The organism is Paraburkholderia strydomiana, from assembly GCF_046030495.1.
GTDB classification, from domain to species: Bacteria; Pseudomonadota; Gammaproteobacteria; order Burkholderiales; family Burkholderiaceae; genus Paraburkholderia; species Paraburkholderia strydomiana_A.
Genome location: NZ_JAQQCJ010000020.1, coordinates 1 through 57,237, shown reverse-complemented (window position 1 = coordinate 57,237; position 57,237 = coordinate 1). Strand labels below are relative to the sequence as shown.

Here is a 57,237-nt window from a genome sequence, read left to right as displayed (position 1 = left end):
GACGTCCCATTCGAGCGGATCGCGCACATAGTTGTGCACCCAGTCGGCGACGCGCGCGAGGCTCGGCTCGCCCGGCAGGAAGCGCCGGTAGTCGTCGATCGAAAGCGGGCCGAGCACGACGCGAAACTTATGCTGACGATCCCACGCGCGCGCACCCAGCACCGTGGCCACGCCAAGCCGCGCGCTTTCGCCGTTCGCGCCGAGGCGGCTGAGCGTCGACGGCGGCAGGCGCAGCCAGTGCCCGACGTTCTCGATCACATGGACCGGCACGCCGAAAAAGCGCGCGAGCACGAGACGCAATCCGGCCGCATGCCGCGTCGGGCCGCTCAGCACGCCGGCGAAATGCAGCTTGGCGAAGTCGGGCACGGCGTCGCGATTGCGCAGCGCCGCCTCGCCGAGTCCGAAGGTCGTGCCGACATACGCGGAGAAGCGGTCGCCCGTCTCGCGATCCAGACTGACGACCGGTTGCGCGACGGCCCACGCGCGATACAGCAGCGACGTCATCCGGTGATGAAACACATCGAGAAAGCGGGCAAACGTCGGGTCGTCCGCGTTGCGCGCGCGGTCGCGCACGTACTCGGTCAGATGCGTCGGCATCGGACCGTTCGGCCCAAGCAGTCCGAAAAAATTCACCACCAGACGCGGCGGCGCCGCGCGCTCCGCGTCCACCGTAAAGCTGCGCATCGTGGTGGGAAAGAAAATCAACTCCGCTTCCTGCGCGAAACGCACCGCATCGTCACGCGGACGAAGCGACGCGCCGACGCGCGGCAACTGCGGATGCGCGCATTCGAGCAAGCGCACCGCGTGGAAAAAATCGTAGCGGTTGGCATTTGAGGAGAGGCGTTCGAACGGTGTCATAGCGTGCGCCACGGTCCGCTCCTCGGCGCCCAGCGCATGATTTCACCGCGCGTGACGCTATGCACGACCGTCTCGGTGAACGAATTCAACGACACGTATTGCGCAAAGAAGCGCGCCAGCACCGCGCCGAACAGAAACGCCCCGCCGCCTTCGAACCCGGCTTCGTCCAGCAGCAGCGAGACTTCGAGGCCGCGTCCGAATACCAGCGGGCCACGCGAAGGCAGACGCCGTGTCACCGCTTCGGAGCCGATCGAGCGCAGAGCGTCGACCTGCCGCGCCGACACGATATCGCCGGACGGCACATAGAGGGCCAGCAGATCCCGCATCGCGCGCGCGCCTTGCGCCGTATCGGTGTCCAGCAGCGACGCGTAGTTCAACGACAGGTGGCTCAGCAATCGCCAAGCAACCGGGCCCTCGGCAAACGACGGCAACGGCCGGCTCGGTCCGGCCACGCAGCGCACGCCGGTCACCGGCGCTTCGAGGTCGATCGTGAAGTCGGCCGTGTCGCCGCCGAGCGGCATCGTCAACACCAGGTCGCGGTTCGTGCACAGCACGCCGAGTCCCATTTGATGCAGTTCACCGGCGTGCGGCGCGCCGCGCGTATCGACCAGCGCAATGAAGGTCTCGCTGCCGAGGTAATGTGTGCGCGCGCCGCGAACGTCCTGACGCGCGGACGGTTGCCGCTTCTCGCGCCGCACCTGGTAAAACGCGGCAGCGGAATCCGGCACGCCAAGGTCACGCGCGCGATAGAACGGCTGGAACTCGATATCCGCACCACCGCCTGCCCGGTACCCGGTGACGCTCTCGATCTGATACACCTCGAAGTCCATCGGCCGGGTGCGGTCGGGCACGACATGATGTTCGAATTGCTCGCCATTGACTGCGATCCGGTCGGCGCGCCGGCGGAACAGATTGATGCACGGCGTGCAGTTCAGCGCGAAATGCGACGCGTCGACCCGTTGTTCGAGTGCCGGGTCCGCGCGCGAAAGCAGCACGATCAATTCGAATTCGTCGCTATCGCAGCGGCTCATGAACGGCTTCAATCCGTCGATCGACAGGAACAGGAAGCGCTTCGAAAACGCGAAATATTCCTGCAACAGCCGATAACCCGGAAACGATTGGCCGCTGACGGGCAACAGTGCTTCGTCATCGGAAAAGCCGCGCGCTTGCAACGACGACGGCGCCAACACGGTGCCGCTGCTGTCGTGGGTCACCGCGACACCGAGCGTCGATGCGAGCAGCAGTTCATAAAGACGCTCCGGCAGACCTTCTCCACCGCGCAGATAAAGATGCAGGCTGTCGAGATCAATGTCCCGCATCTTCAGATTGTTCGATGCGCGCAAGCGCAGCTTCAAACAGCTCCTGACGCCTTTTGGCAGCGTCGCGCTCACGCCGTCGAGCGCGCCCGCATGAGTGAGGAGCCGCGCGTCGACCAGCTCCAGCGGCCACAAGGTCACGGCGTGGCCCGTGCGGAATTCGCAGCGGGTCGAGCTATCGCCATCGAGCCGCCCATGCAGGGACGTGCCGCGCGGTATCGCCACCCCCTGCGCCAGCGACGGATGCGTGGCGTCCGGCTGCATCTGTACGACGGCCATCGCGGGCGTCGGCGCGAGATAGTGCGGATAGACGAGTTCCGCGAGATGTTGCGTGAAGCGCGGAAACTCCGCGTCGATCTTCATCTGCACCCGCGCCGCGAGAAAGCTGAAGCCTTCCAGCAAACGCTCGACGTACGGGTCCGCGCAATCGAAACTCTCCAGCCCGAGCCGTCCCGCGACTTTCGGATACGCCTTCGCAAATTCCGCGCCCATCTCGCGGACATGCTGAAGCTCCTGGCTGTAGTACTCGATCAGTTGTGGATTCATGACTGTTGTCTAAATGGCGATCACAGCGAGCCGCTCTGTTCGATCACGCTCGCCTGACCGGCTTCGAGATCGAACTCGGTGCGCAGATAAAGACGTTCCGGCACCGGATGCGCATGAAGATCGGCTTCGACGATGAACGCGAGCGCGTTGTGCTGGCTTCCGTTCTCACCCGTCGTCACCGCACGCACGCGCAACGAGCCGCGCAGAATCCGCGGCTCGAACGCGCGAATCGTGTCGGTGAGCCGCCGCTCCATCCGCACGATATCGACACTGGAGGCGCTCTTGCCCGCAAGATCGGCAAAGCCGAAATTCAGCACCGAATCCGCGACATGGGGAAAGCGAGCAATGTCCTGCGCCGCCGCGATACCTTGCGCGTTCAGGAGCCAGCCGAGATCGCGCATCACGCTGCGGCGCAGAGCGCTTGCCGAGCTGGTCCGGTGTTCGCGGGTTTCGCGTGTCGCGGCGGGCTCGTGATCGGTCAGCCGCTCCAGGAGCGACGGCTGGATGCGCTCTGCGTTTTTCATCGCGGATTCGGGCCTCGTTCGCGTTCGGTGCTCAGGCTTCCGCGTTCGCGGGGATGTTCCACTTGCTCTCGACCACGCCGCCGAGCGCCGAACCGGTGGTTGGATCCTGCTGCTGGTACGTCACGTGGAATTTCTCGAAGTTGAGCGCGACGTTCTCGGTAAAGCGGTCCTCGCCGTCGGAGCCGCCCGTGGCGTAATTCACCACCAGCACTTTCTCCAGTTCGATCTTGTAGTACTCCAACGGCGTCGTGCCGCCGGCTTTGCGCACGGTCAGCGTCACTGTCGGATAATGCTTGCCGGTCGCGCACGCGGTGATGAGCGACGGCGTGGAGCGGTCCGTGTACTTCGTCACCGACAGATCGTGCACGGCGACTTTTCCGCCACCGCCGCCGGTGCCCAGGTGCATCGTGCCGGACTGGCTCATGCCCCAGCTCCACGACAACACATCGATTTCATCCTTGTGCTTCGAATCGAGCGATTCGCCCTTGACGGTGCCGAGTGCCAGAAAAATATCGACTGCCATGATGTGATTCCTGTTTGAATGACTGCGGTTGAATGAAGCGTGAGCGGCGTATCGTCAGGCCGCGCGCGCCGAAGGCAGCTTCGACACGAGGCGCAGCGAGACGGTGAGGCCTTCGAGCTGATAGTGCGGTCGCAAGAAAAACTTCGACGTGTAGTAGCCGGGATTGCCCGCCACCTCTTCCACGACCACTTCGGCGGCGGCCAGCGGACGACGCGCCTTGGTCCCCTCCGACGAATGCGCGGGATCGCCGTCGACGTATTGAAGAATCCAGTCCTGCAGCCAGCGCTGCATGTCTTCCTTTTCGCGGAAACTGCCGACCTTGTCGCGCGCAATGCATTTGAGATAGTGAGCAAAGCGGCTGCATGCGAAAAGATACGGCAGACGCGCGGCAAGATTCGCGTTCGCCGTCGCGTCGGGATCTTCGTATTCGATCGGCTTGTTCAGCGATTGCGCGCCAATGAACGCGGCGAAGTCGGAGTTTTTCTTGTGCACCAGCGGCATGAAACCGTTCTTCGCCAATTCCGCTTCGCGCCGGTCGCTGATCGCGATTTCGGTCGGGCACTTCATGTCAACGCCGCCGTCGTCAGTGGGAAACGCGTGCACCGGCAGGTTCTCGACCGCGCCGCCCGACTCGATGCCGCGAATCCGCGAGCACCAGCCATAGGTGCTGAACGACCGGTTGATGTTCACCGCCATCGCATAGGCCGCGTTCGCCCACGTGTATTTCGACGCGTCGCTGCCGGCCGTGTCTTCCTCGAAATCGAACTCCTCGACGGGGCTCGTTTTCGCGCCATAAGGAGGCCTCGCGAGAAAACGCGGCATGGCGAGACCGATATAGCGCGAGTCCTCGGCGTCGCGCAACGAACGCCACACGGCATGCTCCGGGGTCTGGAAAATCTTCGTCAGATCGCGCGGATTCGCGAGTTCCTGCCAGGAGTCCATCAGCATCACGGCCGGGTCCGCGCCCGCGATAAACGGCGCGTGGGCCGCCGCCGAAATCTTGCCGATCTGTGTCAGAAAATCGACGTCCGGGCCGCCGTTGTCGAAGTAATAATCCGCTACCAGCGCGCCATAAGGTTCGCCGCCGAACTGGCCGTATTCCTCTTCGTACATCTTCTTGAAGAACGGGCTTTGGTCCCACGCGACGCCTTTATATTTGCGCAGCGAATGGTGCAGATCGTTTTTGGAAACGTTCAGTACGCGCAGCTTCAGTGTCTCGTCGCTCTCGGTGTTCGTCACCAGATAATGCAGGCCGCGCCATGCACTTTCCAGCTTCTGGAAGCGTTTGTCGTGCAGAATCACGTTGACCTGCGCGCTCAGTTTTTCGTCGATGCGCGCGATCATCGATTCGATCGTCGCGAGGGCGTCGTCGGAAACGAGTTGGGTGTCCTGAAGAACCTGCTGTGCCAGCGTGCGCACCGCTGTTTCGACGGCTTCTTTCGCTTTTTCGGTTTTCGGCTTGAAAGCCCTTTGAAGCAGGCGTTCGAAATCGCCGGAGGCGCCGGTTTCAGCTTGCGCCGCGTCCGCGGATTCGCCGGTAGGGATCTGCTGCAAGGTGTCGATGGTGTTGGCCATGGTTGCTTGTCTCGATGACTTTTAACGAAGGGCTGGCGCTCAGGCTTTCGGCGCGGCTCGCGGGCTCGCGTCCGGTTTGTCGACCGGCGTGTTGCCCTGCTCCTTGCTCACTTCGGCGCCACCGGCGATGGCGTCGAGCAATGCCGGATCGTCGAGCAATCTGCCGACCAGCTGTTCGGCGTCCGTCTTGCCGTCCATATACGTGAGCAGGTTCTGCAACTGGCTGCGCGCTTCGAGCAGCCTCGCGAGCGGCGCAACGTTTCTTGCGATCGCGGCGGGCGAGAAATCGTCGATGCTTTCGAACGTGATATCGACGCCCATCTTTCCTTCGCCGGTCAGCGTGTTCTCGACCTGCATCGCGACGCGCGGCTTCATCGAGCGAAGACGTTCGTCGAAGTTGTCGATATCGATCTCGAGAAACTTGCGCTCCGCGACCGGCGGCAGCGGCTCCGCCGGTTGCCCCGACAGATCCGAGAGCACTCCCATCACGAAAGGCAGACTCACTTTCTTTTCCGCGCCGTACACTTCGACGTCGTATTCGATCTGAACGCGCGGTGCGCGATTTCGCGCGATGAACTTCTGACTGTTCTCTCTGGCCATCTTGCTGTTTCTCCGTTCGGTTAGTCGGACGACGCCACGCCGGCGGCTCCAATTACGTTGGTCAATTGAGCGAGCCCTTCGGGTGCAAGCTCCCTGATCAGATCGACAAAGGTTTTGTCGACGAGTCCTTTCGCGCGGCCGAGCAGTAACGGCACCGGGCTCGACGGCTCATGACGCGCGTAGTAGTCGCACAAGCGGTCGAGCGTCGCGATCACGTCCGAGCGGGTCGATACCGAAGTGGGGATCAGCGGCGCTGCACCCATCTCGACTGCGTCCTGTGAGCGCGCGCCGCCGAAGCCTTGCCGGTCGAGACAGGCGTCGAGCAATGCCTGCGCGCGCCGCAAAGGCGTGCGCAAGACCGTGAGATCGAGAGAGCGGCCGAGCCCGACGCGCTCGACGAGCGTGGCTTCGATGCGCTCTGCGTGCGCCGATGCGGCACGAAATGAGCGCGACAGGAACGCGGCCCGATCCGCAGCCGCGGCCACCGATGCGTCGATCTCCGCCAGCGTCGCGGCGTCATTCGCTTCGGCTGCGGCTGGCTCATCGCTAACGGCGAGCCAGCGTCTCAACGTGACCCCTGTACTTGCCGAGTGCAGTTGCGGCACGAGCGGCGCATTCAGAATCTGCTCGACGAGCCCCGCGTTATCTGCAAGCGCGGCCAGTGCGTTGATGCGCGCGGTCGGATCGTCCGCGTCGTCCGCGTCGAGTTGCGGATGCACATGCGTCCACTGCGTGTCGAGCAGGGCAAGGACGAGCGCAAGGCCGTCCGCAAGCGCCACGACGCCTTCGACGGCGACCCGCGCGCGAATCAGGTACACGACCACGCGTAGATCGCGTGTGCGGGCTAACAGGTCGACGCACAACGCGTCCGCGGCCTTCCAGTCGGGCGGCACGGCGGGTACGAGGATCGCGCCGTACTCAGCTTCCGGACGGCCACGTGCCGCCGCTTCGAGCGCGCGGAACGACGGATCGTATTCGAGGTCGTCGCCACAGGGAGACGCCTCGGCGAGACCGTCGAGCCACTTGCTCCAGTCGGGATGATCGGTGAATACCACCGCTATGCCGTCGGTTTCGGCAAGCCGGGCGTCGGTCGGTTCGGATTGCAGATCAAGTTCTTTCATGTTGAACAAAACATTCGGCACGTCGATTTATTCCAGTCATTTGTGTGCGCTGTTCCGCCGGGAAGCTTCCGCACGCAATGCGTTTTTTTGGCGCTTATCGATAGAACACGTAGCGCGCAAAGTACGCGGAACTGCCCGTTTGATGTTCGACTGAACACGGACGTGCCGGCATCGCGCCGCCAACTGTGTCCACCCGTTGCACGTAGGTGATTGACGACAGCGCGCCCGGCCCGCCGGTACTGTGAGTCGCCAATAGCAGTTGAGGTACGCTACCGGGCGTCTCGCTTGGCTTCTGCGCGATCGCATGCCCGACGATCCGGCTGCCGTCATCTGCTTCCCATGACGGACCCGCGCCATGCTGAATGATGGCGACGCCGTTCGCGTCATAGAGCGTCGCCTGCGGATTGCGGAATACCCATCCGAGGTGTCTCTGCGCGTCGAATTCACACGAGTAGATCTGTACGCCCGATGCCGTTGCAGCCATCACGCGCGTGGCGCTGGGTGGCTCGATGGAGTGGGTATCGGCGGTAACCGGCGCGACGCAACCGGCGAGGACGATTCCACTGCCGGCGGCCAGTACGGTCGAAATCAAGAAAGACGTTGACATCATGTCTCCTGTGGATGGACGGCGGTGCAACGCGAAGCGGGTCAGGAACGCGCGCTGTGCCATCACAACATCCAGCCAGCCGGATCTATTCCATCTCATCCGGGAAGTGAGAGCAGCTGTTGCGGCATGGAATAAAACGCTTTCAATGACTGTTATGGAAGAACCTGCTCACCGGAACGACATCAGTTCATGCCAGTCATCACGATTCCATCGATCTTCAATCAGCCGACGCCGGAGCCACGAAACGAGGTGCAATGGACGCCGACCCCATACGGCGGCGTCATGATCGGCAGGTATCCACGGCAGCCGCAATCGTTCGTCGCGGCAACGCTAGAGGCATTGGGAAAAATCGCGAGCGGCACGAATGGCCGCAGACTCATGGACGCAATCGTCATGGCCGGGGTGCTGGTTCACACGTCCCTGCCCTATAAAGTGGCGATTCTTCCTTCCGGGGATAGCACCGGGTTGTCACTATCGCGAGGGCCGTCGTTTGGCAAGCGGATCTATCTGCGCGGCAACGCCACGACCGCGTCGAATATCGATCGTGCGCGCGGAAACAGGCAGATCGCTCGACGAGCCGCGGGGAATTCATCCCCAGTCGTACCTGAGCCGTTCGATGCCGCGGAGTGGTTGGACCCTCAACTGAGCTTTCTCGACGGCGACGTTGGATCGCCGTCGTCGATCCGCTGGAATCCCAATCAATTCAGCACACCGGATGGGCACCGGCCACCATTCATCGGTCTCGCGCATGAGCTCATCCACGCGCTGCGCAATCTGCGGGGTGACACCCCTGTCATGGTCGAGGACGACGAGCGCGACGTGACCGGCCTTCGCCTTTCTCAAGGCAACGCGATCACGGAAAACGCGATCAGAGCCGACCATGGCATTGCGCCTCGTACGCGCTATTCGGGTATTCAGTCGGGAGCTACGACAAGCTGAGCGGGATGGTGGGGTATGTACGCGAGCGGACGCTGCGTTCGGCGCGCATGGCGCAGGGCGCCCAGCTTGCGTGGGATACGCTGGCTCAGGCAGGTCGCTTGCGCCACCTGAAGCTTCAACGGACGCGAGGCTCGCGTCTCACCCACAGGAAAAATGCGAAGGCGAGTCAGAAGAGACTCGTTCTTCATCGCGTCGCGTTTTGCGACGCAATGGAGTCTCGACATCCCTAACAAAGTCTCGTGCTCATCACCCACGACATACCGTTAAACCGCGTGACGATTGAATCCAGCAATTCACGTCGTGTTTGAACGAGCGCGATCTCGACTTCCTCGAAGCCGCTATCCGGAAACGTTTTGATATCCACGTGCTCGACGTTGCGCGAAAACGGCAGCAAGACCTGCCAGATCGCCGCGACGCGTATCCCCTGGACGCGTGCGCGCACCACCAGACGATGGCAATCCGCAGCACGGATCGCCGGTAATTTAAGCTCTCTTTCGAGCTGCCTACTATTCATGCCGATCCCCTTGCGTTTGCCAGACCACATCTTTTCGATCTTCGCGATCCTCGTTCCGTTGTTCGCTCCGTTGGCTCTCCGGCGGCAGCTTGCCAATGCCGCGCAGTCTTTTCAGCAACACCTGGGCATGGTCCCGATCGGCTCGCGAAATATCGTGTCGGCCGAGTAGCGTCTCGATACGCTGACGCCAATAGCCCGGCTCGTTGATCAGCGTTGTCGACGCAATCGAGTCGCCGCTGGTCGTTATCCTTTCGAGCGCAACCACTATCGCTTCGATATGCAACAGATCACTTTTACAAGAGGCGTCAAATCCCATTACACTCCCGAACTACTCGTTTTCTTGAATGCGTTGTTTCGCGTCTATTTCGGTCCGCGCGTGCGATACCACCAGTCGACGTGATTGAGATTTCGAAGAAGCTGCCCACGACGGTGTTCGCGGCGATAATGGCTGATTACCAGCGGTATTGCGATCAGCAGTGCGGAAACCCCGATCGTCAATCCCATCCATCGTTCGATCATTGCAACCTCGTCTGAAAAGAAACCGCGTGATTCACGCGATTCTGATTACGGGTGTGCCCTGGCAACGTCAGGGTCAATGAACGGACAAGACATCGCACTCATACGCTGTTCAATCCGGTCCCCGGACAAACCAACAGGAAATGCGATGCCATGCCGGCCCGGATCGTCCGATCCGTCCTGCTTCTTTGAAAAACGTTTGAATGGCCCTGCAGTGCCCGGCTAGTCAGCGCCAGCGTGATCGCGGGACTGTTCAGAGTCCGGGGCAGCGGCCGTCAGTTGATTACGCTGCGCCATTGCGATGGCTTGCGCGGTGGCTTTCAACACCGTGTCGTAAGCGGCACCCGCACTGGAAGCCGTCGACTTCAATATCGTGACGGCAGCATCGGAACCGGCAGGCGCGCGGCTCGCGACGCCGCCGACAAGCGCTTGCAGTTTGCCGTTGTGCTGCTCGAAGCGCGCCTTGGTGAATTTCATCCACTCGGCGTGTGTATGGGTCGCCAGTCCAAGCAACTGGTGGTTATAAGAGCGCGCTTTTTCGGCGAGCGAGCGCGCAGCATGGGTCTGATGAGACCAAAGTTCGACGGGTGCCTGACCCGACACCGCCATCAGCCAGGCCTTCTGGTTCTCGGCAAGCGTCGTCTTAACCATCTGCTGATTCAGCTCGACGAGTTCTTCAAAACACTGGAATGCTCGCTGCGCCAACGAAAACGCCGCGGCAACGCTATCGTGTTGCATCCCGTCTATTTGTGGGTTGGTCAAAAAGTACATTGCTCACTCCTTTAGTCATACGTATTAATTGGCTCAGGAAGAGGGCAAGAAAATCTGCCGCAACTTGACCTGGCGAATGCTCGAGGCCGGCGGCGTGCGTGGCCCGACGCATTCCGCATTGCAGCATTAGATGTTTCATTCTAACTTTGTTAAATGAGTAGTTGCAGTGCTCTTTTCCAGGTGATTACCCTCGCTTTTCAATCCGTTTATGGCCGGTGAATTTGTCAGAGGTAAGAAGACAGCTGACATGTCGGCGGCGAGGTGACTCAATGCGTTCAAAGGACTTCATCAGATAATCCACGCCAAAGCGGCTTTCGGCAGTCGTTACAATGCGTCGGATGAACCTCATTTCTTCCCCTCACATCGAATGCGCGACACGCTGACGTCCTATTTCTGGAGCGACCACGCCATTCGCAGTCGCAGCGTCAGTAACCTCATGCCGTCCGGCACGGTCGATATTCCTGTTCCCCCTCCCCGTCTGCTGGCGGATTGGCAACGGGAGATCGCGTCGCGCCTGGCTCTGGAACCTGGAGACGTCGAGGTCATGCCTTTGGCGCGAGCGCGCATGCGTTGGCCGGAATACGCACGCTGCGTGCAGGCAGCGTCCGACTGGACGCGCGCGCTTGGCCTGCCCGAGATACTCGGCTCGAGTGACGTGGCCCTGATGGCCTGCCGCGGCGCGCGATATCACCATGACGGAGCGCAATATGGCGGGGCGGCCTTCTGCAATCTTTTCCTGAGCGAGGACAAGGGGCTCGACCTGCACTTTTCCTCTCTCGGCCGTCGCATTCCTCTGACCCGCGGAACGATTGTGCTATTCGATACCGCGCAGCCTCATGGGGTCATTCAGCGCGGCAGCAGTGGATTCAATGCAGCCGAATTCCCGCCGGATCAGGATCATGTGCAGATCTTCCTGACCTGGGAGCTTCCCATTGAAGATGCCCGTGTCGCGCAAGCACTGAAGGTCGTCTTCGATGTCGCGCCTTCCACCTCGTCGCAGCCGGATGAAGAACAGGTCTTGCTGAATGGCGAGCAGGTCGTAGTGTGTCCGGAATCCGGTGGTTGGCGTCCGGTCGACTGAAGCCACTTTTCGGGCGCCAGGTTCGATTGGCGGCGTGACGGCGACGCGAAACCGCGGGTCACCTTCCAATAGCCATCTTTCCCGTCCGCATCACGAGCCTTGCATTGCCCGCTGTTCCTGCGCATACCGGGTCGGCGGCTGCCCGACATGGCGCGTAAATGCGACGCTGAACGCGCTCGCCGAACTGTAGCCGACGCGTTCCGCAACTTGCGCGACGCCCCCTTCTTTCCGACGCAGCAGTTTCTTGGCCAACGCCATGCGCCACGACAGCAGGTACTCCATCGGACCGACGCCCACTGCGCTGCTGAAGCGCTCGAAAAATGCCGAGCGGGAAAGGGCTGCAGCCTTCGCCAGTTGCGCAACCGTCCACGCTTTATCAGGACTCCCGTGCATCTGGCGCAATGCGAGCGCGAGGCGTGCGTCGGTCAGTCCGCGCACGAGGCCGGGCGACGCTGCCGTTCCGGTTGACCGGAGCGCCTCGATAAACAGAACCTCCAGCAGGTGTGCAAGGACGACGTCCCGCGCGGGCCGCTGCTCGCGCGACTCTTCTCTGACGAGCTTCACGAGGGTGGCCAGTCTGCGTTCGCCGCGAATATGCACGAGTTCGGGAAGAAGTGATACCAGCATGGCCGCGTCCGGCGAGCCGAAAGCGCAGTGCCCCACCAGCAGTTGCACATCGGCTGGCGCGCCCTGCTCGCCGATGCCGAATCCGCCGCCGGGCAACGCGACAGGCAAGGTGTCGAGGTCGTCGGGTCCGGGAGGTTCGAGGCTCGACATCGTGAAGTCGTACACCTCCGGAATCAGAACGAAGTCGTCTGCCTGGAGGATGATCGGCTCGCGCCCGTTCGCGACGAGGCGGCACGAACCGTCGAGGATCACACAGTAGAACGGCTGACCGGCTTCGGAGCGGCGAACCCGCCAGCGCCCCGCCCCGCCGACCACCTTCGAGAACGTGGCGACCGGTTGCAGCAGCGTGACGACTTCCGCGAGTGGGTCGACCATAGCCGGACTCTCTCTAATGAAAACTGGACGCCTGATTGTAGCAAGTCCGGCAATGGCGACATATCGTGTTGCCATCGCAATCCACCCACGGAGTCCCCATGAAAACCGTTCTGATCACCGGATGCTCATCCGGATTCGGCCTCGAAACCGCCCGCTATTTCCTCGATCGCGACTGGCGCGTCATCGCCACGATGCGCACGCCGCGCGAGGACGTTCTGCCGCGCTCGGAGCGTCTGCATGTGCTCGCGCTCGACGTAACGGATAAGGAAAGCATTCGCGAGGCCGTGGCTGCGGCCGGGCCGATCGACGTCCTCGTCAACAACGCGGGCGTTGGTGTGCTCAACGCGCTCGAAGGCACGTCGATGGACATCGCGCGCGAGGTCTTCGAAACGAACACGCTCGGGACGATAGCGATGACCCAGGCGGTCCTGCCTCAGTTTCGGGAACGAAAGGCCGGCGTCGTCGTGAACGTCACGTCGAGTGTGACGTTGCGGCCGCTCCATCTGCTTTCCGTGTACACCGCCAGCAAGGCGGCGGTCAACGCATTCTCCGAATCGCTTGCGCTCGAACTCGAGCCATTCAATGTCCTCGTGCGTGTGGTCCTGCCGGGCCGCGCGCCGGAGACCCGCTTCGGCGAGAACGCGCAGTCGCGGATGCAGAACGGCTTTCCCGACGCGTATGCGGAGCTGGCGCAGCGAGTCTTCGCCCACTGGCAGCAGGAATCCGCTGTGACGCATTCGCTCGATGTGGCGGAAGCAGTGTGGCGTGCAGCGAACGATCCATCCTGCCCGTCGCGCATCGCCGCTGGCGCCGACGCCATCGCGTGGGCGAATGCTGCGGCGAACTGAGCGCGCAGCCGTTGAGATAGATCGTCGCCGTGACGGCGATTTCACGGCGACGACAGTTAGAACCTCCGCACCATGCCGGTGGCAACGTCGCCGGTTTCAAACTCCCCTCCCGGACAAGCACCGCATCGTGCCCACGTCCGAAGTGTATACATCTGGTAATTCATCTCATACAATTTGGCGCTCTGCGTGAGTGCGGCGCAGAATGTGTCGACACTAAACCGTTCGACACGAAATCGTAAGGACCCGCCCAACGCCATTTCGAACGTCCCGTCAGGCGACGGCACGCGGCCTGCGCCGTCATCCGCGCAGGCAACAGCCGCTCGCCTCGCCGCCGTATCGACCATATCGAACATCAAACCTGAAGGAGACAAAAACATGGCCGCTATCGATCGGCGTCATTTTCTGAAGACCAGTGCCGCGGGTGCTTTGGCATCGGCCACGGCCAGCGCGAGTGTGTTCGCCCAATCGTCCGACGCCGCCGCGGCTTCCGCACCGGCGTCCGCCAGCAGCGCGGGCGGCACCAGCGCACGTCCGCCGAAAGTCACGCGCATCCTCGCGGAGTTCATCACCAGAACGGCTTATCAGGACCTGCCCGCACCGGTGCGCAAGGAAGGCGTGCGGACCTTGATGAACTGGGTCGGCGTCGCTGTCGGCGGCTCGCACGACGAGACGGTGAATCGCGCGGTCGCCGCCCTCACGCCCTTCTCGGGACCGCCGCAAGCGAACCTGCTGGGCCGCACCGAGCGCTTCGACATCATGAACGCGGCATTCATCAACGGTGTGAGCAGTCATATCTTCGATTACGACGATACGCATCTGAAGACGATCATTCACCCGGCGGGCCCCGTCGTGTCCGCCATTCTGGCGTTCTCGCAATACCATCCGGTGTCGGGCAAAGATTTTCTGAACGCGCTCGTGCTGGGTGTGGAAACGGAATTGCGCATCGGCAATGCCGTCTATCCGAATCACTATGATGTCGGCTGGCACATCACCGGCACATGCGGCGTGTTCGGCTCGGCGGCGGCAACCGGCAAACTGATGGGGCTGAGCGTTCAGCAAATGGTGTGGGCATTGGGTCTGGCCGCGTCGCAGCCGGTCGGTCTGCGTGAATCGTTCGGCTCGATGAACAAGAGCTTCAACCCGGGACGCGCGGCTGCGAACGGCATCTTCGCCGCGTTGCTGGCCGCTCAGGACTATACGAGTTCGGACGGCATGATCGAAGCGAAACGCGGTTGGGCCAATACCATCAGCACCAAACAGGACTACCGCGAAATCACCGAAGGCCTGGGCTCTCATTACGAGTCGACGCTCAACACTTATAAACCGTTTGCTTGCGGCATCGTCATTCACCCCGCGATCGACGCGGCGATTCAGTTGCGCAATCAATATCATCTCAAGGCCGATCAGATCCGCTCAATCGAGCTTCGCGTGCATCCTCTCGTCATCGAACTGACCGGTAAGAAGACGCCGCAGATCGGGCTCGAAGGCAAGTTCAGCATCTATCACGCGGTGGCCATCGCGGTGATCGACGGAGCGGCGGGCGAGAAACAGTTTAGCGATGCGAAAGTGCGCGACCCGATGACGGTCGCCCTGCGCGACAAGGTGAATGCCACCATCGATCCGGCGATCAAGCCGGAACAGGTGGACATGACGATCACGCTCGAAGACGGCCGCAAGCTGCATAAATTCATCCAGCATGCGATTGGCAGCACCGAAGTGCCGATGAGCGATCAGCAGCTCGAAAAGAAATTCTCCGATCTCGCCGATGGGATTCTTTCGCCGGAGCAGACTCGTGCGCTGATCGACAAGTGCTGGCATGTCGAACAACTGGACAGCGCAGCGGAGATCGCGCTGGCGGCGTTGCCGCGTTAGGCTGGTGAGTGGCCGCTATCGGCGTCGAATCCGATCGGCGGCCTTTCGGGCGACAGGAGGTCCGATCACACCGCGTCATTTCTTGCCAGACATAGGCTGAGGCAAGCTCGTAGCATTACGAAGCGCCGTGCCTGCCAAAAATGCCGCCCCTCGATGCCGACAACTCGCGAGCTGTCGACACTGATTCAATCGGCTAGTGACTGGAAAGCAGAACGTTTGCAATCACGCCGGTGGCAATCGCGGCGAGCACATAGTCCCCGTTCACCCCGACCCATTGATACCCGCGCGGCGGCGCTTGCAAGCCGTGGCCGTGCCAGTCGTCGACCACGTAGTTGCGGTTACGATATTCCGCCGGAAGCCGTTCACCCTTGTGCCAGTCGGCATGGGGCACCGGCCCGCCCGGACGCCGCGAGTCAGCGTCGTGCGGCGCAGGTCCGTGACCATGTGATTGGGGGTGTCCCCCATGGCCGCCGTGCTTGCCTTGAGAGGATGGACCACCGTGATGGTTGTCATCGTGAGGTTGAGCGAAAACGGCGAATGACGTACCGAGCAGAGAAGCGATCAAAAGCTTCGCGACGGAGGTTGTTTTCATGGCTGCATCTCAAGAAGTGGTTGGAATGACAGTCTGGAATTCGATGATGACCAGGGTTCGAGACACCTGTGGTGGGTCATCATCGGCCGGCTGCGCGAGGTGGCCGGCCTTCGGCGGCTTTCGAAGAAAGTCAGAGGAATGATGGCACGAAACGTTCCCGACGGCCAATCGCGAGCGATTGGCCGTCTATCCAGAAACGATGTGCCGCGGTGATCGAAGCGGCAAAGATCGCTCCAGATGCGCCGATCGGGATGAACGGCGCATCGGATGTTCCTTGTGCCATGTCACACTTCCATTTCATTACGCACTCGCAGTACGGCACCGCCCGTGCGGTCGCGCGGAACGCCTTGCACGTTCGTGGATAGTTCACGCACGCGGCGTGATCTTTGTCGGCATCGTCCTGCTACACAAGCTTGACGACGTGGCCAATACCCTGCCGTGTCATCTTCGTATAAGGGCAAAATCGTTCGCAATCCGGGACGAGCAGGCTCGCGGGGTTGATTGTTTCCTGAAAGGCAACACCATGCGTTCCTACCGGGGCTTCCGCGTCCGACGGGACACGCCTACGATTCGCGTATGCGTCACTGGCGTGTGGCGTGCGCGAGTCGCACGCTGGCGGGCGACAGGCTCACCCCTGCGCTGCCGCGTCTGAACAGATTCAAAGCACCACCGGATCAACACCATGGACAATCTCACGCCTCCGCCTTTGACCGTGCTCGATAAATATCACGGGCCGGACTTCCAGGGGCTCTACACCGGCACCGTACGGGTGACGGGTGGTGAGGCCAAACACGGCAGAGCGTCCGGAATCGTCCGTTCAGACGATGGCAATCTCGATCTCAACCTGCGCTTGCCGGAAGCCCTGGGCGGCCCGGGTGGCGGCACCAATCCCGAGCAACTGATCGCCGCCGGCTATGCAGCCTGTTTCCACGGCGCGTTGACGCTGATTGCCGCCAGAAACGACATTCCGCTCGTCAACGCGGCCGTCGACGCTTCCGTGACGTTCGGACGCGACCCGGTAGACGGGATGTACATGCTGACAGCCGACATCCGGATTCACTTGCCCGGTGTGGACCGGGCTATCGCCGAGCAGCTCGTGCGCAGCACCGAGCGCGTCTGTCCGTACGCCAAGATGGCGAGACAAGGAATGGTCAATGTGGTCGCGCTGTACGTCGATCCACCCGCACTGGATGGCGTCGAGGCTGGATCCACGCGCTCCTGCGCATGACAGGATCGAATCCAGCCCATTTACATGGGCTGAATCCGGTTATGAAGCGTCTTTAGAGTGGTAGCGGCGCCATCCATCACTGCCCATTGCCATACATATCGAGCAGCATCAGCGTTACACCGTTGGTCCAGCCAAAGCCGTCCTGCAGCGGATACTCCCCGCCGCCGCCCCCGCCCTCTCCCGCCCCTTCGACGACATACTTCTCGACGAGTTTCTGCTGCGTCTTGTAGACATTTTCGACGTCCGCGAGAAAGCGCGTGCCGATCGGCTTTGCCAGATCGGCGCGTCCATAGCGCTTGAGGCCCTGGATCGCGATCCAATGCAACGGCGCCCAGCCGTTCGGCGCGTCCCATTGCTGCGTCGTGTTATAGGTCGACGTCGTCAGACCGCCCTCTTTGAGCAACACGCTTTGCATTGTCCGCGCGGTTTTCCACGCGCGATCAGGCCACGCGACGGCCGCCATCAACGGATAAAGCATGGCGGGCGTCTGATTGTCGCGAATCTTGCCGAGTTGCCAGTCGTAGTCGCCGTAGTAGCCTTTGTCGTTCCACAGATAACGGTTGATGCCCTCCGCACGCCGCGCCGCGTAGCCGGCGAACTGCGCGACGCAGGCGAAATCTCGGTTGAGAGTGCAGCCGCGCACGATCGTCGTCTCAAGATGGAACAGCAGGCTGTTCAGATCGACCGGAATGATCGACGTGGTGCGCACGGTCGACAGGTTCTGGTTGTCGCCGAACCAGCGCGAGCTGAAATCCCAGCCGCTTTCGGCAGTGGCGCGCAGATCGCGGTAGACCTCGTTTGCCGGGCGTCCACTGGCCTGCTGCGCGGTCTGCACGTCTTCGATATAGGACTCGTTGCGCGGCGTGTCGAGTTCGTCCCAGTAGCGATTCAGCACCGTGCCGTCGCGCAACACGACGACGTTACGCGTCGCACTGCCGCGCGCGGTGCTGGATGCCCCCTGCATCCAGTACGCGTACTCCTTGCGCAGCGCAGGAAGATACTTCTGATAGACCTTGTTGCCTTCCTTCTGCGCGGCAAGTTCCACCATGTACGAATAGAACGGCGGTTGCGAGCGGCTCAGGTAGTACGTGCGATTGCCGTTCGGAATATGGCCGAACGTGTCGATCATGTACGCGAAGTTATCGAGCATGTTGTCGACCAGATCTTCGTGTCCCGATTCCTGCAGGCCGAGCATCGTGAAATAGGTGTCCCAGTAATAGCCCTCGCGAAAGCGGCCGCCCGGCACGACGTAGGGCTTGGGCAGCGGGATCAGCGAACTGTAGTCGGGCGCGGTCGTTGTCGTGCGCGTGAGACCGGACCATAGCCAGTCGATGTGCTCGCGCAGACTCTGGTTGGGCGGCGGCGTGATGCTCTGATCAGGTGGCGGCGTGAAATACTGGTTCACGAAGGCGAGCAGCGAAAAACCAGGCTGGCCCTTCTGTGCTTCGTATAGCTGCACGATCGTCGCGGGATTCTCTTTCGGCGTCGAATCCACGAAGGTCTTCTGGTCGCTGAAGATCTGCGCGGTCTGCACGGCGACGAACAGATCGCCGTACAGGATGTCCGGTGCGGGTGGCAACGCTGCGCCAACCTGGGTATCGGCAAGGCAACTCGCCGACGCGAACGCGAGACTTGCGATGCATGCCACGCTGAGTGCGGTCAGCGAGCGCTGCTGCGTGATGCGGTGTCGACCGCGCGAAAGGTGCGCAGCAAGCCGCCATGCGGTGGTTTGCAACGACGGGTCGAGGAATCGCGCGTCATTCGCTGACGCCGCAACGGTACGAGACTGTGACTGGATGCTCATGTCGCCTCCTGGGTAGATGGGCATTGCACTGGTCTCGTCGCGCGATGCCGTCTGTATGCGGCATGCATCGCCGGCACGCTACTGCCGGATCAAGAGCATCGGAAGCATCGCATGCGCGGGGAGATCGGATCAACTGCGGTGCAGCAATTCCAATGCGCGGAGGCTGGCCGCCGTGGACGGCGGTGAATTAAGGTAACGTGTAGGCTCGGATGCGCAAGCCGGTTGCCTGTCGCCCGTGGTTTATTGGGCGAACCGGTATCGGTTTGAAGAGCGACGCCGCGTCTGGGTAGTCGGCCATATTTTCAAAGTAAAACGTTGCGGGAGTTCCAACCAGCATGAAAGCCCTTTGCTTCGCCACGGTCCTCGTCTTTCTCGCTGCTGGCTGCACGTCGACATCGTCGCCCACGAATGATCAGAGCGCTCGCACAAATCCGGCTGACACGGATAGCTACATCCTGCACGGACCCAACGGAGCAGTGCCTTACGACTCCACATCGAGGCCACCGAGGCTCAGCGTCGGCACCAGCTATTCCGATACGCAATTGATCCTGCCGTGGTTTCTCAATGACATCATCAACTTCGTGAACTATCGGTAGCCGGATAGCGGGATGCCGGCAAGGCAGCGCCAGGCGCGCAGATTTTTTTGGGCCGGTGTCGATTCCAGGGCTTCTCAAACGTCGTTGTTTGGCAAAACAACTCGTCAGGAGCCTGGCGTTGCCGTTTTCCCTGAGCTCCGGCCGCCATCGCAATCCCATTCCGGAGGCAACACCGTGGACAAACTCGCCGATCCGATTCTGCAGGTCCTGTCCGACTACCAGGCCGCGGTCTTCGCAAAAGATGTCGACCGGTTCGAAGCGCTGTACGACCGGGATGTGGTGCTGTTCGATATGTGGGCTGCGTGGTCATGCAAGGGCATCACGTCCTTACGGGAAATGACAACGGGCTGGTTCGGCTCGCTGGGTACAGAACGCGTTATCGTCGATTTCAGCGACGTGCAAGCGACTGTGGGCCAGGATCTCGCCTTTGTTCACGCCTTCGTGAAATTCAAAGCCGTGACGGCCGAAGGCGTGGAACTGCGCTCGATGGACAATCGGTTGACCATGACGCTCAGGCAGACCGGCGATGGGTGGAAGATTGTCCACCAGCACACTTCGTCGCCGATCGAGCCCGGTACGACGAGCGTTATTTTCAAGCGTGGGTAAAGCGTGCCCCCCTCGCCTCGCCAGGCTTTGCGTCGAATTCAGCCGGTATCCCCGCCTGCCACCGGCAACACCGAGCCCGTGATATAGCTGGCCTCGTCCGACGCAAGGAACAGAATCGGCGCGACCTGTTCTTCAATGCTGCCGTAGCGCTTGAGAAACGTCGAGTCGGTGACCTGCTTCACCGCGTCGCCCATCCACGCTTTTTCCTGCTCGCTGTCGCCGGCGATATTGCGTGGGACGCGTCGCGGCGGCGCATCGGTGCCGCCTGGTGCTGTGGCGACCACGCGGATGTTGTGCCCGGCGTACTCCATTGCCAGCGACTGCGTCATCGCATTGACACCGCCCTTGGCCGCCGAATACGGTACGCGGCGGATGCCTCGCGTGGCATTCGAGGAAACGTTGACGATGGTGCCCCCACCACGCTCGAGCAAGTGCGGCAGCACGGCATGGCACGCGTACAGCGTAGGCATCAGAGAGCGCCGGATTTCCGCGTCGATCTGCGCCGGCTCGAACTCGGCGAACGGACGCATGCGAATGGCGCCACCCACGCCGTTGACCAGGATATCGATGCCGCCAAACCGGCTCGCCGCAAAGGCCATCGCCGCTGCCGCGCCTTCGTAGGTCTCGAGGTCGGCGACGAAGCCTGCCGTGTCCGCACCGCCTGCTTCGGCCGCAACCTCGGCGACGAACTCGGCGCGGTCGACGAACAGCACCCTGGCGCCCTCGGCGGCTGCACGCAGCGCCACTGCGCGGCCGATGCCCTGCGCCGCGCCGGTGACGACCATGACCTTGCCGGCGAATCGTTGCGTGTTCATGCGATCCTCGGTGCGGCGTTGGGAGTGAACTTCTCGTAGTGGAAGCTGTTGGGTTTCACGCCGTTATCGTCGAAGTGCTTGCGCACGGCATCGACCATGGGTGGCGGCCCGCACAGGTACACGTCGACATCACCGTCATTCAAGGCTCCAGGCGGCATGTGCTGCATGACCCAACCCTTGCGGGGGTGGTTCGAATCCGCTTCGGCCACGACGGTGGCATAGGTGAAGTTCGGCAACTTCGTCATGTACGCTTCGATTGCATCGACCTGCACCAGATCGAGCTCTCGTGTCACACCGTAAATCAGGTGGACCGTCTGCTGCGAATGGGTGCGCGCCAGCATTTCCAGCATCGACAGGAATGGTGCCAGGCCCGTGCCGCCCGCAAGAAACAGCAAGGGCCGCTCCACCGCACGCAAATAGAAGCTGCCGAGGGGGCCGGTCAGCTCCAGCTTGTGGCCTGGCTGGGCGGAATCGAGCCAGGTGCTCATCACTCCACCGGTGATTCTCTTGATCAGAAAACTGACTTTCGATTCGCCCGGCGCCGATGAAAACGAATACGAGCGATGCTGCCCGCTGCCTGGCACATCGATGTTCATGTACTGACCCGGCAAGAATACCGGTGCCGCCGCGTCCACGTCCAGTTCGAGCACGACGGCCGCGTCGTTGTGCGGTTCGATCTTCGATACGGTCGCGGCGAACTTGCTCTGCCCGGTCTTGCACGTTGTGGAAGAGGCCGGCACCGCAATCACACAATCGCTTTGCGGCACCATCTGGCAGGTCAATACGAGGCCGCTCTCCTTCTCATCCTCGCTCAGCGCGTCGTCGATGTAGTCGTCGCCCAGGTCGTAGCTTCCGCTTTCGGCGCGGCACTTGCAGGTGCCGCACACGCCGTCGGAGCAATCCATCGGCAGATTGATCTTCGCGCGAAAGGCAGCATCGAGTACCTTCTCGCCCGCCTTGCAGGTCACGAAACGGGTCACGCCGTCTTCGAAATTCAGTGCAATGTTGTAGCTGGACATCTTGCCTCCTCCACTTCCAGTTTCCGCCTGTGCCGGGTCTCAAACGTGATAAACGTCGAGCACCTGGCGGATGTAGTCGTCCTTAAGCACGATTCGCTTATAGGAAATCAGCAGTTCATCGTCGGCCTTTCTCAGCGTCACGAACATGGTGCCGAAGAACTGGTCAGTGGTTTTGTAGCGATGACTGAGCGTGTTGAAGTTGTAGCGCACGTCCACTTCGTTCTCGCGCTCGGCCAGCACTTCCACATTGGTCACGTTGTGACTGGTCCGGGGTTCAGGCATCGAAGCGCCGCTGCGTTCGGTCTTGATGCGGAACACACGGTCTTCCAGGCCGCCACGGTCCGCGTAATACATCAGCGAAATCTGACTCTCGTGGTCGTCGGTGAGCTGGTCGTCGTCATCCCACGCGGGCATCCAGTAGGTAACGTCTTCGGCATAGCAGGCAAGCCATGCGTCCCACTGACGGTCATCGAGCAGGCGGGCTTCGCGGAACAGCACCGCGCAGATTTTCTGGTAATCGAAGCTCATGCCAGTGCCTCCCCTTGTTCCTTTTTCAGCGCGTCGCGCATCACGTGCACCCAGTATTCGTGCTGACACACAAACAGGCCTTCGTCTTCGCTGCGCTCACCCGAGATACGCGGCTTGAGCCCCATACTTTTCGCATTCGCGTCGGGGCCTTCGACCCACAACGGCGCCCCGCGCGACAGGTCGTTCCATAGCGCAGTGGTGCCGGCATAACCCGCCTGGCAAGCGCGGAACTCTTCGAGATCGTCGGCAGTGCCCATTCCCGAGACGTTGAAGAAATCTTCGTATTGACGGATGCGGGTCGCGCGGTCGGCTGCGCTCTCACCTTTCGGGGCAAAGCAGAAAATGCTGACTTCGGTCTTGTCCACGCTGATCGGGCGCACGACGCGAATCTGGGTACTGAACTGATCCATCAGAAACACGTTGGGATAAAGGCACAGGTTTCGAGTCTGATTGACGATAAAGTCCGCCTTCACTTCGCCGACGCGCGCCTTGATTTCGTCGCGGTATTGATAGACCGGCCGCACTTCCGGGTTCATCGTGTTGGTCCACAGCAGAATGTGGCCGTGGTCGAACCCGTATACGCCGGCTACCGACTTGCTCCAGCCATTCGCATCCACCGCCTTGGTGCCGTCGACCTTGCGACGGTCCATCGTGGCGGCATAGTTCCAGTGAACGGTGCTGACGTGGTAGCCGTCGCAACCGTTCTCCATCTGCATCTTCCAGTTGCCGTCGTAGATATACGAAGAGTTGCCGCGCAATACTTCCAGCCCGTCCGGGGCCTGGTCGGCGATCTGGTCGATGATGATTCTGGTCTCGCCAAGATAGTCCTCCAGCGGCATCACGTCCGCGTTGAGACTGCCGAACAGGAAGCCTCGATAGCTCTGGAAACGAGCGACTTTCTTCAGGTCGTGCGAACCGTTGGTATTGAATTGCACCGGGTATTCGGTGGTCTTCACGTCCTTCACTTTCAACAGCTTGCCGGTGTTGGCGAAGCTCCAGCCGTGGAACGGGCACGTGAAAGTGCCTTTGTTGCCGTGCTTTTTCCGGCACAGCATCGCACCCTTATGCGCACAGGCGTTGATGACCGCGTGAAGTTCGCCGGTTTTGTCGCGGGTTATCACGATGGGCTGGCGGCCGATCCACGTCGTGTAGTAATCGTTGTTATTGGGAATCTGGCTTTCATGCGCGAGATAGACCCAATTGCTCTCGAAGATGTGCTTCATCTCGAGATCGAACAAATCGGCGTTCGTGAAGATATCGCGGCGGCAACGGAATACACCGTTCTGCCTGTCGTCCTGGACGGCGGTATGAAGCAGTTCATCCAGCTGCGTGGCTTTGTCGATAATGACGGACATGTGAGCTCTCCCTACACGTGCTCCAGGCAATGGAGCACGCGCTTCGGTGTCGAAAGGATTCTTGCGGAGGATTGAGCGGCAGCAGTGGTGCGACTCAGCCGCCGCGTCGAGCGGTTACGCCGTAACCGATGCGCGCAGGCGATGCACGACCTGGTTGTCCTTGCCCTGAACCAGCGGCGTCAACTGGATGTTGAACTCGATTTCCTTGTACGCGTCGGCCTTCATGCCCAACGCCGCGCCGCCGGTCTTGTCGACAACGTGCGGAATCAGATCCTCGCGAGTTGCGTAGGCGAAGTCGTCCCAAATCAGGGGGTCGCCCTCGATATTGATTTGCGTCGTCAGCTTGCGGTGCTTGCCGGAGGTCACGAAGAAGTGCACATGCGCCGGACGGTTGCCATGCCGGGCGAGCACGTCCAGCAGCTGTTGAGTCGCGCCCTGCGGAGGACAGCCGTAGCCCACCGGCATGAGCGTGCGGAATTCGTACTTGCCGTCGGCACCCGTGCTGACCGCGCCACGCAGGTTGAATGCGGACTGCGCACCAGTCGGGTCGAAGTGCGAATAGAAGCCTTTCGAGTTGGCGTGCCAGCACTCGACCATCGCACCGGCAACGGCCTCGCCGTCTGAACCGGTGACCGTGCCGCGGATAACCAGCGGGCCTGCATCGCCGTCGGGATTGATGTCGATCTTCGATACGCCATCGCGCACCGGCGCACCGGCGACATACAGAGGGCCTTCGATGGTGCGCGGCGTGCCGCCCGTGATTTCGGCCGCCTTGTCCGCTGCATCCATGCGAATGTCGAGATATTTCTCCAGACCGAGACCGGCGGCAAGCAGCGCTGCTTCGCCATCCTGACCAAGCTTGTTGAAGTAGTGGACGCCGGCCCAGATTTCATCAGGGGTCATATCGAGGTCGTCGATGGCCTTGAAGAGGTCGCCTAGCAGGCGCTGGACGATCTGTTTGGCGCGTGCGTCACCGTCCTGGCTTCCGAGGTTGGCAGCGGCCCTCAGCAGGTCCTGCACCTCCTTCGTATCGAACACTTTAACGCTCATGTCTGCTCCTGAATCTCTGTATTTTTGGCGGGGGTTAACCCTCGATTCGGCACCGACCGGTTTATGTTTGAAAGGTATAATCGCTTGCTGAAACAGAGTGTGAATGCAGGATAATGGACGCCGGAAAGCCTCGTCCAACACTGATTTGGTATCGGTCTATATCCAGGAGGTATCGAAATGGAACTGCGGCATCTTCGTTACTTCGTCGCGGTGGCCGAAGAACGCAACTTCACACGCGCGGCGCAACGGCTGAACATCGCCCAGCCGCCTCTGAGCCGTCAGATACAGCAACTCGAAGAATCGCTGGGCGTGCAGCTCCTGGAGCGCAACTCGCGCCCGCTGAAACTGACGGAAACGGGTAAGTTCTTTTATTCTCATGCCGCGCAACTGCTGTCTCAGACCGCGGAGCTCGAATCGATGACGAGGCGGGTCGGCAACATTGAACGAAGTCTTTCGATTGGATTCGTGGGTTCAACGTTGTACGGGATGCTGCCGAAAATTATCCGGCGCTTTCGCGACGAGAACACGACCGTCGAACTCAGCCTGCACGAGATGTCGACGATGGATCAGATCAGAGCGCTGAAGGACGGCCGGATCGATGTCGGCTTTGGCCGCATTCGACTCGAGGACACCAACATCCGCCGGGTGATTCTTCGCGAAGAGAAGATGATTGTCGCCTTCCCGGACGGCCATCCACTTTCGATTGCCAAACCGGTCGTCGCGCTTCGTGACCTGGTCAACGAGACTCTGATTATTTTTCCGAAGTCGCCGCGCCCGAGCTATGCCGACCAGGTACTGGCGGCATTTCAGGACCGGGCACTCAAACCTCGCCGGATCTATGAAGTCCGGGAACTGCAGATTGCGCTCGGCCTCGTCGCGGCGGGGGAAGGTATTTCCATCGTTCCGAGTAGCGTCTACGGCCTGAAGCGGGACGATGTGAGCTACAAGGAACTGGATGACCCGACTCTGGTCTCTCCGATCATCATGAGTATGCGTGCGCTCGACGAGTCGCGAGACATTCGGGAAATGCTCGAACTCATATACCGTCTGTATGAAGAGCAGAAGATATCCTTTGCGCCCCGTACGGATCGGGGCCGATAGTGCGTACGGCTTCGTATAGCTTCACCATAGCGAGTGTCGGCACAGAATCGCTCCAATTGCCCGTGGAAGGCGCGGATACGACGGGTTACTTCACCCAGGCCTGCGGCCTCCGGTTTGGCGCAGCCAATCAGCACCTGCATGCAGGGGAATTGCTGGCGATCTGAGCGCGAGGCGCACCGATCGCAGTGGATGCCATTACAATCCAGCACTTCGATCCGACAAATGTGATTTGCGCCATGAAATACCTGCTTGCATCGACACTCGCGGTGGTCATCGCAGCCAGAAGCGCGACCGCGAACGCCGACACGTCCGGGGACACCGATACGCCCAAACAGCAGTGCGCCATTGGGTATGTCACGGGTATCGGTGGAACCGCACAGAGCTTTCGCGAATACCTCGCGACGCCCGACAGAGACAGATATCGCTACCTGGCAGACCATCCGATTCAATGCCAGATATCCGACGAGGGGCGCGCGTCTGGCTGTGTCGGCATGACGAACCTGCGGCGTGAACGAGTTAGCGTGTACGACGATATCGACAGCACGACGATGGCCGTGGTCGCGCGCGTGGAACTCGACCAGGGGACATACCCGGCGATTATCGTTGTGTCGAAGAAGGACGTGAAATGCGAGGAGTGAGTGCCCTCACGGCACCCACCATAGAGCTGACGGCAACCACGAAGCGGTATGGTGCGCGCTCAGGCTCTCCTCAGTTTCCACTCGATTGCCGACGAGTCAGCGCCCGTATTTCATCCAGCAATTTGCCGGTCTCCGACTCGCTGGTCAGATAGCAGCCGCGAACATCCGTTTCGACCGGAGCCGCCGTTCGAACGGCAACGGTGCGACTCCCAGCGCATCATGTGCGCTCCTCGCTCGCACCCGTCATTCACTGCCTCGCCAATATCTCAAGACCAGCCGTGCAGTTCCTCATCGGCCACATCCTTGATTCGCGGCCAAACCCGCTCTTCAAATTGGTCAGCCGGCACCGGCTCGGAATACAAAAACCCTTGAGCAAAATCACACCCCACCGCCGCGAGAAAATCGCGTTGATCGGTCGTCTCCACTCCCTCTGCAATCACTTTCAATCCCAGCTTGTGCGCAAGCATGACCATTGCCTCGCACAGCGCTTGATTGTCTGGATCAAAGCCGAGGTTCTGTACGAACGAACGATCGATCTTGAGATAGTCGATGTCAAAACGCTTCAGATACGCAAGGGATGAGTAACCCGTCCCGAAGTCGTCAATCGAGATCCGAATTCCGGCATCACGGAACGTCAGTAATTTCCCGTTCAATTCGGCGTCCAGCAACAAGCCTTCGGTTATTTCAATGGCGACGCTCATTCCGGGCATCCCTTCCTGCAAGAGGTACTCGGACCATTGAATACACACCAGATTGTCTTGACGAATCTGCGCGGGTGACATGTTGACGCTGATCTGAAACGACGGGTGAAATCGCTGGCGCCACTGACGAGTCTGGTGCACCGCCTGCTTGAACACCCAATCGCCGATCGGAACGATGAGCCCTGTGTCTTCTGCCAACGCAATGAAATCGAGCGGACTGATCATGCCACGCTCGGGGTGCAGCCAACGAATCAGCGCTTCCGCTTTGTAAATCTCGCCAGTCGCCAGATCGACGATGGGTTGGTAATAGATGCGGAACTGTTCAGCCTGCAAAGCGGCACGCAAATCGTTCGTGAGGCGCAGGCGTTTTTCCGCTGCCACTTGCAGGTCGGGCGTGAAGTAGCTGAAACGGTTTCGCCCGGCGCTCTTTGCCGCATACATGGCCTGGTCCGCATTCTTGAAGAGAACATCCAGTTCACGGGTGTCCTGAGGATAAAGCGTGACGCCGATACTCGCAGAAATGAAGGCGTCATCCGGGCCGAGCCTGAAGGGTTCGGCCAGCGTGTCGATAATGGTCTTCGCGATCTGTTCAATGCTTTCGGTGTTGTCCAGTTCCGACAGAATGACCGTGAACTCATCACCGCCAAGGCGGGCTACGGTGTCGGATTCGCGCACACACGAAGTGATCCGCCTCGCGGCCTCGATCAGCAGGATGTCGCCGGTATCATGGCCGAGGGAATCGTTGACCTCCTTGAACCGATCCAGATCGATCAGCATCAAACCCATTGGCCGTCCAGAACGATGCGACATTCTCGCTTCGTGGTCGAGCCGGTCATGAAACATCTGGCGATTCGGGAGATGGGTCAGCGCATCGAAATTGGCCTGTTTCCATATCGTTGCTTCGAATACCATCCGGTCCGATAAATCACGACCGACCGCCAACACGGAACTCACCTCGCCTGAGCGCTCGATCTCCGGCGTCAACCGGATATGGCTGCACTGTTCCTGTCCGTCCTTACTGAGCCATCTCAGTTCAAACTGGCCACTCGTTCCGCTTGCTATCGTTTCGCTGATCTTCCTCTCGTAGATCAGTGCGTTAGCGCCGCCCGGAACCTCTGAAGGCCGCTTTCCGAGCACTCCGTCGAGGCTGCGCCCCGCCGAAGTACAGAACGCCGGATTGGCATAGGTACGCCGGAGTTGCCTGTCGTAACGCGTAATCGTGTCGGGCGAGTTTTCGATCAACGTGCGCGACTGCTGCTCCTTGGTGACGAGTTCCGCCGTTCGTTCGATGACGGTCTGCTCAAGGGAAGCATTGATCTCGTTGATCTTCTGCATCTTCTGCCGGATCGCCGCACGCATTCGTTCGAATCGCTGCGCCAGCCTGCCGAGTTCATCCTTGACGCCAGTATCGGTGTGAGCATCCGGTTGCGCATCGATCTCGGCCCCCACATCGCTACCGGTGGCATGCATTTCCCGCACCAGCGCTTTGAGCGGTGCAGAGATGCTGTGCGAAATGAAGTAGGCAAGGAAGATCGATAGCAGGAACCCCGCGACGCCAACCAGTATGATCTGGTTGCGCACGGACTGTGCCTCTGCGGTCAGCTTCTTCTCAGGAATGGTGCTGACCACAAACCATGTCGTGCCCGGAATGCGGGTGTACGCGGCAAGATACCGGCCCCCGCTCTTACCGTCGAAGGCGACGAAAACACCCGGCCCGCCGTTCGGCCCGGCGCTTGCGATCTTTTCGATCAGCCCTGGCTCGGCGATACCGTCGCGGGTCATGGGTGCACCGTCGGCACGAATGATCAGCCTGTTATTGCTGGCATCCAGTACATAGATCTCGGTTCCACTGCCCAACGCGACATCATTAAAGATCGATGAAAAATGTTCGGGGCGAATAACCAGAACCAGATTGCCGATCTGCCGATTGTCGCTCTTGCCGATGATGGCCCGCACCATCCCAAGGTTCTGTTGTCCGACGCCGTTGTCGTAGCTGCCCCAGTAAGGACGGCCACTGTGATTGGGCGCCTGCTCGACGAGACCTAATACCCCTCGCGTCAGTTGCGCGAACGCCTGGGTGTCCATGATCCGGTTGCTCTTGTCGAGCAGATATTTCTGGTTGATGAAATCAACCGATCCGTAGTGTTCCAGAAGCAGCCGGGTCATGTCGAGCCGCGCGTCGCTGCGCTCTTTTTCATTGCCATTCGCGGCACGGATCAGAGCGTCCTGAACACGATCCGACAACACCAGAAGGCCGCTTTCCGTCTCGATCTGTTCTATGCGCAGCGAGATGTTCCTGGATACCTGCTTGACCACCTCTTTCGAAAAAATCTCCGCCTTCTGCTTGATTGCCGCGGTCGACTCTACATAAGAAATGTAGCCGGAAATAAGTATCGGTAGCAGCGAAAGCAGGATGAACGCGGTGATGAGCCGGTAGCGAATTTCGACACGGCGCAGCAGATCCAGCGAGAAGTAGGCGAATGCGCTTCGCAGCCAACCGACGAGTGAGCTCATTTGTAATGCATCTTCGCTTCATTCTTGACAGACTCGTCCAGGAACTTCGCCGCCTGTTTTGGCGTGATCTTCCTGAACAGCACATCCTGCATCAGCCGATGCAGCCGCTCGATGGAATTGGAGGGCAGCGCCGAATAGTACGGGCTGCCGGTGACCGGGTAGCGGCTGACCATGTTCGTGTAATCGACCATCTTCGGATCGCTCACCACCGTTGCCGAGGTCTGCCTGAACGGCGAAATATTCCGGCGCTTTCTTTGAATAATGGAAAACCCTTGCCCGCCAATGAACTCGAGAAAACGCATCGCAGCGGCTTTGTTGGGCGTCTCGAGCACGGCAAAGCCGGTTTCGCTGCCGATCACCGGCACCACCGGCTTGCCGGGCGCATTCCAGGGCGGGATGAACACGCCGACGTCGAACGGGTTGCCGTGGAGCAACAGTCCGGCGGCCCAACTGCCGTGAAAAGCCATCGCGACCGCGCCCTCCTTGAATAGCCTGATGCCGTCATCGTAACCCGTCGCCATGAACGATTCCTGTACGAAACCACGCTCCGGGATCAGCAGCATCCTGGCAAAAATATCGGCTACCTGAGGTGTGTTCAGATTCAGCGTGCCGTCGCTGATCTTGTTCTTCCAGTCCGGCTCGCGCGCCACCACATTGTTGGCAAAGCCTGAGCTGAAGGGACCGTTTCCAAGCATATTCGGAAAGCCGCCGTTCCACATGATAGGCGTATAGCCCGCATGTTTGAGCTTTTCACACACCGCGAGGAACTCGTTGAAGTTGGTCGGCAGTTCTTTGATCCCCGCCTTCGCGAACATGTCGCGGTTGTAATAGATCAGCGTGGTAGCCACGCCCCCCGCTATTCCGAAGCGCCTGGATTGGCGGCTGGTCCAATCCTCCCTGAGAGGATCGAGCATGTTGTTCCATGCGGAGGTCTTGCTGACGTCGGCCAGAAACCCTTGATCGGCCAGATCGGCCGCGTAGGCATTCGGATTGATACTCACCAGATCGGGCAAGTTGCCAGAGGCAATTCGAGGTTTGATATTCTCCTCGACCGAATTGCCGATCATGAACTGCACGTTCACGTGAACGTCCGGATTCAGCTTGCTGAATTCAGCGGCGATCTGCAGCATTTCCTCCGGCCAGTCAGGGGCCCAGATCAATGCGGTGATGGTGGTCCCGGCCTGCCCGCTCGCGCTCGAAGAAGCCTGGTCGTGCTGACGGCAACCGAACAACGACAAAAGAATCAGGCAGGCCAAAGCGGACAACAAGGAGGTGAACTCGGTTGGTCGCACGTGGGTTGGCTTTTTCGTGTTGGGGTGTAATCGCGCGGGCTTCGGCAGACATTAACAGCGCACCCGGCAGTTATCCATCGACAGGCCGAACCTGCACGGCATAACGGCAACGGACGTTAAGACTTTAGTCGACATATGCCCGAATCTCGCTGCCGTGCGGGAACGCCGGTACCAGCGGTACGGGCTTACGGGTCACCGGGTCGAGCGATGCGTTCCTTTTTCGCAACTTCATGCGCGCATTCGGTGCATAAACGGTCCACGAGACACGACCGGCATCCCGTGGCACACGCCGCAGGGTTGCTATCGGTCAACCCGACCGGTATTGATTGCCGGAAGACCGTCCGGATCGACGATCTGTGATTGTGCTCTGACGCTGAGGATTCCGGTTTCAGCGCAGAACATGCAACTGCTTATAATTCCGCTGTGAAGCCCGGTTGCCACCCTCGATGAAACAGCATCCGAAGGATGAACCCGGCGACCGAAGCAAAGCTCATGCAGCCCCTGCGTCATATTAGAGTTGATCATGGCACGTAGCGAACCAAAGAATCAATCGCGGTATTGGTGGGATCGTCACACACCGGGTCTCAGCCTGATGTGTGCGGATTTCACGACCCAGGAGTATGCACCGCATACACACGAAGGTTTAGTGATAGCGGTCACCGAAACAGGCGGTGCCGTGATCAAGAGCCGTGGCCTCGTCGAAGAGGCGCGTTCGTCCACCTTGTTCGTTTTCAATCCGGTCGAGGCGCACGCCGGCTGGATGGGTTGGAGCGAGCGCTGGCGTTACCGGTCGTTCTATCTCACGGAGTCGGCGCTCAATGCGGTCGCGCACGGCCTCGGCATAGAGGACGTGCCGTATTTCACGCGCAACCTGTTCGGCGACGCCGATCTCATCGACGGGTTTCTTGCGCTGCATCGGGCGCTCGAAGAAGGCCGCGATCTCTTCCGCGAGCGGGAATTACTGTTCTCGACGTTCGGACGTTTGTATCAGCGGCACGGCAGCGGCGGTGGACGTATCGCGCCGGCGCCGCACGACCGGGCGTTGGTCCGGATCGTGACCGACCTGATCCATGACCGGCACACCGAGAACCTGCTTCTGGAGGATCTGAGCGGCGCCGTCGGCCTCACGCCCTTCCAGCTCATCGGGCTGTTCAACCGCTGCGTCGGCCTGCCTCCGCACAAGTATCTAACCCAGGTGCGTCTGAGCCGGGCCTGCCACCATCTGCGCCGCGGGATGCCTATAGTCTGTGTGGCCGCCGCGACGGGATTCTATGACCAGAGCGCGCTCACCAAGCACTTCAAACGGTGTTTTGGAATGACGCCGTTGCAATTTGCCCAGGCCGCGGCCGACAGGACAGCGCACTAGCCCCGATTTCCGCCGCAATTTTTGCCAATACGCTCGCGGCGCGCCTCCCGATACTTCCATGATCTGTAACCCGTATTGGAGGCAAACATGCCAGCATGTGCGTTCTATCACGCGAATCCTGAGACCCTCACACTAGAAACCCAGGTGATCGACGCCAGACCTGGGCGCGTGGTTCTCGCCGAATCTCCGTTCTATCCCGGCGGCGGCGGCCAGTTGGCCGACTGCGGCACGCTCCATCACAACGGCGGAGACATCGCGGTGACGGGATTCGATATGGTCGACGGCAGGCTTTGGATGCACCTCGCCGATCCCGCCGCCGAGCTCACCGGGACGGTCCAGGCCGTGGTCGATCCGGCATTCCGGCAGATGATGCGAGAACTCCACACCGGCACCCACGTGCTCAATGCGTTGATCTTTCAGGCCTTCGATGGTGCGCTCGTCACCGGCGTGCAGATGAATGACGACGGCACGGCGCGCATGGATTTCGACGTGCCCGAGGCCGACAACAATCGCCTGCGCGCGTTGGAGGGCCCCGTCAACGACGTCATCCGGCAGAATCTCGCTGTGCGGGACGTCTACCTGCCAATCGCCGCCGCGCGCGCAGAGCAGGGGCTGATTCGTTCGAGGTCGGTGGCGCCGCCGCCGACCGACGATGGCCAGATTCGGATCGTGGAGATCGTTGGGCTGGACCGCCAGGCATGCGGCGGGACTCATCTGTCGGAAACCGGGGCATCTCGTGCGATCCGTATTCTGAAAATCGACAACAAAGGTCGCCATAACCGGCGTGTGCGCATTGGCCTCGTGAATGCGTAAGTACCCGGATAAGCGCAGAATCAGCCGCCGACAAGCCGTCAGATAACGCCGTCGCCTTTTCCGGGGACGAGCCGGGCGGCCAGAAAGTCGATCAGTGTGCGTACGCGACGCGGTACTGAGCGGCCTCCCGCCCATACCAGATGAACGGGTACGGGTTCGGGCTCGAACGAGTCGAGCGCCGTCACCACTTGCCCCGCGTCGAGAAGTTTCTGCACCTGAAAGCTCGGTGCCCGGCCTATGCCGGCTCCGGCTGCGGCCGCTGCATTGCACGCTAGCGCGCTCGTGGACCGGAAACGCCCTGCGACCTCGACTGAGCCGCCAGCGCGGTTGAACGTCCATGTCTCGCGCAGGGGATGCTGGCGCAGCATGCAGTCGTGTAAAGCAAGCTCGGACGGATGAGCCGGGTAGCCATGCGAGGCGAAATATTCCGGTGTGCCAAACACAACGCGCCGCAACGTACCCACCTGCTTCGCGCGCAGGGTCGAGTCCGGCAGGTGACCCAGGCGGACCGCGAGATCGGTGTTGGCTTTGGCAAGGTCGAGATGCTGCTCGGCGAGCACCAGTTCTATCCTGACACTTTCGTGAATCGACAGAAACTGCGCAACGAGCGGCGCAACGAATTCAGCGCCGAATGCCGTCGGCGCTCCAACGCGAATACTGCCGCGCAACTGGGTTGCGTGATCGACGAGTTCGTCGCGTGCCGCATCGATTTCTCCGAGGGCGGGTCGTATCCGGGCGGCGAACTTCAGGCATGCCGCAGTAGGCTGTACGCGGCGCGTCGTCCGGTGGAACAAGGTCGCGTTCAGATCACGCTCGAGCTTCGCGATGGCGCGGCTCACCGACTGCAACGTTCGGCCCAGCGATCGCGCGGCGGCCGTCAAACTTCCTTCGTCAAGAATCGCCAACAGTACTTCGTATTCGTCCCGGTTCATGACCGTCATTCTCTCGTTTAGTGGAAGAATCTCTGCCGGCTCGCGCATCTATGCGTGGTTTGGTCGCCGTCGTACATTCTAGCTGTGCAGACACCTGATTGGTTCCCAAGGAGACGACTGATGACCCAACGAAACGAGCATGAAATGCCCATGAGCTACAGTGACCGGTTCAGCCTCGCCGATGCACGCCGGGTCGCGCGTGCGGCCGAAGAGGAGGCAACACGTCATGGTTGGCCCATGGTGATCGCCGTGGTGGATAGCGGTGGACATCTGGTGCTTCAGCAACGACTTGATGGAGCGCAACTCGGCAGTATCCATGTTGCGAGACAGAAGGCCGAAACAGCCGTGCTGTTCCGGCGTCCTACGCGTCTTTTCGAGGATGCAATCGCGCAAGGAGGACTCCACCTGCGGCTGCTCGGTATGAATAACCTCGTGCCGCTCGATGGAGGGATTCCGCTGATTCGCGACGGAGCGGTGGTCGGCGCGATAGGGGTGTCGGGCATGCGCTCCGATCAGGATGCGCTGGTCGCCCAGGCCGGTGCTGATCAGTTCATGGCAACGGCGGCATGAGGAAGAAGCCGGTTCAGGGGGCCAGCGCGGCGAGACAGCGTGAAGCCGTGAATATCGTCAGGGCGCAGCGCATCGACATTGCCTGTTCGCACGCTCCGGAAGCGGCCGCACGCGGTTGAATGAGCGTCCGCGCAAGACGCCGAACGACGAAACGCCAGCCACCCGATTCCAGCAAACTATTGCATCCGCCGCTACGGAAGTTCGCTATCACAGGACGACCCACCGCCCCTCTCGCGGCGAAGGACTTCCGTAGCCGCCCCATTCTCGACATTACCCCCTCCTCGACACCCCATTCCTTCCGCAGCGGCCACGCACATCGTCCACAACGCTTCGACAATTCCCGGGTATTCTTCAGTCAATGGCGGGGCTACGTCCAACTCTTCTGTTTTTCCACTGCGCAGTTCACGGAACCCAAAGGAGGAAGCATGAATATAAACGGGGCGAGCAGAATAATCGGCGCAATGTTGGCTGCGGCCAGCGCGAGTTGCGCCATCTATGCGAACGCGCAGACAACGATGAACGCGCCGCCCGACGGCGCTTTCCAACGGGTGGCGACCTCGACGTCGCCGCCTGGAACCAGGCCGGATACCTCGGTGATTCGTGACGTGCGCCGCGCCCTCAGGCGCGTACCGGACATGGACGACTCGGGGATTCACATCAGGGCGCGCCTCGGCGTCGTCACGCTCACGGGCGAGGTACCGGAGAGCTGGCAGATCTCGCGCGCGGGCAACGCGGCAAGGTCGGTGCTCGGCGTCAGGTCGGTAACGAACAGATTGAAGGTTCGAGAGGAAGAGCACGAGCATTGAGCCACATCTCGCGGCGCCGGCCGGATAGGCTCGCAGTTCAGTTGCGACTGAGATTTTGAATGCTCTGTCGCAGTTGCCTGCTCCGTACGGCCGGTGCCTCGAACTTCGGATTCCGGTGGCCTCGTCTGGTCGATGGAACCGTCCCAGAACGAGCGACCGGCCGCACGGACCGCTCTATTGCGATCGTCCTGAACGCGGTCGCCTTTCGATGCCGAGGCTCCTCGCGCTCGAACGCGATGCCCCATCCCTGAGCAGCGGTTTCATCGCTTCCTGATCAAGACGATCGCGTCACCGCTCAACGTCGCCAATGAAGCGGCTGCGCGCCGCGCATTGATCGCGTCGCAGATAGAAAAAATACGACGCCGGTTGCATTGACGGTTCGCCTGAGAACGGCGTCGTGTTCTCCGGACCCCGGGTTTCAATTGCCACGCGCTTCTGCCTTCAGGACACTTTCCAGTGCCTATACTTTGCATGGACGTCGTCAGGAAAGTGCATGCATCGAAAGACGTTTTCGTCAGATCAATTCTGCCTTCGTCAAGGAGGTGGCACATGCAATACGATCAACAGAAGGTGCAGGATTTCATGGGGCGCATGGTCGAAGAATTCGGCGCGGTGGCGTCCGCGCCGCTGATTGCGCTCGGCGACCGCCTTGGCCTGTACAAGGCAATGGCCGAACAGGACTGGATGACTTCGGAGCAGGTCGCCGAACGCGCGGCTCTCGCCGAACGATACGTACGCGAATGGCTTGCGGCGCAGGCCGCGTCGGGGTTCATCCGTTACGATCCCGAGACCACCCGTTATCGGCTCGATAACGAAATGGCCATGTGTTTCGCGGAAGAGACCAGCCCGACTTTCATTCCGGGCTTCTGCGACTGCGCCGAAGCCATGTTCCGCAGTTTGCCCAAACTTGAAGCGGCATTCCGCACGGGCCTCGGTGTCGGATGGCATCAACATCATCCATCGCTGTTCAAGGGCACGGAGCGCTTCTTCCGTCCGGGCTATGCCGCGCACCTGGTTGCCGACTGGATACCCGCGCTCGATGGCGTCGAAGCGATACTCAAGAAACGCGGCGCAATCGTTGCCGATGTCGGCTGCGGACATGGCGCATCCACGATACTGATGGCGCAGGCTTACCCCGGCGCGACGTTCGTCGGCTTCGACTATCACGAACCGTCCGTGCAGAGAGCGCGCGAACTCGCTAAAGAGGCGGGTCTCGGCGATCGCGTCACCTTCGAAGTCGCGAGCGCGCAGGCGTTTCCCGGCAACGACTACGATCTCGTCGCCTTCTTCGATTGCCTTCACGACATGGGCGACCCCACGGGCGCCGCGGCACACGTATTGCGGTCGTTGAAACCCGATGGGTCGTGGATGATCGTCGAGCCCTTTGCGAACGACAGGCTCGAAGACAATCTCAACCCGGTGGGGCGCGTGTTCTATTCGGCGTCGACGATGATCTGCACGGGTGCGTCGTTGTCGCAGGAAGGCAGACGAGCGCTCGGGGCGCAGGCCGGCGAGGCGCGTCTCAGGGAAGTCGTGACGGCGGGCGGCTTCACGCGTTTCAGGCGCGCAACGCAAACGCCGTTCAATCTGATTTTTCAGGCGCAGGCTTGAGCGCTGTTGCTTCGACCGCGGGCCGCCCGTTGCGGCCTGCTCCTCACAGTGCTATAAAGCGGTGTCGGAAAAGGCAGACTTGGTTTGGTAAGCCCAAGTCCTTTCGGTAACGAAAGCTCTGGTCTTTGGCCTCGTGCATGAGATCCCCACGACGAACATCGGACGCTATAGAGGCGCCCGAACGTTCGTCCGTGTGGTTCTCAATCTGAGGAACGCTCCGGTCGGACATCGACAAAGGAGTCGTTCATGCACAAGCCTCATCCCCCTATCTATGACGTCGTGATCGCCGGGGCCGGTCCCGTCGGCCTCTTTCTCGCCTGCGAGCTGCGCTTGCAGGACCTCTCGGTCCTGGTGTTGGAGCGAGCCGAAGACCCTCACTCGCCCTTGAAGCGCCTACCGTTCGGAATGCGCGGCCTTTCGGCTCCCACGCTTGAAGCCTTTTACCGCCGCGGATTGCTGGACGAACTGGTCGCGGCGCAGCATGCGAATGATGACGCCGGCAAGACTGCAGCGGCAGCGCATTGGCTCCAGCAACCGCGCCGGCCAGCCGGCCATTTCGCGGGCATCCAGTTCTATCACGACGACGTCGACACCTCGAAGTGGCCATATCGCCTGCCGAGCCCGGCCGACACCAGCATGGCAGTCACCTTGGAGACACTCGAAACCGTCCTGGCCCGCAGAGCCAGCGCGATGGGTGCTGAAATCCGGCGCGGCGTCAGCGTCGACGGTTTCCTCGCGTCAGACGCGGATGTGGCCGTTCATGCTGGCGGGGAGACTTTTCACGGGCGCTGGCTCGTCGGATGCGATGGCGGCCGCAGTTCGATACGCAAGGCAGGTGGCTTCGAATTCGTCGGCACCGATCCTGAGTTCACTGGCTATTCCGTCGAAGTCGAGGTGGCCGATCCGCAAGCGCTGCGCCCCGGCCGGCACTATACGCCGGCCGGCATGTACACCTATGCGCGTGCCGGCACGATTGCGATGGTCGAATTCGACGGCGGCGCATTTCACCGGATCCAGCCGATCACGCTGGAGCATGTGCAGGCGGTGTTGCGCCGCGTGTCGGGCACAGACGTCACCCTGACCGGCCTTCTGCTCGCTACCACCTGGACGGATCGCGCCTGTCAGGCCACAGCGTATTGCAAAGGACGGGTGCTGCTCGCCGGCGACGCCGCCCACATCCATTCGCCCTTGGGCGGCCAGGGACTCAATCTCGGGCTCGGCGACGCCATGAACCTGGGTTGGAAGCTGGCGTCCATAATCCGTGGCGACGCACCGGCTGGCCTGCTCGAGAGCTATCAACTGGAGCGGCATCCGGTGGGAGCACGGGTTCTCGATTGGTCGCGCGCGCAAGTCGTACTCATGCGGCCCACTCAAAGCACGCGCGCGCTCGAAGCCATTATTCGTGATCTCATCGAGACCCGCGATGGCGCGACGTATTTCGCCGAGCGCGTGTGGGGCGTGTCGCTCCGCTACGATCCTGGCGGCAGTCATCCTCTGGTAGGCCGCAGCGTTCCTGATTTCGAACTGGCCGACGGAACGAAGGTCGGCAGCCTTCTGCGCGAAGGAAAGGGCCTGTTCCTGGACTTCGAGCCAGGCGCATCGCTTAAAACGCTTACGCGCCGCTGGCAAGAGCAGGTCACCTACATAGCACGCGACGCCAGGGATCGGCTAGGCCTGCGTGCTCTGCTGGTGCGTCCTGACGGATTCGTCGCCTGGGCAAGTGAAGCCGTCCCTGACGATGAGGAGATCACTCAGGCCATAGCGCGATGGTTCGGCGAACCTGATGGCCCAAGGATGCGAAGGACAACATCGCCGACTACTACGTAGCCCAATTGAAAAGGTAACGGAAAACCGCATCGAATCAACTTCGCCTCGACGGGCCGTGCCTGACGGCCAGCGCGCCCCACTAGTCCCGACCGCTCGCCCGGTGCGCCGCTTCCTGCACGCCCCGTACAGCCGCCGCCACGATCAGCCCGGTGAACACCATGCCGATCAGCCCAAGCAATATTGCGTCGATCCGGCCGAACGTCGACGTAGGGACGACGTCGCCGTATCCGATGGTCAGCGCCGTGATCGCGCAGAAGTACAGGGTTTCTCCAAACGGCGAAGGCGTTCGCTTTACCGTCTCCACGGGATCTCCCATGTAATACATGGCGAGCGCCAGTAGCAGGAACAGCAACAGAATGCCAGCAAGAATCGAACGGAGATACCACAGCGTTCTGCCGGATTCCCGCAAGATCTCACGGGCTTGCACGCGCACGACCGCGTCGCTCGTCGTATTTCCCATTGCAAGCTACCTCCTTGACTGTGCTCTGACGGACGCCCATGTGAGCGGCGGGCAGAGACACGGATGATGCGCTCAGCGTCCTCACGCGGGACGGCGTTGCTCGAAGATCAGCAACATCAGACACGCGTAGATCGTGACGGCCACGAACAGTCCCATACGGACCGCGAACGCCGTGTAGACGTCCTTTCCCGCCGCACTGTCCTGCACCGATTGGCCCAGCAGAATGATCATGGTGACCAGGCTGTTTAGCCAGAAGCCCGGTGAATAACGCGTCGGGCTGAGGCGATAGAGCTTGCGTCCCACCAGCAGGCCGAACAGCAGCATCCACAGATAAAACATCCACAGGTCCACAAAGAGCCTGAGCGCAAACCAGAACACGATCGCGAGCAAGCCGCCGAGCAGCGTGGAGCCGATGAGATCACGCGCTGCGCTACGAGCCGTCGTGGTGCAGCTTTGTCGACCGAGACTGACCGACTTCATAATGATCGGCATGTAGCTCGCTGGATCGGTGATGGCGAGCAGATACGCCGGCATGACCACCAGCGCCGCGCGCAGCGCAATGCGCACAGCCTCGCGGTCGGGCATAGCCTGAGCCGAAGGCTGCGGCCCCGTGCTCGCGGGCTCGGGAAACAGCACATGAGTCAATGCCGCCACCAGCACGGCCAGCACAAGGCCTTTCACCAACGCGCCGACGACCGTCACCGCCAATGGGAAGTCAGCGGTTCCCGCAGCGGAGACCATCGTCAGCCCGGCCACCAGAAAAGTGGAGACCAGGTTATTCCCGCCGCGCAATCCATAGCGAAACGCCAGGAAGAGCATGAGGCCCACAAGCATTACACCGGCGAATGCGTAATGGCGCAGCAACGGAACAAGAAGCAGCCCGCTGCCCGTCGTCAAAGCCACGATCAGCGCGAATACGACGCCGGCCTTGAACGACAGCGGCCGGTTTTGCGTCGCGAGAAGGAAGACGGCGAACACCGGCGCGATCACCGGGATCGACAGGTCCAGCGCGAAGCTGATCGTCAGGCACAGTGCCGTCCCTGTAGCAATGCGTAGCGTACGTCGCCCGAGAAGCTGAAGCCTGTGTTCCATAGATGCCGTGGCCAGTCATTCAGTAAAGGTAGGAGACCCAACTCATCACGCGCAAAAACACACGACCCAGCGGATTGAGCGGATTGCCCGGATCTGGAAACGCCATCACCTCCGCCTGCCCGCCGACGCGAACGTTGCGAAGGCGCGCCCTCTCACCCGGTTCGAACTCGACGATCACCGGAAAGCGTTGCGCGGGGCGCAGCCAGTCGCGGCTGTTCTGTACCGTGGGCAGACTGCCGGGCGGCGTGCTCTGCCCCACGCTCACGCCATATCCGATACTGCGCAGCCGCCCCTCGAAAACCTCGCCCGGCAGCGCGTCGAGCGCAATCGCCACGGGCGTGCCAGGCCGCAGATGCCCCAGATTGTTTTCGGTCAGATCCGCACTGACCCACACGTCGCGGATTCCAATCAGCGTCATGACCGGGCTGCCCGCCGCGACGAACTGCCCGACTTCCGTGCGCAGATCCGTGATGACGCCACCTGAGCGCGCCGTGACGCGGGTGTTGGCAAGATCGAGTTCGGCCTTTTTCAGCGCCGCGCCAGCGCTGCGCAACTGTGCGTTGTCTGCCTCATGGCCGCCCTGCTGCTCGCGAGCCCGCTCCACTTCGGCGCGCGCTGCCGCAACCTGGCTTTGGGCCTGCTCGTGAGTTGCTCGCGCCACTTCGAGGCGCCGCAGCGAGACGGTGCCCTCGTCATCGCGATACAGCCTTTCGAGGCGCTCGCTATCTTGCCGTGCCTTGATTTCATTCGCGACGGCTGCGCGCAACGAGGCGAGCGCCGACTCGATCCCGGCCGTGCTCGCGCCGATCTGCCGGCGCGTCGATTCGAGGTCGGCCTGCGCGCGATCGACGGCGATCCGGTATTGCTCGTTATCGACCTCGAAGAGTACGTCGCCTGCTTTGACTTCCTGGTTGTTATGCACGAGAACGCGCGTCACTCGTCCCGATGCTTCTGCGGCGACGGAGACGACGTAGGCCTGAATACGCGCCTGTTGCGTATAAGGGGTGAAGCGATCGGCAAGCAGATACCAGATCAGGCTGACCGCGATCACGCAAACGACCCACTTCACCGCTTTGCCCGAGGGGTCGGCGGCAGGCGCCGGCGACGGTGGCTTCGCCGGTGGGCCTGCGGTGGGCTCGGGCTTGTCGCTCATCGTGACGAACCCTCGGATGAACGGGCGGTGGCGGACGGCGCATTCGTTTCGTTCAGCAAGTCGCCCCAGTCGGTGCGCTGCTGCATCTGCTGACGCGTCGCGGAATCGACGAGCGGCTGTTCCGAGTACCAGCCGCCTCCGAGCGCCTTGTAGAGCGCAATCAGGCTGCCCACCGCGTTGCCGCGGTTGACGATGTACGCGTCCTGCTGCGCGAACAATGCACGCTGCGCGTCGAGAACGCGCTGAAAGTCCGAGTAGCCTTCCCGATAGATCGTATTGGCAAGCTTGAGCGAGCGCTGCGCGGCCCCTTGTGCGTCGTTCAGGATCGTGTCCCGTTGCCACGCGGCGATGATGGTCGTAGCGGCGTCGTCGGCCTCTCGGGCCGCTTCGCGCACGGTGTTCTGGTAGGCGACGGTCAGCTCCTGCAGCCGGGCGTCCTGCACGCGCACGTTGTTGCTTATCTTGCCGTGGTCGAACAGGTTCCACGTGACGCTCGGGCCGCCGATCAGGGCCAGTGTACTCGGCGAACCGCTAACGGAACTCGCGCTCCAGACGAGGGAGCCTAGCAGCGATACGGATGGGTAAAAATCGGCCTCCGCCACGCCGATGAGCGCGGACTGCGCGGCCATCTGCAATTCGGCCGCACGCACATCCGGACGGCGCAGCAGAAGATCGGCCGGGACATCCTGCAGCACGGCCCGATCCACGAGTGGCAGTAATTCCGCTTTGTCCGGCTGCACATTCAGTTCCGGCAACGGACCAGGCGGGCGGCCGAGCAGCACGGATAGCGCATGATGCGCGAGCACGATCTGGCTCTCGAAATCGGGGATGCTGCTCAGCGTGCCGAGATATTGCGTCTTCGCCTGCTGCAAGTCGAGTTCATCGGTCTCGCCGCTCCTGAAGAGCTTTTGCGCAATCTCGTAGCTGCGCTTTTGCAACTGGGCGTTCTCGCGCGCAATGCGCAGGCGCGCCTCGGCCGTGCGTAGCGTGAAATACGTATCGGCGACCTGCGCGTGCAGCAGAACCAATGCGTCATCGCGATTGGCTTGCGCCGCGAAAAACGAAGCGTTGGCCGATTCGATTGCGCGGCTGAAGCGCCCCCAGAAATCCAGCTCCCAACCCATGCTGAAGCCCGTCCCGTACTGCCAGTAGCCGCCTGAGTGCGGATTGACTCCATCCGAGCGTTTGCGCGTCGAATACAGGACGTCGGCATTGGCCTGTTGTACCTGCGGATAGCGGCCCGCGACCGCGATGCCCAGTTGGGCGCGCGCCTCGAGCACGCGCAGGCCCGCAATCTTCACATCGCCGTTGTTTGCATCGGCCTGTGCGATCAGACTTTCGAGGTTCTGGTCCGCGAAGATTCGCCACCATTGACGAATGTCAGGCTGGGTTGCCTGCTGGGTGACCTGCTCGATTGACGTGCTGCTCCAGTGCTCGGTCCAGCTTTCGTGCTGCGGGTGAAAGTCCGGTCCGACGCGCATGCAGGCGCTCAGGCAGCCCGTGGCGAGAAGCGGCCAATACAGGCGTGCGTGCACTGCCGCCGGGGACACGGATCGCCTCCGCAAGCATCAGGCGTGATGCTCTTCTTTTAAGCGCGCCGGCTTCCCCTGGTCTTTGACCCATCGCCAGAACAGCTGATAACCCACCGCGAGCATGACGGGCCCGATGAACAGGCCGATGACGCCACCCGTCACCATGCCCCCGAGCGCGCCGATCAGCACCACAGGCATGGGTACGGCGACGCCGCGGCCCAGCAGCAATGGTTTGAGCACATTATCCGCAAGTCCCGCGACGAACACGTAGACCGAGAAGATAACCGTCATGGTACTCACGCCTTGCGTGACGATCACGAACGCAATCACGGGAACCGTGATCAGCGTGGCGGGCAACTGCATGATGCCGATCAGCAGCACCGCCAGTGCGAGCAGGCCCGCGCCGGGAATCCCCATGAGGACGAACGCGATGCCGATGAGCAGCATCTGGATGAACGCGATCCCCACCACGCCTTGAGCGACCGCGCGAATCGTGGCCGTGCAAAGTTCCGTGATTTGCGGGCCGTTCTCGGGACCGGAGATGCGCGAAGCAATCTGCACTGCACTGTTGTGGCCTTTCTCGCCATGCGCCATCAAGATCCCGGCAACGATCAGGGCAACGAAGAAAATCAGCAGACCCGCGCCCAGCCCGGTTACCGTTCCGAGCACAGCGAGACCGGCCTCCTTGAGTTGCGGAGCGAACTTCTGCACCAACCCTGTGAGGTCGATCGAAGCCTGCTGCCAGAAGTCGTAGACACGCTGGCCAACGATCGGCCAGCCAGCCACCGATTCGTCCGGAGGTGGAATCTGGAAGTCGCCGCTCTTGAAAATGGCCATTCCATGCTCGATCGAATTAGCCACCGCGACGCCCAGCAGATAGGTCGGCACGAGGATGATGCCGAACGCGACGAGGATGATCAGCGTCGCGATCAAACCATCCTTGTTCGCGAGCGTACGCCGCAGCCTGACCTGAAGCGGATACAGCGTAATCGCGAGGATCAACGCCCATACCATGAGGTTCAGGAACGGGACGAAGATCCGGAAACAGAAAATGGCCAGAACGGCAACCAGTCCTGCGCGAATCAGCACATCGAGCAATTCTCTGGACTGAACCCGTTCGGTAATCGGTGTGAGCAGCATCACTTGCCTCCCGCAGATCATCTTGAGAATCCGCTGGCGGCAATCCAAGGCACGTCCATCACCATGGCAGTCGGAACAGAACCATGCCGCCGCGCAGTCATGCAGTGCAGTTCAGTGCAGGCATCAGATGTCCAGCCTGCTGACCTTCGTGCCCTCAAAGCTAAGGTTGGCCATCAGGCCCGAGTTCGTCAGCACGAAACCGACGATCGGCGCATTGGTCGTTGCCGTGTCGAGAGTACCGTTGGCACCCGTCTTCGCCACCGCTACCGAACCATCCACGCCGGCTGTCCAGCCCTTGTCGCTCGTGCGGAATTTCTGGAGCGCGTCATCGGTCATGAACATCATGATCACTGCCTTGGACTGCGCGCCAATCTGCAGGCCGAACGACGCGGTACTGGTCTTGTAATAGCCGACGGACTTGCCTCCCTGACGGAGCGCGCCTTCGCCATATTCGCCGCCCACGACGAGTCCCGCCGCGATCACCGAAGGAAACACGAGAATGGCCTTGGCCTTGTCTGCCTGCGCCTGCGCGCCCGGCGTCGTGCTGAACAGCTTCTTGAGCGCGGCATCGACGCCGGCGTCGATTTCCTGGCGCTTGCCGGCCGCTTCCGTCGGTGTCGAGGTCGTGTTGCAAGCGGCCAGCGAGGCGGCCAGTGCGATGCCCGTGAGCGATAAGAAGGCACGACGTTCCATGAGACTCTCCTCCGATGAAGTGCGGCAGAGCTGGATCCGACGCACATGAGAATGCTTGTCTACATCTATTGAAAACGCTTGAAGCAACGAACTCATGCTGGCTGAGGGTTTGCGTAAATCACGAAGGGAAGCGGTAGCGGCTTCTCCGCAGGCATCCTCTCTGGACTCTCTGCGTCAACGCGTTCGGACGAGTTAATCAACGTCGTGATGGGAAGTCTTTCAGCTCTGGGAGATTGGGCCACGCGGGCTCGACATGTCGCTGATGTCAAACCGGTACGCATGTGCCACGGTCCGCAACAGGCCTGCCGACATCGACATGGCGATCGCCGAACAAAATTGCATCGGATCAAGGATAGGCCTGAGGCAGGGCGGTCGATATTGGACCTTGGTCGTATGCCGAGGCGAGAAGTACCGACCGACTGGCGCTTTACTAGCACCAAACCCTGTTCTCTTCGTCATCCATTGCGGAATGACCAGACGCGGGCCGCGTGACGCACTGTCACGCGCCGCCAACGGCCCCATGTCCCCGCCTGTCTTTATCGCTGGCCAACCACCGATAGTGACGTCACCGATTCTTCGAAAAATGTTAATAGCCGTCCGTTCGTGGCATGTGTATGCGCCGCACATCAGGTCTCGACACGTACGCTAACGGCAGGTGATCGTCATTGCCGATCGCTGTCGACGCCTCGCCGTTGCGCACAAACACGGCGAGCAATGCGGCCATGACATACGCTGGCAGTCTGAATGAATTGGCCGAACTTCCCGAAGAACTCAGGAAGCCTTATGAAGGTGGTCTTTCAGTTACGTAAAGTGAGCACTGCAACGGCCGAAGGCACCCGGCGATCAGGCTGATCGCCGGGCCCATTCCCTTTCCGCCTGTTCGCCGCCGCTCAATGATGGGCACCGCCGCCCGCATCGTCCAGTTGTCGCATCACGGCGTCGAGATTGAATGACGCAGGCTTCTGGCGCGGAGGATACGCCTTGAAGTTGTCGATCTGCGACGCCACGACCGCTTGCATCGCGTAGAGCAGATAGGCGTGGGAGATCATCCAGTCGTAGTAAGTGTTGGAGCTTTCATCCGCGCGCTCGAACGGGTCCCGCCGAAGATTGAACATCTTCGGAATCCGCAGCCGAACGAAGGGTTCCGCCCAGCACGCCAACTGTTTGGCACGCTGTTCCAGCAATACCATTTTCCAGTCACGCACACGGACTGCCATCACGTCGCCGTCGTCACTGATATAGAAAAACGACTCGCGCGGACTCTCGTTCACTTCTCCCGTCAGATACGGGAGCATGTTGAAACCGTCCAGATGCACCTTATACGTTTTCCCGCCGGCCTTGTGCCCCTTAAGCAGCTTCTCCTTGATCTCCGGTTCACCGGCCGCCGCGAGAAGGGTCGTCATCCAGTCCTGGTGCGTGACGATACCGTTAAGCACCGTACCGGCAGGAAACTTCCCCGGCCATCGGACGAACGCAGGAACGCGCCACCCTCCTTCCCAGTTGGTATTCTTTTCAGAGCGGAATGGAGTGATTCCCGCATCTGGCCAACTATTGAAGTGCGGTCCGTTATCCGTCGAATACATGACGATGGTATCGTCGGCAATTCCCAGGTCATCCAGTTTCGCCAGCATCTTGCCGATGTTCTCGTCGTGCGCCACCATCACGTCGTTATATTCTCCCTGTCCGCTCTTTCCCTTATGCTTCTCGGCACAGTGGGTCCGGAAATGCATTGCCGTCGTGTTGTACCAGAGGAAGAACGGTTTGCCATCCTTATTAGCCTTATCGATGAATGTGCAGGCACGTTCGGTGGTTTCGTCATCGATCGTCTCCATGCGCTTCTTTGTCAGCGCACCGGTATCCTCGATCGTTTGACCACCCTTGCCATCCGACTTGCAGTGGAGCACGCCTCTCGGACCAAAACGCTTCCTGAATGCTGGATCCTTCGGATAGTCAGGGTCCTCAGGCTCCTCTTCCGCATTCAGGTGATACAGGTTGCCGAAGAACTCGTCGAACCCATGCATGGTCGGCAAAAACTCGTCCTTGTCGCCCAGGTGGTTCTTGCCGAACTGCCCGGTGACGTAGCCAAGCGGCTTGAGCATCTCCGCGATAGTGGGGTCTTCAGCCGATAATCCGACATCGGCCCCCGGCATACCAACCTTGGTCAGCCCCGTGCGGACCGGATTCTGCCCGGTAATGAATGCCGCACGTCCCGCCGTACAACTCTGCTGAGCGTAGTAGTCCGTAAACGCCACACCCTCATTGGCAATGCGATCGATATTCGGTGTGCGATAACCCATCTGCCCACGACTGTTGAAGCTGATGTTCCACCATCCTATATCGTCACCCCACAGAATCAGGATATTCGGTTGCTTTGTCGCCATGATTGCTTCCACTCCTTTCAGGTAAGGCCCGGTCAGCTGTGCGCGGGCGGGCGAAGAGGCTGCACCCATCACCGAGCCGAGCCAGCACGACGCTCGCTGAGCCCTGCTCTGCGCAGGATGTGACGGCCACGGACGTCTTTGGGCACATCGCTCCTATCAGGAGATGCGCCTCCCGTCATTGCTCGCCGGCTCGAACGAGCGCTGCGGTGCGTTATTGCCGTGACAGAATCTGAATTTCCTGCCGCTGCCACACGGACAGGGCGCATACGGGCCGCGCCGTTTGTCTTCGATCGCGGTCATCGCCATCACGTCGGACGGAGGCCGGCCCTCGCGAAGGAGCCTGGCCATTGTTTGCATCGCATGGCGCGAGTGGGTGAAAAACAATTCGAGCCCGGGGCAGAGATAGTTCTGCCCTGCCTCGCCATCGCGTGAAAGCGCGAAGCGGTCCTTCGGACATCCACCGTTGCACAGCGCCCTCACTTCGCAACGCCTGCACTGCGCGGTCAGCGACTCGCGCTTGTCCAGTCCGAACTTGCGCTGTTCCGGCGACGCCATGAGCTTCAACATGTGCGTTTCGTGAATATTGCCCAAGCGGTATCCGGGTTCGACAAAGTGATCGCAGGAATACAGATCGCCGTTGTACTCGAGCGCGGGGCCGAGGCCGCAGGTCGGAGCGTGAATGCACAACAGATGGCGCCCGAACAAAGCTTCGAGCGTGACATCGAACAATTGCACGAAGACGCGGCCGACGTCGTGGCGCACCCACTCTTCGAAGATGTCCATGAGAAAAAGGCCATACTGCTTTGCGCCGACTGAACGTTCCGTCACCCGATTGCCGGTCTGTGTGTACAACACGCGTTGGCGGCCGGGCTGTTCGCTCCAGCCCCGATTCGCCAGTTCGATGGTCTGTTCCGTCGCGCGTTCGATGATCGGAATGAACTGGACCCACCGTGCGCCGAGTTCATCGCGAAAGAAGCGGTACACCTCGCGACCATGGTGCTGGTTGGCGGCGTTGACCGTGCACAGGATGTTGAACTCGACGCCATGCTTGCGCAGCTGGTTCCACCCTTTCATGACCAGGTCGAAAGTACCCTGCGCACGACGATCGACGCGAAAGGTGTCGTGCAGTTCACGCGGGCCGTCGACACTCAGGCCCACAAGAAAGTCGTGCTGCCTGAAAAACTCGCACCATTCGTCGTCGAGAAGAATGCCGTTGGTCTGAAAGGTGTGCTTCACCGCCTGTCCCGGCCGACGATACTTTTCGACGAACTCGACGGCTTGCCTGAAGAATTCGACCTTCATGAGCGTGGGTTCGCCGCCTTGCCACGCGACCGTGACTTCAGGGGTGCGATGCGACTCCAGCAGCTGGCGGATATAGGTCTCCAGCGTTGCCTGAGACATCCGGTGCTTCTCGTTGGGATACAGCGCCTCTTTCGACAGAAAAAAGCAATACTTGCAGTCGATGTTGCAAGTCGAGCCGCTTGGCTTGGCCAGCAAATGAAAGCACGGCGGCGCATCCTCTGGTCGGCGTTCGGCGCTCTGAAGATCCTCGATACTCGATGTTGCAGTGCGAGACAGCAACGTGGCTTCCATCGCCGTAATCCCCTTGATTGTCAGCGTGACAAAATCTTTTTTGCGGCGCCGTCCGCCAGGCGCCTCAACAATTCAGCGGATACGTATCCGAAGGGTGCGGGGCGCAGACACAAACGTGATTCGTATTTAAGGCAGCTTGCGTCCGGAATGCAAACGCAATTTCGTGATTCCCGAATAAAACGCATTGCGCGAACATGCCTGTGTCGTTCATGACGATTAATACGCACACCATTCAAGCGCACAAAGCGTTGAATATTGGCAACGCCGCCGACATCATTCTTATAGAAGCAGATACATAAGTTCGGCAGCTCGCAATCGCGCCTCCCATGAACTAGATTAACGTTGACGCATGTGAACGCCTCGATCGTCGTTTGTGACTGTACCCGGAATTCGCTGCTGCCAACCGGGCTGACGAACCCATCCGGAGAGTGGTGTGGCTAACGTGGAAGCGCGCTCATCGAACCAGTTGGCCGGGGACCGCACTGACCTCGCGACGGTACGCACGCTGATGGCAGCCGACCGTACCTTGATGGCGTGGATTCGTACCGCGCTTTCGATGATCAGCTTCGGCTTTACGATCTACAAGGTACTCGAGGGATTCACGGAAGCGGGCGTTCATCTGGCCCATCCGCATAGCCCTCGAAGCATTGGCCTCTTTCTCACGGGAATGGGCACGATTTCAATGGTGCTCGGCACGATCGAGTACTGGCGAAGCATCGTCGGTCTGCGCGAGTATCAACCGGTCAGCATCTGGCGGCCCACTTTTTTCGTCGCGTTGGTGATGGCCTGTTCGGGCAGCTTCGTCTTTCTGAGCATCATCATCAGGTTGCTCTGAGCCTACGCAAGTCGCAGCGTACAGCCGCGGCCGCGCCAGCAGGGATTCGCGAATCAATGCTTTGACGGATCGAGCGCGCTCGCGATCACATGGTCGCTGTACCTATTCGAAGGTGCCAGTGTCGTGACTGAAACCGTGATGATCCTGCTGAAGATTTCCATCGCCGTGCTTATCGCTGGCGTCGGTGCGGGAACTTCGCCTTCCGAGCTGACTTATCTATGGCGGCGGCCCGGGCTCCTATTCCGTTCTCTTGCGGCAATGTATCTGCTCGTTCCCGCGGTCGCGTTCGGCCTTGTGCTGATCATGCCCATCGAACGCGGGGTCAAGGCGGCGATGCTGGTGATCGCCGTGTCTGCCGGCGCCCCGCTGCTTTCCAGAAGGCTCAAGAAACTGAATAGTCAGGAATACATCTTTAGCCTGCTGATCACGTCCTCGCTCGTCGCCATTGTCGTCGTTCCGGTGTGGGCGGCATCGCTAGCCGCCTACTTCGACGTAACGGTCGACCTGTCCACAAGCACGGTCGTGTTGGACATCGCCAAAACCATTCTGCTGCCGATCATGATCGGCATGGCGGCGCGCGCCATGTTCCCGGCCTCGTCGGCGCGCCTGTCGGACCGGGTGCTCATGATTGCCGGGATTGTCCTCGTGGCGTCCGCCATCGCCCTGCTGGTCATTCACCGGGAGCACCTGGCGGGTCTCACCTGGCCTGGCATGCTCACACTCGTCATGCTGATCCTGTTCGCACTGCTCATCGGTCAGCTTCTTGGCGGACCCAACCCGGACGACCGGACGGCGCTGGCCACCGCCTGCGCAACCCGGCATGTTGGCGTTGCGCTGATCGTCGCAACGGAGTTTGCCGGCGTGAAGACACTCGTACTTGTCGTTGCGTATTTCGTCACCGCATTTATAGTGTCGAGCATTTACCTGACCTGGCGGCGACGCTAGCTTCTTCGTGACGTGGGTACGGCAGTCGGTCGGTCACTCGCTAGCGGCGCAAACGCCCGCCGAATCCGCCACCGCCAAAGCCACCTCCGCCGAATCGATCCGCGCCTCCGAAGCGGTCGCCACCGAATCCGCCAGCACCGCCGAAGTTGCCCGCCAGCGAACCGCGGCTCGCTTCGCCGCGCTGCAGGTCCTCACGCGCGCCGGTGCCATCGCCGGCGTCGCGCAGCGCGTTGTCGCGATTCACATAGTCTGCGTTGCTTTTCAGATCGCTCGCGTTGAAGCCGCCCTTGTCGATAGCCTGCAAGCGCTGGCTCGCCGAACCCGAGAGATTCTCGCCGGTGCGGCTCTCGAAGGTCTGCATCGCCTGGGTGCGTGAGGTGTCGTATCCACGGTAAGGTTTGTTTTGCACACCGCCGACGTTCGCGTTGCGGTTCCATGTCGAGGTACTGGCACTTGCGCTGATGCGGTTGTTGACGTTGATGCTGTTGTAGCGGTTCACGTTCACGTTGACGTCGTGATTGTTCCAGTCGAAGCCGCCCCACAGCGCGTTCGTCACCGCGATGCCGGCACCGAAAGCAATTCCCGTTGCGAAACCGGCGGCGACCGCATAGCCGGGCGGCGGCGGCAGATAGACTGGCGGATAGGCAGGATAGAGCCACGGCCCGTACACGTACGCCGGGTTGTAAGTCGGCACATACACGACCTGAGGATTCACAGGCTGAATCTGGATGGTGCTCTGCGCGACCACCACCTTCTGCTGCTCGCCCGATTTCAGATTGCCCGCCTCGTGTGCCTGCTTGCGCAGCCGCTGGACGGAATCCATCACGTCGTTCGGCTGGGCGAGAAACGTGTTGCCGATCTGCTTCACCCATTCAGGCTTCGACGCCATGGTGGCGAGCACCTGCGGAAACGCAACGAGCGACTGCACGCTCGGATCCCAGGGTTTCGATGCGACGGCCTTGACGGCTTCGTCGCCGGTCATTTGTGTGTTCGTCTTCGACCAGGCAGCGGCGGCTGCGACTTCTTGCGGAAACGTCGTGGCCATCAGTACCTGCGCCAGCAATGGATCGGGATAGAGCGCAATCGGCGCGGTCAACGAATCGAGTTGCTGGTTGGAGACTTTAGCCGCGGATTGCGCCGTGGCCATGGTGGGTAACGCTATGGCGATGAAAAGCACCGCAATCAACGCCGCGCCAATCGCAAGGAAACCTCGCACGCGTGCTCCGATTGGTTTCACGATCCTGTACTCCTACGACGCGTGCTCATTTACCAGAACACGTACGGCATCCATGTTTCAGAACCTGATGTGCACGCCGGCAAATGGACCCGCCGTCCTGACGTTGTAGTAGAAGGATGAGGTGTTGTAGTCCTGCGCGAGTATCCGGTAGCCGGCGGTCACACCAATGGTTTTCGACGCATCCCACGACACCGACGCCACCACTTGCCACGAATACTTGGCCCCGCCGGTACCGACATCCGCGTAGCCCATGACCGACCACTTGTCCGTCAAGCGGTAAATGCCCCGCACGCCCACCAGGCCGTCAACCCAGTCGACGCTCGTGCTGCGATCGATACCGTCCGGAAACTCGGGGCTGGAAGAGAAGGAAAGTTTGGCGTTGAGGTTCGTATAGCGCAGGCCGGCAATCAGGTCCACCGGTGTCTTGTCGCTCGCGAGAATGCGGTAGGCACCGGCCACCTGAACGATTCCATTGTCCAGTTGCAAGCGTGCCGTGCCCAGCTTCCCGCCGAGTATCGGGTCCGAGGTGGTCGAGACGTTCACGTAGAACCCATCGACGATGATCGCCCAGCGATCCTTGCGCGCTTCGAACGTGCCCATCACGCCGAAGTCGAGATCGCGCCAGATATTGGAGAAGTGGGCGTCTACGTTCTGGCCGGGAATGACGTGCCCGACACGGACATTGCCGCTCTGCCCTGCCAGCCAGAGGTACGGTGTGAACGAGAACTGCCAGCCTCCCTGCGTGCTCGATGCCGACTGATCCGCCGCCTGATCCGCAGCGTGTGCCGGTATTGTCAGAACGCTCAGCGATGCGCCCACCACCCATGCTGCCATTCGCCGCGACGATTTCGTTTGCATGTCTGCAACCTCATCCAGGCCAGCGTGCGTTTGCCGGGCACGCCCAATCGATTCACTTGCCCGCGACCATCCGGTTCAAGTCCTGCCCCTGCAGTGCAAAAACGGATTGCACGTATGCAGGCTGTTCGATCCAAAGCGTTCCATGAGGGCAAGGAGCGTTGGCAGAGGCGCCTGTGTTCGGCATGTAGGACTGCGGCTGCGGTGGATGTGTACTGCACCCAGCCGGCGCAAGCGAGAGGCACTCAACCTAGGCCGAAAAAGACTAGTCGCACGCAATACCAGTCGGACCTGGCTCCTTGGGTGAGCACCCTTAAGCGCTTCACGTAGATCGACATATCCGGATCAATTGGACGTGGGAGCATCTTCGTCGACCCGGCATAGTTCTGATTCCGGGATTGCCGCGCGATGTCCCTTTCCTGTGGCTCGCAACGCAGCCGCACTGTTACCAAAGCGGGATCCGGCCACGATCACGCCGAGATCAAACGCGCTCATTGCTTCGCCTCTTGCGATGCGCGGCGCGTGCGACGAGGGATAGCCGCGCTTAAGGTGGCTTTTGATCCTCGACTCACGAACTGGCGAACTGGCGAACCGAAGTCCTTCCCAAGGATATGCCGCGCCTCGTCGTAGCACTATCGGACTTTGGTCCCATACGTTCTGCGTGGCCTCGATGCTCGGCATTCCCAGGCAACATCTTGCGGCCGCAGGCTCACACTGACCAAAGTCCGATTGGGTCCGAGCACGTTGCTTCGTAGGCTACGGCAACGGACGCGCGGCTGCGCAAGCGCTTGCGCAATCCACACCGCCGTCAGCGTGAGCGGCCGACCGCTGCCGTGCCCTGCGCGGATTCTTCGCGCAGCGTTGAAGTCGCCGGCAGCGCCTTCGTGGCGACACCTGGCGCACCGAGTTCATCCAGCGGCGTGCGATATGTCTCCCGCGCGGTCCAGGCGGCGAGTGCGGCGAGGCCAGCGATCACGAGTGTCGCGGTGCCGATCACAAGCGGGATATCTTTTGTTCCGGGCGGAGCAATCGCAGCGAACAGCGATGGCAGCAGCGCCGTTAATGCCATCCCGATGTTCTGTCCGATCGACATGGCCGACACTCGCGTACGAGTCGGGAACAACTCGGGCATGAAGCTCGGAAACACCGCGTTGAATCCCTGATAGATCACACCCCACATCAGCACCGACGTGACGATCGCAACCGGTGCATTTTTTGCGCTGATCGCGTACAGATACACGTACGACAGCAACCCTGCGCCGACCGAGCCAACGATCACTGGAATCCGCCGCCCGATCCGGTCGGACAGTTTGCCGACAAACGGAATCACGAGCACGGCGACCAGGTTCCCGACGAGCGGAATCACGAGATACGTGTTCGCGTGAAAGCCGATCCCGTACGACGGTTGCACCGCGTACGCCGCACCGAAGATCGTTGCGACCATCGCAATCACCGCTGCGAGCGCCATGATCGCGATGCGCACGATATCGCGCCAGTTTTCGCGCAGCGCGACGGCGATCGGCGATGCGGGCACACCGCCGTTCGAATCCTCCTGAATGAACGCCGGCGATTCCGACACCTTGCGGCGAATCACGAAACCGGCAGCGAGCACGAGCGCGCTCAGCAGGAACGGAATGCGCCAGCCCCATGACGCGAACGCGTCAGCCGGCATGTAGTAGGCGAGCGGCATGAAAATCGCGGCGGCGAAGATCTGACCGGCCTGAGTGCCCTGCAACGCGAAGCTGGCGTAAAAGCCGCGCTGGCCGAACGGTGCCTGTTCGAGAATCATCGAGCTGGCCCCGGAAATTTCGCCCGCCACCGCGAAGCCCTGGATGAGACGCAGCACGACGAGCGCGATCGGTGCGAGAACGCCGACCTGATGGTAGGTCGGCAGCAGTCCGACAGCAAACGTCGAGACGCCCATCAGGAACATGCACAGCAACAGCAGATGCTTGCGCCCATGCGTGTCGCCGCGCCGCCCAAGCACGAAGCCGCCGATCGGCCGCGCGACATAACCGACGCCGTAGGTCGCAAGCGACGCGACGATCGCGAGCTTCGGGTTGCCGGACGGGAAAAACAGCTGCGGAAAAACCATCGCCGCTGCCTGCGCGTAGATAAAGAAATCATAGTATTCGAGTGCCGAGCCGATCCAGCCGCTGGCTGTCGCGCGCCGGGTCTGCTGCGCAGACGGATGGGGTGCTGCGTGTTGAGTCTGCATCGTTGCGTCTCCTGATTGGTTTTGATGTGCCGCCATGGCGAACCGATCCATCGCGGCGGGCTTGCCCGTGTTGCCGCTGCTGCGACATGCAGGCCGGTTCGGATGCCGGGCCGTGCATGCGTCGTTCGAGGTCAGTGAGCCGACGACGATCAGGCTTCCAGTGGCGTCATCTTCATGAACGCGCCGAGGTTGCCGAATTGCGCCAACGCCATTTCGGCGCCGGTCTGGATGCGGCACCCTGCTTCGCGCGCGACCTCGAGAAAACGCGTGACATCGGGCGAGGTGACCACGTCCGCAACGAGGACGCCGGCATTCAACGTCGCCATCTGTTCCGGCGGAAGCGGCAACATCTCATGACCGCTCATGCCGACAGGCGACGCATTGACGACGAGATCGAACGACGCCAGCGATGCGAAATCCGACCCGGTCACGACACCCGGGTAATGCGTCGCCAACAATGCGCGCAACCGCTGCGTGCGCGAGGCGTCCAGGTCCGTCAACGTGATCGACGCGGCACCGTGTTCGCAGAGTGACCACGCGATCGCGCTGCCCACGCCGCCGGCACCGATCACCAGCGCACGCGCGCCCTTTGGCTCGAAGCCGTGAGGGCGTGCGGCGTTCATGAAGCCATCGCCATCGACCATGTCGCCGATCAGCGTGCCATCCGCTTCGCGGCGAATCACGTTCACGCAGCCGAGCGCCTTCGCCCTATCGCTCAGCTGATCGACGCGCCTCGCCATGTCCTGCTTGTACGGGACGGTGACGACGCAGCCGCGCAGATTGCGCCATGCGCGCATCGCCTCGATGAACTGATCCACCGACCCGCTTTCTAGATCGATCGGAATCATCGAAGCGTCCTTGCCATGCCGTTCGAACCAAACGTTGAAGTTGTGCGGCGATTTCACCTGCGCGATGGGGGACCCTACGATGGCCAATAGTTCGGTCGTGCCGCTGATCATGAATTGCACCGGAAGAGCGTTGTAAGTGAGCGCTGATGATGCGGCGAGGCGCGAGCCCGGGCAACGCCGGAATCAGGCGAATAGCCCGCTTATCGGCGACTTGATGCGATAATCGCGTCGTTTTAATGCTTACACGATAGGAACCGATGAAAACGCCGCTGATCCATGAACGCGATCTGATCGTCGGCCTTCAGAAAGGGTTGGCGCTGATTCAGCTCTTTACCGACGAAACACCCCGGCTCAGCGTGCCCGACGCGGCCCGGCTTGCCGGGTTGACGAAGAGCGCCGCGCGGCGTTTTCTTTTGACGCTCGTGCACGACGGCTATGCACAAACCGATGGCCGTCATTACTGGCTCACGGCGAGGACACTGCGCCTCGGGCAGGCCTATGTCGATTCGGCGCGGTTGCCGAGGATGCTCCGGCCGATCGTGGAGAAGGTGGCGACCGAAACACGCGAACACGTGTCGGTCGCGGTGCGCGATGGCGACGAGGTCGTGCATATCGTCCGCAGCCGCGTCGCCAACGTATCGTCGCTGTCGATCCGTCAGGGATTTCGGCTGCCCATGTATTGCACCGGCAGCGGGCGGCTATGGCTGGCGTCGATGCCGGACGACGAACTCGACGCCTATCTGACGCGCGTCGACCTGCAGCCGCTGACGCCGTTTACCCGCATGTCGATCGACGACATCAAGGGGGTGGTTGCCCAGGTCCGCGCGCAGGGCTACGTGGAGCTGGATCAGGAATACGAAGTGGGTATGCGAATTCTCGGGGTGCCGCTGACTAACCGGAGCGGCGAGATGCGAGCGAGCCTGACGATCACGATGCAGGTGTCATCGATGACGCCGGCGGATATTCGCGAGCGGTATCTGCGCTACCTTTATGAAGGGCAGGCGTTGCTTCGGCCGATCATCGATATCTAAGACCATCCATTAGCCGGTTCACGCCCGTAGCAGTTGTGGTCGAAGACAGCGCCAGGGGGGTAATAGCCGCTGCCCGTGCGTGCTCGTGGACGGCGGCGCTCAAGGTCGCTCACGTCGAGGCGTCTGGAAGCCGCCCTAGGCCGACGGTGGCCGATCGGGAAACGTGTCGCCGTTCCAGGTCGCGTCGCCGGCATTCGCCACCGGGGGCCGGCGAATGTCAGCTTTCGTCGTTGACGAACGAGTCTTC

General features: G+C 61.1%; 53 protein-coding genes (1 of these 53 only partly in view). 17 read left to right on the top strand and 36 right to left on the bottom strand.

What is annotated here, in order from left to right:
• The 8 genes from tssG to PQQ53_RS24390 form a co-directional block, all read right to left on the bottom strand.
• Positions 1-858, bottom strand: partial view of a type VI secretion system baseplate subunit TssG gene (tssG, locus tag PQQ53_RS24425; RefSeq protein ID WP_408326773.1) — the 5' portion only. 168 nt of this gene lie to the left of the window's left edge; the window shows 858 of its 1,026 coding nt (coding positions 1-858); its start codon is at positions 856-858; its stop codon lies off the left edge, out of view.
• Positions 855-2,720, bottom strand: a complete 1,866-nt coding sequence (tssF, locus tag PQQ53_RS24420) for a type VI secretion system baseplate subunit TssF (RefSeq protein ID WP_408326770.1) — start codon at positions 2,718-2,720, stop codon at positions 855-857. Before tssF ends, tssG begins: the two co-directional genes overlap by 4 nt.
• A 20-nt stretch (positions 2,721-2,740) precedes the next feature.
• Positions 2,741-3,244: a type VI secretion system baseplate subunit TssE gene (gene tssE, locus PQQ53_RS24415; RefSeq protein ID WP_408145400.1), complete on the bottom strand. Its 504-nt coding sequence runs from the start codon at positions 3,242-3,244 to the stop codon at positions 2,741-2,743.
• A gap of 31 nt (positions 3,245-3,275) precedes the next feature.
• Positions 3,276-3,767, bottom strand: a complete 492-nt coding sequence (locus PQQ53_RS24410) for an Hcp family type VI secretion system effector (protein ID WP_408145398.1) — start codon at positions 3,765-3,767, stop codon at positions 3,276-3,278.
• Between the two features lie 54 nt (positions 3,768-3,821).
• On the bottom strand, positions 3,822-5,342 hold the full coding sequence (gene tssC, locus PQQ53_RS24405; RefSeq protein ID WP_408326767.1) for a type VI secretion system contractile sheath large subunit: 1,521 nt from the start codon (positions 5,340-5,342) through the stop codon (positions 3,822-3,824).
• 39 nt (positions 5,343-5,381) lie between these two features.
• On the bottom strand, positions 5,382-5,942 hold the full coding sequence (tssB, locus tag PQQ53_RS24400; protein ID WP_408145394.1) for a type VI secretion system contractile sheath small subunit: 561 nt from the start codon (positions 5,940-5,942) through the stop codon (positions 5,382-5,384).
• 20 nt (positions 5,943-5,962) lie between these two features.
• Entirely contained in the window at positions 5,963-7,063 is a 1,101-nt protein-coding gene (tssA, locus tag PQQ53_RS24395; protein WP_408326764.1) for a type VI secretion system protein TssA, read from the bottom strand.
• 94 nt (positions 7,064-7,157) lie between these two features.
• On the bottom strand, positions 7,158-7,673 hold the full coding sequence (locus PQQ53_RS24390; RefSeq protein WP_408326874.1) for a DUF3455 domain-containing protein: 516 nt from the start codon (positions 7,671-7,673) through the stop codon (positions 7,158-7,160).
• Positions 7,674-7,859: 186 nt separating this feature from the next.
• Here PQQ53_RS24390 and PQQ53_RS24385 point away from each other — a divergent pair, with 186 nt between their 5' ends.
• Positions 7,860-8,609 carry a M91 family zinc metallopeptidase gene (locus tag PQQ53_RS24385; RefSeq protein ID WP_408326761.1) on the top strand — a complete coding sequence of 250 codons (750 nt, stop codon included), beginning with the start codon at positions 7,860-7,862 and terminating at the stop codon, positions 8,607-8,609.
• Positions 8,610-8,835: 226 nt separating this feature from the next.
• Here the strand turns inward: PQQ53_RS24385 and PQQ53_RS24380 are convergent, their stop codons facing one another.
• The 4 genes from PQQ53_RS24380 to phaP all read right to left on the bottom strand — a co-directional run bounded on the left by PQQ53_RS24380 (position 8,836) and on the right by phaP (position 10,410).
• Positions 8,836-9,123, bottom strand: a complete 288-nt coding sequence (locus PQQ53_RS24380; RefSeq protein WP_408145385.1) for a hypothetical protein — start codon at positions 9,121-9,123, stop codon at positions 8,836-8,838.
• On the bottom strand, positions 9,116-9,439 hold the full coding sequence (locus PQQ53_RS24375) for a hypothetical protein (RefSeq protein WP_408145384.1): 324 nt from the start codon (positions 9,437-9,439) through the stop codon (positions 9,116-9,118). The genes PQQ53_RS24380 and PQQ53_RS24375 overlap by 8 nt, the downstream gene beginning before the upstream one ends.
• Positions 9,440-9,483: 44 nt before the next feature.
• Entirely contained in the window at positions 9,484-9,642 is a 159-nt protein-coding gene (locus tag PQQ53_RS24370) for a hypothetical protein (RefSeq protein WP_408145382.1), read from the bottom strand.
• 219 nt (positions 9,643-9,861) lie between these two features.
• Entirely contained in the window at positions 9,862-10,410 is a 549-nt protein-coding gene (gene phaP / locus PQQ53_RS24365) for a TIGR01841 family phasin (protein ID WP_408326758.1), read from the bottom strand.
• 367 nt (positions 10,411-10,777) lie between these two features.
• On the opposite strand from phaP, the gene PQQ53_RS24360 reads away from it, so the two are divergent.
• Positions 10,778-11,491, top strand: a complete 714-nt coding sequence (locus PQQ53_RS24360) for a hypothetical protein (RefSeq protein WP_408326755.1) — start codon at positions 10,778-10,780, stop codon at positions 11,489-11,491.
• 90 nt (positions 11,492-11,581) lie between these two features.
• On the opposite strand, the gene PQQ53_RS24355 is transcribed toward PQQ53_RS24360, so the two are convergent.
• Positions 11,582-12,493: an AraC family transcriptional regulator gene (locus PQQ53_RS24355; protein ID WP_408326753.1), complete on the bottom strand. Its 912-nt coding sequence runs from the start codon at positions 12,491-12,493 to the stop codon at positions 11,582-11,584.
• 98 nt (positions 12,494-12,591) lie between these two features.
• On the opposite strand from PQQ53_RS24355, the gene PQQ53_RS24350 reads away from it, so the two are divergent.
• Both PQQ53_RS24350 and PQQ53_RS24345 read left to right on the top strand, forming a co-directional pair.
• Positions 12,592-13,341, top strand: a complete 750-nt coding sequence (locus PQQ53_RS24350) for an SDR family oxidoreductase (protein ID WP_408145374.1) — start codon at positions 12,592-12,594, stop codon at positions 13,339-13,341.
• A gap of 375 nt (positions 13,342-13,716) precedes the next feature.
• Positions 13,717-15,213, top strand: a complete 1,497-nt coding sequence (locus PQQ53_RS24345; RefSeq protein ID WP_408145372.1) for an MmgE/PrpD family protein — start codon at positions 13,717-13,719, stop codon at positions 15,211-15,213.
• A gap of 193 nt (positions 15,214-15,406) precedes the next feature.
• Here the strand turns inward: PQQ53_RS24345 and PQQ53_RS24340 are convergent, their stop codons facing one another.
• A complete protein-coding gene (locus PQQ53_RS24340) occupies positions 15,407-15,805 on the bottom strand; it encodes an RcnB family protein (protein ID WP_408145370.1) in 399 nt (132 codons plus the stop codon).
• A 130-nt stretch (positions 15,806-15,935) separates the two neighbouring features.
• Positions 15,936-16,088, bottom strand: coding sequence for a hypothetical protein (locus PQQ53_RS24335; RefSeq protein WP_408145368.1), 153 nt, complete (start codon positions 16,086-16,088; stop codon positions 15,936-15,938).
• A 399-nt stretch (positions 16,089-16,487) separates the two neighbouring features.
• Between PQQ53_RS24335 and PQQ53_RS24330 the strand changes: the two genes are divergently transcribed.
• Positions 16,488-17,033, top strand: a complete 546-nt coding sequence (locus PQQ53_RS24330; protein WP_408145366.1) for an Ohr family peroxiredoxin — start codon at positions 16,488-16,490, stop codon at positions 17,031-17,033.
• Between the two features lie 76 nt (positions 17,034-17,109).
• Here PQQ53_RS24330 and treA read toward each other — a convergent pair whose 3' ends face one another.
• The gene (gene treA / locus PQQ53_RS24325; protein ID WP_408326750.1) at positions 17,110-18,837 is read right to left on the bottom strand and encodes an alpha,alpha-trehalase TreA; all 1,728 of its coding nucleotides are present in this window, start codon (positions 18,835-18,837) and stop codon (positions 17,110-17,112) included.
• A gap of 770 nt (positions 18,838-19,607) precedes the next feature.
• Between treA and PQQ53_RS24320 the strand changes: the two genes are divergently transcribed.
• On the top strand, positions 19,608-20,039 hold the full coding sequence (locus PQQ53_RS24320; RefSeq protein WP_408155425.1) for a YybH family protein: 432 nt from the start codon (positions 19,608-19,610) through the stop codon (positions 20,037-20,039).
• A gap of 38 nt (positions 20,040-20,077) precedes the next feature.
• Here PQQ53_RS24320 and benD read toward each other — a convergent pair whose 3' ends face one another.
• From benD to catA, 5 genes are all read right to left on the bottom strand, one after another.
• On the bottom strand, positions 20,078-20,854 hold the full coding sequence (gene benD / locus PQQ53_RS24315; protein WP_408145360.1) for a benzoate diol dehydrogenase BenD: 777 nt from the start codon (positions 20,852-20,854) through the stop codon (positions 20,078-20,080).
• The gene (gene benC, locus PQQ53_RS24310) at positions 20,851-21,873 is read right to left on the bottom strand and encodes a benzoate 1,2-dioxygenase electron transfer component BenC (protein WP_408326748.1); all 1,023 of its coding nucleotides are present in this window, start codon (positions 21,871-21,873) and stop codon (positions 20,851-20,853) included. The genes benD and benC overlap by 4 nt, the downstream gene beginning before the upstream one ends.
• A 39-nt stretch (positions 21,874-21,912) precedes the next feature.
• Positions 21,913-22,401: a benzoate 1,2-dioxygenase small subunit gene (benB, locus tag PQQ53_RS24305; RefSeq protein WP_408155431.1), complete on the bottom strand. Its 489-nt coding sequence runs from the start codon at positions 22,399-22,401 to the stop codon at positions 21,913-21,915.
• Positions 22,398-23,756: a Rieske 2Fe-2S domain-containing protein gene (locus PQQ53_RS24300; RefSeq protein ID WP_408326745.1), complete on the bottom strand. Its 1,359-nt coding sequence runs from the start codon at positions 23,754-23,756 to the stop codon at positions 22,398-22,400. Before PQQ53_RS24300 ends, benB begins: the two co-directional genes overlap by 4 nt.
• A 114-nt stretch (positions 23,757-23,870) precedes the next feature.
• Positions 23,871-24,806 carry a catechol 1,2-dioxygenase gene (gene catA, locus PQQ53_RS24295; protein ID WP_408155479.1) on the bottom strand — a complete coding sequence of 312 codons (936 nt, stop codon included), beginning with the start codon at positions 24,804-24,806 and terminating at the stop codon, positions 23,871-23,873.
• Between the two features lie 177 nt (positions 24,807-24,983).
• On the opposite strand from catA, the gene PQQ53_RS24290 reads away from it, so the two are divergent.
• Both PQQ53_RS24290 and PQQ53_RS24285 read left to right on the top strand, forming a co-directional pair.
• Positions 24,984-25,907 carry a LysR family transcriptional regulator gene (locus tag PQQ53_RS24290; protein WP_408145356.1) on the top strand — a complete coding sequence of 308 codons (924 nt, stop codon included), beginning with the start codon at positions 24,984-24,986 and terminating at the stop codon, positions 25,905-25,907.
• A gap of 236 nt (positions 25,908-26,143) precedes the next feature.
• On the top strand, positions 26,144-26,545 hold the full coding sequence (locus PQQ53_RS24285; protein ID WP_408326871.1) for a hypothetical protein: 402 nt from the start codon (positions 26,144-26,146) through the stop codon (positions 26,543-26,545).
• Between the two features lie 266 nt (positions 26,546-26,811).
• On the opposite strand, the gene PQQ53_RS24280 is transcribed toward PQQ53_RS24285, so the two are convergent.
• Positions 26,812-29,760, bottom strand: a complete 2,949-nt coding sequence (locus tag PQQ53_RS24280) for a bifunctional diguanylate cyclase/phosphodiesterase (RefSeq protein ID WP_408326742.1) — start codon at positions 29,758-29,760, stop codon at positions 26,812-26,814.
• Complete coding sequence (locus PQQ53_RS24275) at positions 29,757-30,992, bottom strand: ABC transporter substrate-binding protein (RefSeq protein ID WP_408326868.1); 1,236 nt, start codon at positions 30,990-30,992, stop codon at positions 29,757-29,759. The genes PQQ53_RS24280 and PQQ53_RS24275 overlap by 4 nt, the downstream gene beginning before the upstream one ends.
• Before the next feature lie 583 nt (positions 30,993-31,575).
• Between PQQ53_RS24275 and PQQ53_RS24270 the strand changes: the two genes are divergently transcribed.
• Both PQQ53_RS24270 and PQQ53_RS24265 read left to right on the top strand, forming a co-directional pair.
• Positions 31,576-32,418 carry a helix-turn-helix domain-containing protein gene (locus PQQ53_RS24270; RefSeq protein WP_408326740.1) on the top strand — a complete coding sequence of 281 codons (843 nt, stop codon included), beginning with the start codon at positions 31,576-31,578 and terminating at the stop codon, positions 32,416-32,418.
• Positions 32,419-32,505: 87 nt separating this feature from the next.
• Positions 32,506-33,231: an alanyl-tRNA editing protein gene (locus tag PQQ53_RS24265; RefSeq protein WP_408145512.1), complete on the top strand. Its 726-nt coding sequence runs from the start codon at positions 32,506-32,508 to the stop codon at positions 33,229-33,231.
• A gap of 38 nt (positions 33,232-33,269) precedes the next feature.
• On the opposite strand, the gene PQQ53_RS24260 is transcribed toward PQQ53_RS24265, so the two are convergent.
• On the bottom strand, positions 33,270-34,172 hold the full coding sequence (locus PQQ53_RS24260; protein ID WP_408326737.1) for a LysR family transcriptional regulator: 903 nt from the start codon (positions 34,170-34,172) through the stop codon (positions 33,270-33,272).
• A gap of 111 nt (positions 34,173-34,283) precedes the next feature.
• Between PQQ53_RS24260 and PQQ53_RS24255 the strand changes: the two genes are divergently transcribed.
• The 4 genes from PQQ53_RS24255 (at position 34,284) to PQQ53_RS24240 (ending at position 38,977) form a co-directional block, all read left to right on the top strand.
• Positions 34,284-34,733, top strand: coding sequence for a GlcG/HbpS family heme-binding protein (locus PQQ53_RS24255; protein ID WP_408155443.1), 450 nt, complete (start codon positions 34,284-34,286; stop codon positions 34,731-34,733).
• A gap of 515 nt (positions 34,734-35,248) precedes the next feature.
• Entirely contained in the window at positions 35,249-35,539 is a 291-nt protein-coding gene (locus tag PQQ53_RS24250) for a BON domain-containing protein (protein ID WP_408326734.1), read from the top strand.
• Between the two features lie 549 nt (positions 35,540-36,088).
• Entirely contained in the window at positions 36,089-37,150 is a 1,062-nt protein-coding gene (locus PQQ53_RS24245) for a class I SAM-dependent methyltransferase (RefSeq protein ID WP_408326731.1), read from the top strand.
• Between the two features lie 246 nt (positions 37,151-37,396).
• Positions 37,397-38,977, top strand: coding sequence for an FAD-dependent monooxygenase (locus PQQ53_RS24240; protein WP_408326728.1), 1,581 nt, complete (start codon positions 37,397-37,399; stop codon positions 38,975-38,977).
• Between the two features lie 79 nt (positions 38,978-39,056).
• Here PQQ53_RS24240 and PQQ53_RS24235 read toward each other — a convergent pair whose 3' ends face one another.
• From PQQ53_RS24235 to PQQ53_RS24200, 8 genes are all read right to left on the bottom strand, one after another.
• Entirely contained in the window at positions 39,057-39,437 is a 381-nt protein-coding gene (locus PQQ53_RS24235) for a potassium channel family protein (RefSeq protein WP_408145343.1), read from the bottom strand.
• A gap of 81 nt (positions 39,438-39,518) precedes the next feature.
• Complete coding sequence (locus PQQ53_RS24230; RefSeq protein ID WP_408326725.1) at positions 39,519-40,529, bottom strand: DUF2955 domain-containing protein; 1,011 nt, start codon at positions 40,527-40,529, stop codon at positions 39,519-39,521.
• A 19-nt stretch (positions 40,530-40,548) separates the two neighbouring features.
• Positions 40,549-41,682, bottom strand: a complete 1,134-nt coding sequence (locus PQQ53_RS24225) for an HlyD family secretion protein (RefSeq protein ID WP_408155451.1) — start codon at positions 41,680-41,682, stop codon at positions 40,549-40,551.
• Complete coding sequence (locus PQQ53_RS24220) at positions 41,679-43,232, bottom strand: TolC family protein (protein ID WP_408326722.1); 1,554 nt, start codon at positions 43,230-43,232, stop codon at positions 41,679-41,681. Before PQQ53_RS24220 ends, PQQ53_RS24225 begins: the two co-directional genes overlap by 4 nt.
• A gap of 18 nt (positions 43,233-43,250) precedes the next feature.
• Positions 43,251-44,354 carry an AI-2E family transporter gene (locus tag PQQ53_RS24215; RefSeq protein ID WP_408155453.1) on the bottom strand — a complete coding sequence of 368 codons (1,104 nt, stop codon included), beginning with the start codon at positions 44,352-44,354 and terminating at the stop codon, positions 43,251-43,253.
• Between the two features lie 123 nt (positions 44,355-44,477).
• Positions 44,478-45,047 carry a BPSL1445 family SYLF domain-containing lipoprotein gene (locus tag PQQ53_RS24210; RefSeq protein ID WP_408155455.1) on the bottom strand — a complete coding sequence of 190 codons (570 nt, stop codon included), beginning with the start codon at positions 45,045-45,047 and terminating at the stop codon, positions 44,478-44,480.
• 890 nt (positions 45,048-45,937) lie between these two features.
• Entirely contained in the window at positions 45,938-47,428 is a 1,491-nt protein-coding gene (locus tag PQQ53_RS24205; protein WP_408145307.1) for an arylsulfatase, read from the bottom strand.
• A 156-nt stretch (positions 47,429-47,584) separates the two neighbouring features.
• A complete protein-coding gene (locus PQQ53_RS24200) occupies positions 47,585-48,925 on the bottom strand; it encodes an anaerobic sulfatase maturase (protein ID WP_408155483.1) in 1,341 nt (446 codons plus the stop codon).
• 529 nt (positions 48,926-49,454) lie between these two features.
• Between PQQ53_RS24200 and PQQ53_RS24195 the strand changes: the two genes are divergently transcribed.
• Positions 49,455-49,856: a YidH family protein gene (locus PQQ53_RS24195; RefSeq protein ID WP_408145303.1), complete on the top strand. Its 402-nt coding sequence runs from the start codon at positions 49,455-49,457 to the stop codon at positions 49,854-49,856.
• Between the two features lie 123 nt (positions 49,857-49,979).
• A complete protein-coding gene (locus tag PQQ53_RS24190; protein WP_408326720.1) occupies positions 49,980-50,801 on the top strand; it encodes a bile acid:sodium symporter family protein in 822 nt (273 codons plus the stop codon).
• A gap of 40 nt (positions 50,802-50,841) precedes the next feature.
• Here the strand turns inward: PQQ53_RS24190 and PQQ53_RS24185 are convergent, their stop codons facing one another.
• From PQQ53_RS24185 to PQQ53_RS24170, 4 genes are all read right to left on the bottom strand, one after another.
• Positions 50,842-52,038, bottom strand: a complete 1,197-nt coding sequence (locus tag PQQ53_RS24185; RefSeq protein ID WP_408145299.1) for a DUF3300 domain-containing protein — start codon at positions 52,036-52,038, stop codon at positions 50,842-50,844.
• 57 nt (positions 52,039-52,095) lie between these two features.
• Positions 52,096-52,896 (bottom strand): hypothetical protein, encoded by an 801-nt coding sequence (locus PQQ53_RS24180; protein ID WP_408145297.1) that lies wholly within the window; start codon positions 52,894-52,896, stop codon positions 52,096-52,098.
• Positions 52,897-53,701: 805 nt separating this feature from the next.
• Complete coding sequence (locus tag PQQ53_RS24175) at positions 53,702-55,111, bottom strand: MFS transporter (RefSeq protein WP_408326717.1); 1,410 nt, start codon at positions 55,109-55,111, stop codon at positions 53,702-53,704.
• A 149-nt stretch (positions 55,112-55,260) separates the two neighbouring features.
• On the bottom strand, positions 55,261-56,070 hold the full coding sequence (locus PQQ53_RS24170; protein ID WP_408326866.1) for a shikimate dehydrogenase family protein: 810 nt from the start codon (positions 56,068-56,070) through the stop codon (positions 55,261-55,263).
• 146 nt (positions 56,071-56,216) lie between these two features.
• Here PQQ53_RS24170 and PQQ53_RS24165 point away from each other — a divergent pair, with 146 nt between their 5' ends.
• A complete protein-coding gene (locus tag PQQ53_RS24165) occupies positions 56,217-56,990 on the top strand; it encodes an IclR family transcriptional regulator domain-containing protein (protein ID WP_408145291.1) in 774 nt (257 codons plus the stop codon).
• The last annotated feature ends 247 nt before the right edge of the window (positions 56,991-57,237 follow it).

Coding starts and splice junctions, on each gene's coding strand:
- PQQ53_RS24170 (WP_408326866.1), bottom strand. CDS start 56,070: ATGATCAGCGGCACGACCGAACTATTGGCCATCGTAGGGTCCCCCATC.
- PQQ53_RS24250 (WP_408326734.1), top strand. CDS start 35,249: ATGAACGCGCCGCCCGACGGCGCTTTCCAACGGGTGGCGACCTCGACG.
- PQQ53_RS24345 (WP_408145372.1), top strand. CDS start 13,717: ATGGCCGCTATCGATCGGCGTCATTTTCTGAAGACCAGTGCCGCGGGT.
- PQQ53_RS24350 (WP_408145374.1), top strand. CDS start 12,592: ATGAAAACCGTTCTGATCACCGGATGCTCATCCGGATTCGGCCTCGAA.
- PQQ53_RS24240 (WP_408326728.1), top strand. CDS start 37,397: ATGCACAAGCCTCATCCCCCTATCTATGACGTCGTGATCGCCGGGGCC.
- PQQ53_RS24290 (WP_408145356.1), top strand. CDS start 24,984: ATGGAACTGCGGCATCTTCGTTACTTCGTCGCGGTGGCCGAAGAACGC.
- PQQ53_RS24225 (WP_408155451.1), bottom strand. CDS start 41,682: ATGAGCGACAAGCCCGAGCCCACCGCAGGCCCACCGGCGAAGCCACCG.
- PQQ53_RS24205 (WP_408145307.1), bottom strand. CDS start 47,428: ATGGCGACAAAGCAACCGAATATCCTGATTCTGTGGGGTGACGATATA.
- PQQ53_RS24255 (WP_408155443.1), top strand. CDS start 34,284: ATGACCCAACGAAACGAGCATGAAATGCCCATGAGCTACAGTGACCGG.
- PQQ53_RS24230 (WP_408326725.1), bottom strand. CDS start 40,529: ATGGAACACAGGCTTCAGCTTCTCGGGCGACGTACGCTACGCATTGCT.
- tssF (WP_408326770.1), bottom strand. CDS start 2,720: ATGAATCCACAACTGATCGAGTACTACAGCCAGGAGCTTCAGCATGTC.
- PQQ53_RS24235 (WP_408145343.1), bottom strand. CDS start 39,437: ATGGGAAATACGACGAGCGACGCGGTCGTGCGCGTGCAAGCCCGTGAG.
- PQQ53_RS24385 (WP_408326761.1), top strand. CDS start 7,860: ATGCCAGTCATCACGATTCCATCGATCTTCAATCAGCCGACGCCGGAG.
- PQQ53_RS24260 (WP_408326737.1), bottom strand. CDS start 34,172: ATGACGGTCATGAACCGGGACGAATACGAAGTACTGTTGGCGATTCTT.
- PQQ53_RS24330 (WP_408145366.1), top strand. CDS start 16,488: ATGGACAATCTCACGCCTCCGCCTTTGACCGTGCTCGATAAATATCAC.
- PQQ53_RS24340 (WP_408145370.1), bottom strand. CDS start 15,805: ATGAAAACAACCTCCGTCGCGAAGCTTTTGATCGCTTCTCTGCTCGGT.
- catA (WP_408155479.1), bottom strand. CDS start 24,806: ATGAGCGTTAAAGTGTTCGATACGAAGGAGGTGCAGGACCTGCTGAGG.
- PQQ53_RS24390 (WP_408326874.1), bottom strand. CDS start 7,673: ATGATGTCAACGTCTTTCTTGATTTCGACCGTACTGGCCGCCGGCAGT.
- PQQ53_RS24270 (WP_408326740.1), top strand. CDS start 31,576: ATGGCACGTAGCGAACCAAAGAATCAATCGCGGTATTGGTGGGATCGT.
- PQQ53_RS24370 (WP_408145382.1), bottom strand. CDS start 9,642: ATGATCGAACGATGGATGGGATTGACGATCGGGGTTTCCGCACTGCTG.
- tssA (WP_408326764.1), bottom strand. CDS start 7,063: ATGAAAGAACTTGATCTGCAATCCGAACCGACCGACGCCCGGCTTGCC.
- PQQ53_RS24180 (WP_408145297.1), bottom strand. CDS start 52,896: ATGCAAACGAAATCGTCGCGGCGAATGGCAGCATGGGTGGTGGGCGCA.
- PQQ53_RS24355 (WP_408326753.1), bottom strand. CDS start 12,493: ATGGTCGACCCACTCGCGGAAGTCGTCACGCTGCTGCAACCGGTCGCC.
- tssE (WP_408145400.1), bottom strand. CDS start 3,244: ATGAAAAACGCAGAGCGCATCCAGCCGTCGCTCCTGGAGCGGCTGACC.
- treA (WP_408326750.1), bottom strand. CDS start 18,837: ATGAGCATCCAGTCACAGTCTCGTACCGTTGCGGCGTCAGCGAATGAC.
- PQQ53_RS24360 (WP_408326755.1), top strand. CDS start 10,778: ATGCGCGACACGCTGACGTCCTATTTCTGGAGCGACCACGCCATTCGC.
- PQQ53_RS24215 (WP_408155453.1), bottom strand. CDS start 44,354: ATGCTGCTCACACCGATTACCGAACGGGTTCAGTCCAGAGAATTGCTC.
- tssB (WP_408145394.1), bottom strand. CDS start 5,942: ATGGCCAGAGAGAACAGTCAGAAGTTCATCGCGCGAAATCGCGCACCG.
- PQQ53_RS24300 (WP_408326745.1), bottom strand. CDS start 23,756: ATGTCCGTCATTATCGACAAAGCCACGCAGCTGGATGAACTGCTTCAT.
- PQQ53_RS24265 (WP_408145512.1), top strand. CDS start 32,506: ATGCCAGCATGTGCGTTCTATCACGCGAATCCTGAGACCCTCACACTA.
- PQQ53_RS24245 (WP_408326731.1), top strand. CDS start 36,089: ATGCAATACGATCAACAGAAGGTGCAGGATTTCATGGGGCGCATGGTC.
- benD (WP_408145360.1), bottom strand. CDS start 20,854: ATGAACACGCAACGATTCGCCGGCAAGGTCATGGTCGTCACCGGCGCG.
- PQQ53_RS24280 (WP_408326742.1), bottom strand. CDS start 29,760: ATGAGCTCACTCGTCGGTTGGCTGCGAAGCGCATTCGCCTACTTCTCG.
- benB (WP_408155431.1), bottom strand. CDS start 22,401: ATGAGCTTCGATTACCAGAAAATCTGCGCGGTGCTGTTCCGCGAAGCC.
- PQQ53_RS24410 (WP_408145398.1), bottom strand. CDS start 3,767: ATGGCAGTCGATATTTTTCTGGCACTCGGCACCGTCAAGGGCGAATCG.
- PQQ53_RS24175 (WP_408326717.1), bottom strand. CDS start 55,111: ATGCAGACTCAACACGCAGCACCCCATCCGTCTGCGCAGCAGACCCGG.
- tssC (WP_408326767.1), bottom strand. CDS start 5,342: ATGGCCAACACCATCGACACCTTGCAGCAGATCCCTACCGGCGAATCC.
- PQQ53_RS24285 (WP_408326871.1), top strand. CDS start 26,144: ATGAAATACCTGCTTGCATCGACACTCGCGGTGGTCATCGCAGCCAGA.
- benC (WP_408326748.1), bottom strand. CDS start 21,873: ATGTCCAGCTACAACATTGCACTGAATTTCGAAGACGGCGTGACCCGT.
- PQQ53_RS24165 (WP_408145291.1), top strand. CDS start 56,217: ATGAAAACGCCGCTGATCCATGAACGCGATCTGATCGTCGGCCTTCAG.
- phaP (WP_408326758.1), bottom strand. CDS start 10,410: ATGTACTTTTTGACCAACCCACAAATAGACGGGATGCAACACGATAGC.
- PQQ53_RS24380 (WP_408145385.1), bottom strand. CDS start 9,123: ATGAATAGTAGGCAGCTCGAAAGAGAGCTTAAATTACCGGCGATCCGT.
- PQQ53_RS24210 (WP_408155455.1), bottom strand. CDS start 45,047: ATGGAACGTCGTGCCTTCTTATCGCTCACGGGCATCGCACTGGCCGCC.
- PQQ53_RS24375 (WP_408145384.1), bottom strand. CDS start 9,439: ATGGGATTTGACGCCTCTTGTAAAAGTGATCTGTTGCATATCGAAGCG.
- PQQ53_RS24335 (WP_408145368.1), bottom strand. CDS start 16,088: ATGGCACAAGGAACATCCGATGCGCCGTTCATCCCGATCGGCGCATCT.